The 54190-nt window shown below is 41.9% G+C and carries 60 protein-coding genes and 4 pseudogenes (1 of these 64 only partly in view); 39 read left to right on the top strand and 25 right to left on the bottom strand.

Features of this window, described 5'->3' with window-relative positions; all coding sequences use genetic code 11:
- Positions 1 to 626: 626 nt before the first annotated feature.
- The 8 genes from rpmH to noc all read left to right on the top strand — a co-directional run bounded on the left by rpmH (position 627) and on the right by noc (position 8119).
- Positions 627 to 761, top strand: coding sequence for a 50S ribosomal protein L34 (rpmH, locus tag MHB62_RS21280; protein ID WP_003178075.1), 135 nt, complete (start codon positions 627 to 629; stop codon positions 759 to 761).
- Between the two features lie 151 nt (positions 762 to 912).
- Positions 913 to 1263, top strand: coding sequence for a ribonuclease P protein component (gene rnpA / locus MHB62_RS21275; protein WP_003242628.1), 351 nt, complete (start codon positions 913 to 915; stop codon positions 1261 to 1263).
- 144 nt (positions 1264 to 1407) lie between these two features.
- The gene (gene spoIIIJ / locus MHB62_RS21270; RefSeq protein WP_010886648.1) at positions 1408 to 2193 is read left to right on the top strand and encodes a YidC family membrane integrase SpoIIIJ; all 786 of its coding nucleotides are present in this window, start codon (positions 1408 to 1410) and stop codon (positions 2191 to 2193) included.
- The gene (gene jag / locus MHB62_RS21265; protein ID WP_003243764.1) at positions 2190 to 2816 is read left to right on the top strand and encodes an RNA-binding cell elongation regulator Jag/EloR; all 627 of its coding nucleotides are present in this window, start codon (positions 2190 to 2192) and stop codon (positions 2814 to 2816) included. Before spoIIIJ ends, jag begins: the two co-directional genes overlap by 4 nt.
- A 310-nt stretch (positions 2817 to 3126) precedes the next feature.
- On the top strand, positions 3127 to 4506 hold the full coding sequence (gene mnmE, locus MHB62_RS21260; protein WP_019712631.1) for a tRNA uridine-5-carboxymethylaminomethyl(34) synthesis GTPase MnmE: 1380 nt from the start codon (positions 3127 to 3129) through the stop codon (positions 4504 to 4506).
- A gap of 20 nt (positions 4507 to 4526) precedes the next feature.
- Positions 4527 to 6413: a tRNA uridine-5-carboxymethylaminomethyl(34) synthesis enzyme MnmG gene (mnmG, locus tag MHB62_RS21255; protein ID WP_003226825.1), complete on the top strand. Its 1887-nt coding sequence runs from the start codon at positions 4527 to 4529 to the stop codon at positions 6411 to 6413.
- A 13-nt stretch (positions 6414 to 6426) separates the two neighbouring features.
- Positions 6427 to 7146 carry a 16S rRNA (guanine(527)-N(7))-methyltransferase RsmG gene (gene rsmG, locus MHB62_RS21250; RefSeq protein ID WP_015250777.1) on the top strand — a complete coding sequence of 240 codons (720 nt, stop codon included), beginning with the start codon at positions 6427 to 6429 and terminating at the stop codon, positions 7144 to 7146.
- A 121-nt stretch (positions 7147 to 7267) separates the two neighbouring features.
- Positions 7268 to 8119, top strand: a complete 852-nt coding sequence (noc, locus tag MHB62_RS21245) for a nucleoid occlusion protein (protein ID WP_003226829.1) — start codon at positions 7268 to 7270, stop codon at positions 8117 to 8119.
- 50 nt (positions 8120 to 8169) lie between these two features.
- On the opposite strand, the gene MHB62_RS21240 is transcribed toward noc, so the two are convergent.
- Positions 8170 to 8610 (bottom strand): PH domain-containing protein, encoded by a 441-nt coding sequence (locus MHB62_RS21240; RefSeq protein WP_015250779.1) that lies wholly within the window; start codon positions 8608 to 8610, stop codon positions 8170 to 8172.
- 247 nt (positions 8611 to 8857) lie between these two features.
- Between MHB62_RS21240 and soj the strand changes: the two genes are divergently transcribed.
- Both soj and spo0J read left to right on the top strand, forming a co-directional pair.
- Positions 8858 to 9619 carry a sporulation initiation inhibitor protein Soj gene (gene soj, locus MHB62_RS21235; RefSeq protein WP_003219244.1) on the top strand — a complete coding sequence of 254 codons (762 nt, stop codon included), beginning with the start codon at positions 8858 to 8860 and terminating at the stop codon, positions 9617 to 9619.
- Positions 9612 to 10460 carry a stage 0 sporulation protein Spo0J gene (gene spo0J, locus MHB62_RS21230; protein ID WP_003226832.1) on the top strand — a complete coding sequence of 283 codons (849 nt, stop codon included), beginning with the start codon at positions 9612 to 9614 and terminating at the stop codon, positions 10458 to 10460. The genes soj and spo0J overlap by 8 nt, the downstream gene beginning before the upstream one ends.
- A 38-nt stretch (positions 10461 to 10498) precedes the next feature.
- Here the strand turns inward: spo0J and yyaC are convergent, their stop codons facing one another.
- Positions 10499 to 11116 (bottom strand): spore protease YyaC, encoded by a 618-nt coding sequence (yyaC, locus tag MHB62_RS21225; protein ID WP_003226834.1) that lies wholly within the window; start codon positions 11114 to 11116, stop codon positions 10499 to 10501.
- A 439-nt stretch (positions 11117 to 11555) separates the two neighbouring features.
- Between yyaC and MHB62_RS21220 the strand changes: the two genes are divergently transcribed.
- The 11 genes from MHB62_RS21220 (at position 11556) to MHB62_RS21170 (ending at position 20218) form a co-directional block, all read left to right on the top strand.
- Complete coding sequence (locus tag MHB62_RS21220) at positions 11556 to 12572, top strand: hypothetical protein (protein WP_080287646.1); 1017 nt, start codon at positions 11556 to 11558, stop codon at positions 12570 to 12572.
- Positions 12573 to 12665: 93 nt separating this feature from the next.
- Positions 12666 to 12872: a DUF951 domain-containing protein gene (locus tag MHB62_RS21215; RefSeq protein WP_003226838.1), complete on the top strand. Its 207-nt coding sequence runs from the start codon at positions 12666 to 12668 to the stop codon at positions 12870 to 12872.
- A gap of 50 nt (positions 12873 to 12922) precedes the next feature.
- Positions 12923 to 14926: a molybdopterin-dependent oxidoreductase gene (locus MHB62_RS21210; protein ID WP_032722829.1), complete on the top strand. Its 2004-nt coding sequence runs from the start codon at positions 12923 to 12925 to the stop codon at positions 14924 to 14926.
- 126 nt (positions 14927 to 15052) lie between these two features.
- Entirely contained in the window at positions 15053 to 16153 is a 1101-nt protein-coding gene (gene ychF / locus MHB62_RS21205; RefSeq protein ID WP_032722828.1) for a redox-regulated ATPase YchF, read from the top strand.
- Positions 16154 to 16263: 110 nt separating this feature from the next.
- Complete coding sequence (rpsF, locus tag MHB62_RS21200) at positions 16264 to 16551, top strand: 30S ribosomal protein S6 (protein WP_003244064.1); 288 nt, start codon at positions 16264 to 16266, stop codon at positions 16549 to 16551.
- 40 nt (positions 16552 to 16591) lie between these two features.
- Positions 16592 to 17110 (top strand): single-stranded DNA-binding protein SsbA, encoded by a 519-nt coding sequence (gene ssbA / locus MHB62_RS21195; protein WP_003219228.1) that lies wholly within the window; start codon positions 16592 to 16594, stop codon positions 17108 to 17110.
- 43 nt (positions 17111 to 17153) lie between these two features.
- The gene (rpsR, locus tag MHB62_RS21190; RefSeq protein ID WP_003219224.1) at positions 17154 to 17393 is read left to right on the top strand and encodes a 30S ribosomal protein S18; all 240 of its coding nucleotides are present in this window, start codon (positions 17154 to 17156) and stop codon (positions 17391 to 17393) included.
- Between the two features lie 64 nt (positions 17394 to 17457).
- Positions 17458 to 18216 (top strand): exodeoxyribonuclease III, encoded by a 759-nt coding sequence (gene xth / locus MHB62_RS21185; protein ID WP_032722827.1) that lies wholly within the window; start codon positions 17458 to 17460, stop codon positions 18214 to 18216.
- A 58-nt stretch (positions 18217 to 18274) separates the two neighbouring features.
- Complete coding sequence (gene ccpB, locus MHB62_RS21180) at positions 18275 to 19210, top strand: transcriptional regulator CcpB (protein WP_032722826.1); 936 nt, start codon at positions 18275 to 18277, stop codon at positions 19208 to 19210.
- 55 nt (positions 19211 to 19265) lie between these two features.
- Positions 19266 to 19646, top strand: a complete 381-nt coding sequence (locus tag MHB62_RS21175; protein ID WP_003244460.1) for a VOC family protein — start codon at positions 19266 to 19268, stop codon at positions 19644 to 19646.
- A gap of 17 nt (positions 19647 to 19663) precedes the next feature.
- On the top strand, positions 19664 to 20218 hold the full coding sequence (locus MHB62_RS21170) for a sugar O-acetyltransferase (protein WP_032722825.1): 555 nt from the start codon (positions 19664 to 19666) through the stop codon (positions 20216 to 20218).
- 33 nt (positions 20219 to 20251) lie between these two features.
- Here the strand turns inward: MHB62_RS21170 and MHB62_RS21165 are convergent, their stop codons facing one another.
- Entirely contained in the window at positions 20252 to 21607 is a 1356-nt protein-coding gene (locus tag MHB62_RS21165) for an MFS transporter (protein ID WP_029318525.1), read from the bottom strand.
- Between the two features lie 225 nt (positions 21608 to 21832).
- Here MHB62_RS21165 and MHB62_RS21160 point away from each other — a divergent pair, with 225 nt between their 5' ends.
- Positions 21833 to 22732: a CPBP family intramembrane glutamic endopeptidase gene (locus tag MHB62_RS21160; RefSeq protein ID WP_032722824.1), complete on the top strand. Its 900-nt coding sequence runs from the start codon at positions 21833 to 21835 to the stop codon at positions 22730 to 22732.
- Here the strand turns inward: MHB62_RS21160 and MHB62_RS21155 are convergent.
- Positions 22729 to 24618 carry a thioredoxin domain-containing protein gene (locus tag MHB62_RS21155; RefSeq protein WP_032722823.1) on the bottom strand — a complete coding sequence of 630 codons (1890 nt, stop codon included), beginning with the start codon at positions 24616 to 24618 and terminating at the stop codon, positions 22729 to 22731. The genes MHB62_RS21160 and MHB62_RS21155 overlap by 4 nt on opposite strands.
- Positions 24619 to 24656: 38 nt before the next feature.
- A complete protein-coding gene (locus tag MHB62_RS21150) occupies positions 24657 to 24818 on the bottom strand; it encodes a DUF255 domain-containing protein (protein ID WP_077199439.1) in 162 nt (53 codons plus the stop codon).
- A 357-nt stretch (positions 24819 to 25175) separates the two neighbouring features.
- Here MHB62_RS21150 and MHB62_RS21145 point away from each other — a divergent pair, with 357 nt between their 5' ends.
- Complete coding sequence (locus MHB62_RS21145; protein ID WP_032722820.1) at positions 25176 to 25811, top strand: LysE family translocator; 636 nt, start codon at positions 25176 to 25178, stop codon at positions 25809 to 25811.
- 47 nt (positions 25812 to 25858) lie between these two features.
- On the opposite strand, the pseudogene MHB62_RS21140 reads toward MHB62_RS21145, so the two are convergent.
- From MHB62_RS21140 to MHB62_RS21125, 4 genes and pseudogenes are all read right to left on the bottom strand, one after another.
- Positions 25859 to 26039: pseudogene (locus tag MHB62_RS21140) on the bottom strand (DUF255 domain-containing protein); the annotation flags it as partial.
- Positions 26040 to 26110: 71 nt separating this feature from the next.
- Positions 26111 to 27028, bottom strand: a complete 918-nt coding sequence (locus MHB62_RS21135; RefSeq protein WP_029726092.1) for a DMT family transporter — start codon at positions 27026 to 27028, stop codon at positions 26111 to 26113.
- On the bottom strand, positions 27025 to 27441 hold the full coding sequence (locus tag MHB62_RS21130) for a MerR family transcriptional regulator (protein ID WP_010886646.1): 417 nt from the start codon (positions 27439 to 27441) through the stop codon (positions 27025 to 27027). Before MHB62_RS21130 ends, MHB62_RS21135 begins: the two co-directional genes overlap by 4 nt.
- A gap of 269 nt (positions 27442 to 27710) precedes the next feature.
- Entirely contained in the window at positions 27711 to 28718 is a 1008-nt protein-coding gene (locus MHB62_RS21125; protein ID WP_032722819.1) for an amidase domain-containing protein, read from the bottom strand.
- Between the two features lie 120 nt (positions 28719 to 28838).
- Here MHB62_RS21125 and MHB62_RS21120 point away from each other — a divergent pair, with 120 nt between their 5' ends.
- Positions 28839 to 29315, top strand: coding sequence for a DUF4944 domain-containing protein (locus tag MHB62_RS21120; protein ID WP_050496387.1), 477 nt, complete (start codon positions 28839 to 28841; stop codon positions 29313 to 29315).
- 61 nt (positions 29316 to 29376) lie between these two features.
- Here the strand turns inward: MHB62_RS21120 and MHB62_RS21115 are convergent.
- A pseudogene (locus MHB62_RS21115) lies at positions 29377 to 29553 on the bottom strand (DUF255 domain-containing protein); the annotation flags it as partial.
- A gap of 252 nt (positions 29554 to 29805) precedes the next feature.
- Between MHB62_RS21115 and MHB62_RS21110 the strand changes: the two are divergent.
- Together MHB62_RS21110 and tet(L) are read left to right on the top strand one after the other, a co-directional pair.
- Entirely contained in the window at positions 29806 to 29868 is a 63-nt protein-coding gene (locus MHB62_RS21110) for a tetracycline resistance efflux system leader peptide (RefSeq protein WP_010886645.1), read from the top strand.
- A gap of 33 nt (positions 29869 to 29901) precedes the next feature.
- Positions 29902 to 31278, top strand: a complete 1377-nt coding sequence (tet(L), locus tag MHB62_RS21105) for a tetracycline efflux MFS transporter Tet(L) (RefSeq protein WP_032722818.1) — start codon at positions 29902 to 29904, stop codon at positions 31276 to 31278.
- A gap of 105 nt (positions 31279 to 31383) precedes the next feature.
- Here the strand turns inward: tet(L) and MHB62_RS21100 are convergent.
- The 3 genes and pseudogenes from MHB62_RS21100 to MHB62_RS21090 all read right to left on the bottom strand — a co-directional run.
- Positions 31384 to 31544, bottom strand: a pseudogene (locus tag MHB62_RS21100) (DUF255 domain-containing protein); the annotation flags it as partial.
- Positions 31545 to 31820: 276 nt separating this feature from the next.
- Positions 31821 to 32387, bottom strand: coding sequence for a dihydrofolate reductase family protein (locus MHB62_RS21095; protein ID WP_032722817.1), 567 nt, complete (start codon positions 32385 to 32387; stop codon positions 31821 to 31823).
- A gap of 159 nt (positions 32388 to 32546) precedes the next feature.
- Positions 32547 to 32903: an MmcQ/YjbR family DNA-binding protein gene (locus MHB62_RS21090; RefSeq protein ID WP_029726097.1), complete on the bottom strand. Its 357-nt coding sequence runs from the start codon at positions 32901 to 32903 to the stop codon at positions 32547 to 32549.
- Positions 32904 to 33311: 408 nt separating this feature from the next.
- On the opposite strand from MHB62_RS21090, the gene satA reads away from it, so the two are divergent.
- On the top strand, positions 33312 to 33833 hold the full coding sequence (gene satA / locus MHB62_RS21085; RefSeq protein WP_029726098.1) for a streptothricin N-acetyltransferase SatA: 522 nt from the start codon (positions 33312 to 33314) through the stop codon (positions 33831 to 33833).
- Positions 33834 to 33900: 67 nt separating this feature from the next.
- Here satA and MHB62_RS21080 read toward each other — a convergent pair whose 3' ends face one another.
- Together MHB62_RS21080 and MHB62_RS21075 are read right to left on the bottom strand one after the other, a co-directional pair.
- The gene (locus tag MHB62_RS21080; protein ID WP_029726099.1) at positions 33901 to 34503 is read right to left on the bottom strand and encodes a YitT family protein; all 603 of its coding nucleotides are present in this window, start codon (positions 34501 to 34503) and stop codon (positions 33901 to 33903) included.
- A gap of 1 nt (position 34504) precedes the next feature.
- On the bottom strand, positions 34505 to 34945 hold the full coding sequence (locus MHB62_RS21075) for a GNAT family N-acetyltransferase (RefSeq protein WP_029726100.1): 441 nt from the start codon (positions 34943 to 34945) through the stop codon (positions 34505 to 34507).
- A 119-nt stretch (positions 34946 to 35064) separates the two neighbouring features.
- Between MHB62_RS21075 and MHB62_RS21070 the strand changes: the two genes are divergently transcribed.
- The 3 genes and pseudogenes from MHB62_RS21070 to MHB62_RS21060 form a co-directional block, all read left to right on the top strand.
- On the top strand, positions 35065 to 35517 hold the full coding sequence (locus tag MHB62_RS21070; protein ID WP_003226875.1) for a MarR family transcriptional regulator: 453 nt from the start codon (positions 35065 to 35067) through the stop codon (positions 35515 to 35517).
- A gap of 156 nt (positions 35518 to 35673) precedes the next feature.
- The gene (locus MHB62_RS21065; protein WP_032722814.1) at positions 35674 to 36336 is read left to right on the top strand and encodes an MBL fold metallo-hydrolase; all 663 of its coding nucleotides are present in this window, start codon (positions 35674 to 35676) and stop codon (positions 36334 to 36336) included.
- 7 nt (positions 36337 to 36343) lie between these two features.
- Positions 36344 to 36486 (top strand): annotated as a pseudogene (locus MHB62_RS21060) (LysR family transcriptional regulator); the annotation flags it as partial.
- Positions 36487 to 36510: 24 nt separating this feature from the next.
- Here MHB62_RS21060 and MHB62_RS21055 read toward each other — a convergent pair.
- The 3 genes from MHB62_RS21055 to MHB62_RS21045 form a co-directional block, all read right to left on the bottom strand.
- Positions 36511 to 36990, bottom strand: coding sequence for a DUF2798 domain-containing protein (locus MHB62_RS21055; RefSeq protein ID WP_032722811.1), 480 nt, complete (start codon positions 36988 to 36990; stop codon positions 36511 to 36513).
- 82 nt (positions 36991 to 37072) lie between these two features.
- Complete coding sequence (locus tag MHB62_RS21050; protein ID WP_032722810.1) at positions 37073 to 37516, bottom strand: GNAT family N-acetyltransferase; 444 nt, start codon at positions 37514 to 37516, stop codon at positions 37073 to 37075.
- Positions 37517 to 37529: 13 nt separating this feature from the next.
- Positions 37530 to 38408 (bottom strand): LysR family transcriptional regulator, encoded by an 879-nt coding sequence (locus MHB62_RS21045; protein ID WP_017695801.1) that lies wholly within the window; start codon positions 38406 to 38408, stop codon positions 37530 to 37532.
- A 187-nt stretch (positions 38409 to 38595) separates the two neighbouring features.
- On the opposite strand from MHB62_RS21045, the gene MHB62_RS21040 reads away from it, so the two are divergent.
- Complete coding sequence (locus MHB62_RS21040) at positions 38596 to 39810, top strand: MFS transporter (RefSeq protein ID WP_032722809.1); 1215 nt, start codon at positions 38596 to 38598, stop codon at positions 39808 to 39810.
- A 32-nt stretch (positions 39811 to 39842) separates the two neighbouring features.
- Here MHB62_RS21040 and MHB62_RS21035 read toward each other — a convergent pair whose 3' ends face one another.
- On the bottom strand, positions 39843 to 40682 hold the full coding sequence (locus tag MHB62_RS21035) for a pentapeptide repeat-containing protein (protein WP_003226887.1): 840 nt from the start codon (positions 40680 to 40682) through the stop codon (positions 39843 to 39845).
- A gap of 145 nt (positions 40683 to 40827) precedes the next feature.
- Between MHB62_RS21035 and MHB62_RS21030 the strand changes: the two genes are divergently transcribed.
- Positions 40828 to 41217 carry a nuclear transport factor 2 family protein gene (locus tag MHB62_RS21030; RefSeq protein WP_029726106.1) on the top strand — a complete coding sequence of 130 codons (390 nt, stop codon included), beginning with the start codon at positions 40828 to 40830 and terminating at the stop codon, positions 41215 to 41217.
- A 67-nt stretch (positions 41218 to 41284) separates the two neighbouring features.
- Positions 41285 to 42073: a hypothetical protein gene (locus MHB62_RS21025; protein WP_032676931.1), complete on the top strand. Its 789-nt coding sequence runs from the start codon at positions 41285 to 41287 to the stop codon at positions 42071 to 42073.
- Positions 42074 to 42110: 37 nt separating this feature from the next.
- Here MHB62_RS21025 and MHB62_RS21020 read toward each other — a convergent pair whose 3' ends face one another.
- Together MHB62_RS21020 and MHB62_RS21015 are read right to left on the bottom strand one after the other, a co-directional pair.
- Complete coding sequence (locus tag MHB62_RS21020) at positions 42111 to 42848, bottom strand: MerR family transcriptional regulator (RefSeq protein ID WP_032722806.1); 738 nt, start codon at positions 42846 to 42848, stop codon at positions 42111 to 42113.
- Between the two features lie 159 nt (positions 42849 to 43007).
- On the bottom strand, positions 43008 to 44318 hold the full coding sequence (locus MHB62_RS21015; RefSeq protein WP_014478548.1) for an MFS transporter: 1311 nt from the start codon (positions 44316 to 44318) through the stop codon (positions 43008 to 43010).
- Between the two features lie 433 nt (positions 44319 to 44751).
- On the opposite strand from MHB62_RS21015, the gene MHB62_RS21010 reads away from it, so the two are divergent.
- Positions 44752 to 45198, top strand: a complete 447-nt coding sequence (locus MHB62_RS21010; protein ID WP_014478547.1) for a DUF6376 family protein — start codon at positions 44752 to 44754, stop codon at positions 45196 to 45198.
- A 32-nt stretch (positions 45199 to 45230) separates the two neighbouring features.
- Here the strand turns inward: MHB62_RS21010 and MHB62_RS21005 are convergent, their stop codons facing one another.
- Entirely contained in the window at positions 45231 to 46160 is a 930-nt protein-coding gene (locus MHB62_RS21005; RefSeq protein WP_003226902.1) for a manganese-dependent inorganic pyrophosphatase, read from the bottom strand.
- Positions 46161 to 46365: 205 nt separating this feature from the next.
- On the opposite strand from MHB62_RS21005, the gene hypR reads away from it, so the two are divergent.
- A complete protein-coding gene (hypR, locus tag MHB62_RS21000; protein ID WP_014478546.1) occupies positions 46366 to 46743 on the top strand; it encodes a transcriptional regulator HypR in 378 nt (125 codons plus the stop codon).
- Between the two features lie 31 nt (positions 46744 to 46774).
- On the opposite strand, the gene cotF is transcribed toward hypR, so the two are convergent.
- Entirely contained in the window at positions 46775 to 47257 is a 483-nt protein-coding gene (gene cotF, locus MHB62_RS20995; RefSeq protein WP_003243364.1) for a spore coat protein CotF, read from the bottom strand.
- A gap of 145 nt (positions 47258 to 47402) precedes the next feature.
- Here cotF and MHB62_RS20990 point away from each other — a divergent pair, with 145 nt between their 5' ends.
- The 4 genes from MHB62_RS20990 (at position 47403) to rplI (ending at position 51168) form a co-directional block, all read left to right on the top strand.
- The gene (locus tag MHB62_RS20990) at positions 47403 to 47552 is read left to right on the top strand and encodes a hypothetical protein (RefSeq protein WP_003226909.1); all 150 of its coding nucleotides are present in this window, start codon (positions 47403 to 47405) and stop codon (positions 47550 to 47552) included.
- 224 nt (positions 47553 to 47776) lie between these two features.
- Entirely contained in the window at positions 47777 to 48706 is a 930-nt protein-coding gene (locus MHB62_RS20985) for a YybS family protein (protein WP_003243969.1), read from the top strand.
- 36 nt (positions 48707 to 48742) lie between these two features.
- Positions 48743 to 50722, top strand: coding sequence for a cyclic-di-AMP phosphodiesterase GdpP (gene gdpP / locus MHB62_RS20980; protein WP_003242517.1), 1980 nt, complete (start codon positions 48743 to 48745; stop codon positions 50720 to 50722).
- Positions 50719 to 51168: a 50S ribosomal protein L9 gene (gene rplI / locus MHB62_RS20975; protein WP_003226915.1), complete on the top strand. Its 450-nt coding sequence runs from the start codon at positions 50719 to 50721 to the stop codon at positions 51166 to 51168. Before gdpP ends, rplI begins: the two co-directional genes overlap by 4 nt.
- A 37-nt stretch (positions 51169 to 51205) precedes the next feature.
- Here rplI and MHB62_RS20970 read toward each other — a convergent pair whose 3' ends face one another.
- Together MHB62_RS20970 and MHB62_RS20965 are read right to left on the bottom strand one after the other, a co-directional pair.
- On the bottom strand, positions 51206 to 53263 hold the full coding sequence (locus MHB62_RS20970) for a glycosyltransferase family 39 protein (protein WP_160215006.1): 2058 nt from the start codon (positions 53261 to 53263) through the stop codon (positions 51206 to 51208).
- A 106-nt stretch (positions 53264 to 53369) separates the two neighbouring features.
- On the bottom strand, positions 53370 to 54190 hold the 3' portion of the coding sequence (locus MHB62_RS20965; protein ID WP_032722799.1) for a CynX/NimT family MFS transporter. It continues 388 nt past the right edge of the window; only the last 821 of its 1209 coding nucleotides appear in the window; its start codon lies beyond the right edge, outside the window; its stop codon occupies positions 53370 to 53372.

Here is a 54190-nt window from a genome sequence, read left to right as displayed (position 1 = left end):
CTTCCGGCACGTCCCTCCTTTTCTTAGAAAATGGCGTCTTTCTCTGTTATAGAACACAAAAAAAGAGCAAATGGCGCTTACCATTCGTACACATTAAATGTTGAAAACATATAATATAGTAGATAAATAGCTTTTCGACAAATTTCACAACTTGTGGACAACCTTCTACACAAGCTGTGTGAAATCAATCCACAACTTATCCACACTTTGTGGATAAAGAGGAAAGGTAGGATTAGTAATCAAGAGTTAAAACACAAATATAATACCAAAATAAACGAGAGCTTGCAATGGTTGTCACAATCTTATCCACAAAGCGGACAACCTGTTGAAAAAACCTTGTCCACAGGGGTTGGTAATGTGAAAATGTTGTCGATAACCTCTGTGGATACTAAAAAAAGCCGAAAAAGATATCCACATGCGTGATTTTAGGGGCAAATTATTTGGATTTGTCTTTTTTCCGTAAAATTAAGGAATCTAAAAAATAAGGTTTCGAAAGTTGAAAAGGTATGGTATCCTATTATGGTTGCAAGAAATAAAAGCACTAGTGAAGTTGACAATGAATAGGTAACGCAAATATAATAAGTAAGACTGTCTTTAACAGCTATTCCTCGAGGGAGGTGTCATAAATGAAAAGAACATTCCAACCGAATAACCGTAAACGCAGCAAAGTTCATGGCTTCAGAAGCCGTATGAGTTCAAAAAACGGTCGTCTAGTTTTAGCACGCCGTCGCCGCAAAGGCAGAAAAGTATTATCAGCTTAGGCCACTGAATAATGTCAGTGGTCTTTTTTCACGTTATGGGAAAAGATAGATGTGATGCGTAATGAACCGGGGCATGCTTCCTGGTTCAGATGCATCTCATGTTCATAATAAATTTTAAAAGTTTCTGCCAGCCAGTATCGGAGTGAGTCATTTGAAGAAGCGAAATCGTTTAAAGAAAAATGAAGATTTTCAAAAAGTGTTTAAACATGGGACATCAGTTGCAAACCGCCAGTTTGTCTTATATACGCTTGATCAGCCAGAAAATGATGAACTGCGTGTCGGGCTTTCCGTCAGCAAAAAAATTGGCAATGCCGTGATGCGAAATCGGATCAAACGTTTGATTCGGCAGGCCTTTCTTGAAGAGAAAGAGAGACTGAAGGAAAAGGATTACATCATTATTGCCAGAAAACCGGCGAGCCAGCTGACATATGAGGAAACGAAAAAAAGTCTGCAGCATCTATTCAGAAAGTCTTCATTATATAAGAAATCTTCGTCAAAGTAGGCATCACCACTGCTTTCTTACAACTTTTAAAAGCGCTTCCTTTCTGGTTGATCAGAAAAAGACACCATTTAAAACTGAAAGATGCTAAAATACATACAAGTATGCTTTGCAATAAAAGAGTGTAAAGATTAATTATAGGAGGAAATGTTGTTGAAAAGGAGAATAGGGTTGCTATTAAGTATGGTTGGCGTATTCATGCTTTTGGCTGGATGCTCGAGTGTGAAAGAGCCGATCACTGCAGATAGTCCGCATTTCTGGGACAAGTACGTAGTATATCCATTGTCTGAGCTCATTACGTATGTAGCGAAATTGACGGGAGATAACTATGGGCTTTCAATTATTCTAGTTACCATTTTAATTCGTTTATTAATTTTACCGCTGATGATTAAGCAGCTGAGAAGTTCGAAAGCGATGCAGGCTTTACAGCCGGAAATGCAAAAGCTTAAAGAAAAATACAGCTCAAAGGATCAAAAAACGCAGCAAAAGCTTCAGCAGGAAACAATGGCTTTATTCCAAAAACATGGTGTCAATCCATTGGCGGGATGTTTCCCGATTTTGATCCAGATGCCGATTTTAATTGGATTCTATCATGCGATCATGAGAACACAGGCGATTTCAGAGCACAGCTTCTTATGGTTTGACTTAGGAGAAAAAGATCCTTACTATATTCTTCCTATCGTTGCCGGTGTCGCTACATTTGTTCAGCAAAAACTGATGATGGCTGGCAATGCGCAGCAAAATCCGCAAATGGCGATGATGCTTTGGATTATGCCAATTATGATTATCGTATTTGCGATCAACTTCCCGGCGGCTCTTTCTCTTTATTGGGTAGTCGGTAACTTGTTTATGATTGCGCAAACTTTCCTCATTAAAGGACCTGATATTAAAAAAAATCCTGAGCCGCAAAAAGCCGGAGGAAAGAAAAAGTGAGGAATGTGACTGCTGCAGGGCGAAATGTCGATGAAGCAGTACAGTCCGGATTGCAAGAGTTGGGATTAACGAAGGATAAGGTAGAAATTACTGTTATTGAAGAGGGAAACAAAGGGTTTCTCGGTATTTTCGGTAAAAAGCCTGCGATCGTAAAGCTGGTTGAAAAGATTGATCCGATTCAGCAAGCGAAGTTATATCTTCAAACGATTGCCGAAGCCATTGCCGGGAAGTCTGATGTGACTGTTCAAGAAAGCAAAAAGACAGTGAGATATCATATAACAGGTGAAAAGGCAGCATTGTTGATTGGGAAAAGAGGACAAACCTTAAACGCCCTTGAAACTTTGACACAGCTTGCCCTTAACCGTTATCCAGGCCAATATAAAAATGTGACGGTGGATGCAGAAAACTATCGTTTGAAAAGAAAAGAAACACTGAGCCAGCTGGCCATCAAGCTTGCTGACCAGGTTTTGAAAACGAAAAAATCCATCCAGCTTGAGCCCATGCCGTCCAGCGAAAGAAAAATTATTCACGATACTCTTTCTGGATATGCAAACCACCAGATCAAAACATATTCAATGGGTGAAGGCGAAAATCGTCATCTCGTTATTTCCCATAAAAGATAGCATAAAACCGAAGTCCGATAAAAATCGGATTTCGGTTTTTTTGTATCCGAAAAATCTACTTTTCCTAGTAATATCAAGGTTTTGCCGTTTAAGTTTTTTCTTTTTAGGTGTATCCTGTTGATAAAAAGGAAGTTCAGGAAATAAAATTAATTGTTATTCACATGTGGATAAGTTAAAGTAATAAGGGACGAATTTCTATTTCTGTGGATAACAAATCTTCCACTTCGAACCAAACTATGTTATCTTTTAGTTTTGGCATAATAAAAATTTTTTTATATAGATGAAGTATAAGTAAAGAGAGGTGAACAACATGGATACAATTGCGGCAATTTCCACACCGATGGGAGAAGGCGCGATTGCGATTGTACGGTTGAGCGGACCAGAAGCCATTCAAATCGCAGATAAAATTTATAAGGGACCGAAGGGGAAAACACTCAGCTCGGTCGAATCACATACGATTCATTATGGTCATATCGTAGACAGACCTTCGGATCGTGTCGTTGAGGAAGTAATGGTATCAGTGTTAAAAGCGCCGAGAACTTTTACACGGGAAGATGTTATCGAGATAAACTGTCACGGGGGAATTGTGACTGTGAACCAAGTGCTTCAGCTCGCATTGAGAGAGGGAGCGAGACTGGCAGAGCCTGGCGAATTTACGAAACGTGCGTTTTTAAACGGGCGTATCGATCTTTCACAGGCGGAAGCGGTTATGGACTTAATCAGAGCGAAAACGGACCGGGCAATGAACGTTGCTATGAATCAAATGGAAGGGCGTCTTTCTGCTTTGGTGCGCCGTTTGCGTAGTGAGATTTTAGAAACACTGGCCCATGTTGAGGTGAATATCGATTATCCGGAGTATGATGATGTAGAGGAAATGACGCATCAGATTTTAGTTGAAAAGGCAACCGCCGTGAAAAAGGAAATTGAGGCGCTGCTGAGGACTTCTGAGCAAGGAAAAATCTTGCGTGAAGGTCTTTCTACCGTCATTATCGGCCGGCCGAACGTAGGAAAATCATCTCTTCTGAACAGCCTCGTTCATGAGGCAAAAGCCATTGTAACCGATATTCCCGGAACGACACGGGATGTGATTGAGGAATACGTGAATGTAAGGGGCGTCCCGCTTCGTCTGGTTGATACAGCAGGTATTCGTGAAACAGAGGATATTGTTGAGCGAATCGGTGTTGAACGTTCTCGCCAGGTCCTAAAGGAAGCGGACCTGATTTTACTTGTGCTTAATTATAGTGAAGAGCTTTCTGAAGAAGACGTGAAGCTTTTTGAAGCCGTTGAGGATATGGATGTTATCGTGATTTTGAATAAGACTGACCTTGAGGCGAAGATTGACACTGAACGTGTCCGTGAGCTTGCCAATGGACGTCCAGTTGTTACGACATCTCTTTTAAAAGAGGAAGGCATCAATGATCTGGAAGAAGCGATTCAATCGCTGTTCTACACGGGTGCCATTGAAGGCGGAGATCTGACTTATGTCAGCAACACACGTCACATCTCTATTTTACAGCAAGCAAAACGCGCTATTGAAGATGCGCTTAGCGGCATCGAACAGGATGTCCCGATCGACATGGTGCAAATTGACCTTACAAGATGCTGGGAGCTTTTAGGGGAAATCATTGGAGATTCTGTCCACGAAAGCTTAATTGATCAGCTCTTTTCACAATTCTGTTTAGGAAAATAATAAAAGGAGGAACTAGAATCATGGGGTATGAAGCAGGCCAATACGATGTGATTGTGATTGGCGCCGGGCATGCCGGTGTTGAGGCTGCCCTCGCATCTGCACGCCAAGGCGCCAAAACGCTTGTCTTGACCATCAACCTAGATATGGTTGCATTTATGCCATGTAATCCGTCTGTCGGCGGCCCCGCAAAAGGGATTGTCGTCCGCGAAATTGACGCGCTCGGCGGAGAAATGGGAAGAAACATCGATAAAACGCATATTCAAATGAGAATGCTGAATACAGGAAAAGGTCCTGCGGTTCGTGCATTGCGTGCGCAAGCAGACAAATTCCAATATCAGCACGAAATGAAAAATACGCTTGAAAAAGAACCAAACTTAACATTGCTGCAAGGAATTGTGGAGCGGCTGATCGTTGAAGACGGCGAATGCCGAGGCGTTATTACACAAACCGGTGCACATTATCGTGCGAAAGCAGTTGTCATGACGACAGGGACATATTTAAGAGGACGTATTATTCTTGGCGATCTGTCTTACTCAAGCGGCCCAAATAACCAGCAGCCTTCTATTAAGCTTTCTGAGCATTTGGAGGAACTTGGTTTTGACCTTGTTCGTTTTAAAACAGGTACGCCGCCTCGCGTTAAAAGCGACACGATTGATTACAGCAAAACGGAAATTCAGCCTGGTGACGATGTGCCTCGCGCTTTCTCATATGAAACAGTGGAATATATCACAGATCAGCTCCCTTGCTGGTTGACATATACAAGCCCTGAGACACATGAGATTATTGACAGCAACCTGCACCGTTCACCGATGTATTCCGGTATGATCAAAGGTACGGGCCCAAGATACTGCCCATCCATTGAAGATAAAGTTGTCCGTTTTAATGATAAACCGCGTCACCAAATCTTCCTTGAGCCGGAAGGCAGAAATACACAGGAAGTCTATGTCCAAGGTTTATCTACAAGTCTTCCAGAAGACGTACAGCAAAGAATGCTTGCAACGATTCCTGGACTTGAAAACGTGCAAATGATGAGAGCCGGCTATGCGATCGAGTATGATGCAATCGTACCGACACAGCTCTGGCCGACACTTGAAACAAAAAAAATCACAAACCTTTACACTGCAGGCCAAATTAACGGAACATCCGGTTATGAAGAAGCTGCGGGACAAGGGATTATGGCGGGAATCAATGCAGGACGAAAAGCGCTTGGAAAAGAAGAAGTAATTCTAAGCCGTTCTGACGCCTATATTGGTGTTCTGATTGATGACCTTGTGACAAAAGGTACCAATGAGCCATATCGTCTTTTGACATCACGTGCTGAATACAGATTGCTGCTTCGACATGACAATGCTGATTTGCGTCTGACAGAAATCGGACACCGCATTGGATTGATTTCTGATGAGCGCTATGCGGCTTTTGAGAAGAAAAAAGCGGCGATCGAGGCGGAGAAAAAACGTCTTCATTCTGTAATTATCAAGCCGTCTCCGGAAAATCAAGAATATATCCGTTCTCTTGGCGGAAGCGAATTGAAAGATGGAGTTCGCGGCACAGACTTGATGAAGCGTCCTGAAATGAACTATGAAACAGTCACAAAACTGGCGCCGCCAGAAGTGCCGGTTCCTCAAGACGTGGCAGAACAAGTAGAAATCCAAGTGAAATATGAAGGATATATTGAAAAATCTCTTCAGCAAGTGGAAAAACTGAAGAAGATGGAAAATAAAAAAATTCCAGATCGAATTGATTATGACGCAATTAAGGGGATTGCGACCGAGGCGCGTCAAAAACTGAAAAATGTACGGCCTTTGTCTGTTGCCCAAGCTTCCCGCATTTCCGGTGTAAACCCGGCGGACATTTCAATTCTATTGGTGTATTTAGAGCAGGGACGCATTGCGAAGATAGCCGAATAGAAAGGATGACGGCATGAATATTGAAGAATTCACTTCTGGTTTGGCGGAAAAAGGGATCTCCCTTTCTCCCCGTCAGCTGGAGCAATTTGAGCTGTATTACGACATGCTGGTTGAATGGAACGAAAAAATCAATCTGACTTCAATAACAGAGAAAAAAGAAGTGTATTTAAAGCATTTTTATGATTCCATTACAGCTGCTTTTTATGTCGACTTCAATCAGGTGAACACGATTTGTGATGTCGGAGCGGGAGCGGGTTTTCCAAGTCTGCCGATAAAAATATGCTTTCCGCACCTCAATGTCACAATCGTAGATTCACTGAATAAACGGATCACGTTTTTAGAAAAGCTATCTGAGGCTTTGCAATTGGAGAATACAACATTCTGCCATGACAGAGCTGAAACGTTCGGGCAACGGAAAGACGTGCGTGAAAGCTATGATATTGTGACGGCACGAGCAGTTGCGAGATTATCTGTTTTGAGTGAGCTTTGCTTGCCTCTGGTGAAGAAAAACGGTTTATTTGTTGCTTTAAAAGCCGCATCAGCTGAAGAAGAACTGAATGCAGGCAAAAAAGCAATCACGACGCTTGGAGGAGAACTTGAGAATATCCATTCTTTTAAGCTGCCTATTGAAGAAAGCGATCGTAATATTATGGTGATACGCAAAATAAAAAATACGCCTAAGAAGTATCCAAGAAAACCGGGAACTCCTAATAAATCGCCAATTGAAGGGTAATTTAGACAGCCTGATATGACAATACCATCATATTTTCATCAAAATTGATGGATGTACAGCAGGAAAAACCATGAGAAAATAGAATTATAAAAATGGCAGTTTTTAAAGGTGGTGTAGGTACATGAAGCATTCATTCTCTCGTTTCTTCGGGCTTGGTGAGAAGGAACAGGAGCCGGAGATTGCTGAACATGATACAAACAAAGAAGAGATTCTGGAAATACCGGTAAATGCTATCGTTCCCAACCGTTTTCAGCCACGCACCATTTTCTCAGATGAAAAAATCAAAGAGTTAGCAATGACCATTCATACACACGGCATTATTCAGCCGATTGTTGTTAGGCATACAGAAGAAGAAGGCCAATACGAACTCATTGCAGGTGAAAGACGCTGGAGAGCGGTGCAATCGCTTGAGTGGGAAAAGATTCCGGCAATTATTAAGGATTTTTCCGACACGGAAACCGCTTCTGTGGCGTTAATCGAAAACTTGCAACGGGAAGAACTGTCTTCTATTGAGGAAGCGCATGCTTATGCTAGGCTGCTTGAGCTGCATGATTTAACACAGGAGGCACTCGCACAGCGCTTAGGAAAAGGGCAGTCTACAATCGCGAATAAGCTTCGGTTATTAAAGCTGCCTCAGCCGGTCCAAGAGGCGATTATGGAGAAGAAAATCACCGAGCGCCACGCCAGAGCGCTGATTCCGCTGAAACAGCCTGAGCTCCAAGTCACACTGCTCACAGAGATTATTGAGAAAAGTTTAAATGTAAAGCAGACGGAAGACCGCGTGGTGAAAATGCTGGAGCAAGGCCAGAGAAAGCCAAAGCCGAGACGCAAAGCATTCAGCAGAGATACAAGAATTGCGATGAACACGATTCGCCAGTCACTATCAATGGTGGAAGACAGCGGTGTAAAATTGAATACGGAAGAAGAAGAATTTGAAGAATATATTCAATTAACGATTCGCATACCAAAATAGAAGCTCTCCTGAAAAGCAGGAGAGCTTTTTATATTTTTAATAAAAGGTAATCACTTACTTTTAGTGAATATTATTATATTAGAATTCTTTTCTTTGAGCTTGTGGATAAATTCTTCAGATTTTTGCGGTGAAATCACTGCATGTCCCCATCCCCCCTGATAATATATCGTGATGGCATGGCGAGAGCCGATCAGACGAAAACCGGACCACAGTTTCTTTTTTTGAACGACTTTATCGATTTTTTCATAAGGAATTTGATGTTTGATCAATCCGGCTTTAATGATCAGATGGTGTTCCTTCAATACATATTTTAGGTCAATAAAGCTCCAAATGATGAGTCCATTTAAAAGAGTCAGCAGAATAAAAATGATCCAGCCGGAAACTCTCATATTTCCCAGCACAAAAGGAACAATGGCATCTGCTTGTATCAGTAATATGAGAAACACAATCATCAGCGTAACGGGTACATCTCTCTTCGTTTGATAAACCATTTTCTCACCATCCTGTTTCCACGTTCTGTACTGTGACTTCTTCTTTTTTTCTTTAAGAAATTCCTTTTTTAAGTCAAAAAAACATAGAAATTGCAGAATTTATAAGAGAAAGCATAAAGCGTGCTTGAATTTTCAATTATTTCCCTTCTGATTCGGAACAAAATGATGAAAAAAATGAAACGCTTTAATCTTTTTTTGATAGAATAGAAGCAAGATAGTACATGTTCATGTGAAAGTAGGTGACATCGTGGGAAAAATCATAGCAATTACGAACCAAAAAGGCGGGGTCGGCAAAACAACGACGTCTGTCAACCTTGGGGCATGTTTGGCTTACATAGGGAAAAGGGTTCTGCTGGTAGATATTGATCCGCAGGGAAATGCGACAAGCGGATTAGGGATTGAAAAAGCCGATGTAGAGCAGTGTGTGTACGATATTTTAGTAGATGATGCAGATGTAATAGATATTATTAAAGCAACGACAGTAGAGAACTTGGATGTGATTCCTGCGACGATTCAGCTTGCCGGGGCTGAGATCGAGCTGGTTCCTACAATATCAAGAGAAGTGAGATTGAAGAGAGCGCTTGAAGCAGTAAAGCAAAATTATGATTATATTATCATTGATTGTCCGCCGTCATTGGGCTTGCTGACGATTAACGCCCTTACTGCCTCGGATTCCGTTGTGATTCCTGTACAGTGCGAATATTATGCCTTGGAGGGGCTCAGCCAGTTATTAAATACAGTACGTCTTGTGCAAAAGCATTTGAATACTGATTTAATGATTGAAGGTGTATTGCTGACAATGCTTGATGCCCGGACAAACCTTGGCATTCAAGTGATTGAAGAGGTTAAAAAGTATTTTAGGGATAAAGTATATAAGACAGTTATTCCGCGTAATGTCCGTCTGAGTGAGGCACCGAGTCACGGAAAACCCATCATTTTATACGATCCGCGGTCAAGAGGTGCGGAAGTATATTTAGATTTAGCAAAGGAAGTGGCTGCGAATGGCTAAAGGCCTTGGAAAAGGGATTAATGCGTTATTTAATCAGGTCGATTTGTCTGAAGAGACAGTTGAAGAAATTAAAATTGCCGATTTACGCCCTAATCCTTATCAGCCAAGAAAACACTTTGATGACGAGGCATTAGCTGAACTAAAAGAATCTGTGCTGCAGCATGGCATTCTTCAGCCGCTTATCGTCAGAAAATCTTTAAAAGGCTATGATATTGTTGCGGGTGAACGGCGTTTTCGAGCGGCAAAGCTGGCAGGTTTAGATACAGTTCCGGCCATTGTCCGTGAATTATCAGAGGCGTTAATGAGGGAAATTGCTTTATTAGAAAACCTTCAGCGTGAAGATTTATCTCCGCTTGAAGAGGCTCAGGCATATGACTCCCTTTTGAAACACTTAGATCTCACACAAGAGCAGCTTGCCAAACGTCTTGGGAAAAGCAGACCGCATATTGCGAATCATTTAAGACTGCTGACACTGCCAGAAAATATTCAACAGCTTATTGCCGAAGGCACGCTTTCTATGGGACATGGACGCACGCTTCTTGGCTTAAAAAACAAAAATAAGCTTGAACCGCTGGTACAAAAAGTGATTGCGGAGCAGCTCAATGTTCGCCAGCTTGAGCAGCTGATTCAGCAGTTGAATCAGAATGTTCCACGTGAAACAAAGAAAAAAGAACCTGTGAAAGATGCGGTTCTAAAAGAACGAGAATCCTATCTCCAAAATTATTTTGGAACAACAGTTAATATTAAAAGACAGAAGAAAAAAGGCAAAATCGAAATTGAATTTTTCTCTAATGAAGACCTTGACCGGATTTTAGAGCTTTTGTCTGAACGAGAATCATAAATGAAAAAACCATCTTTCAAGCGAAGATGGTTTTTGTTTTATATGCGCCCAGTGAGCCTTTGCAGCGGGTTAATGCGTTCTTGCCTCCACTCTGTCCGATCTGTTAAACTCAAACCTTCCGCTAGAACATTTGCCATATTCATGACCAAGTTGAGTCTAGTGTTTTGCAATACAAAATATTCCATGAAACCGCTCACATTCACGATTCCGTTAATATGAAGATCTCCCACTTCAGGAAGGTCTTTTTGTACACCGGCTCCGGGCTTTAATGGCCCGTCCCCGATTTGAAATGAACCCACACTCTTAACGCGGCCTAAGCATGCATCGACTGCTATAACAAATGGGTTTTTATGTAATTTATGAATGTCATTGATTTTATCCTTCATGTTCACAGCATGGACGGGGTCAGATAAGGTTCCGTAGACATGGAATCTGGTGAGCTGCATCTGTTTGAGTTTCATTCCTACGAGCGGGCCTAATGAGTCACCGGTTGAACGGTCTGTTCCGATACAAACCACAACAATTGGTTTGCCGGCAGCTTTACGTAAGGATGAAGAAAGGATGGTTTGGATTTGTTTTGCTGCTGCAGCATCTGTATGTGAAACATATTGCTTTACTCGTTCCTGAGAGGAAAAAAGCCCGCCTTTTCGATTCATGGGTTTCACTTCCTTGTTATAGTAGGTAACAGAATTGCTATGGTGTGTGTTTCGTTATGTAAGGTTGTTTACAGTATATCCAGCAGTACGGTTTTTTATGCTTTGTGTATGACACCGGAGATTTTAAAAAAGTAGAGGTTATTATGAATGGTTAGTGGGCGATTACAAGTATTGTCCCTCATTGCCTCGATCATGATCAAGCAATTGTCTGCTTATGAAACACTTTATAGATAGGAATGGTTAATGAGGTTCATTCCTTCATTCCACTGCAAAATGATATATTTTTAGACTGCCTCCATTAGCAGTCTTTTTTTATGTGTATTTCGTATGATAATTTCACCTTGTGTTTAAATGTCTATGAAAATATGGCATGTTTGCTTTCCTTTATTTATATAGTAACAATAACGGGAACAAGCTGAACTTTGTCTATGAGGTGATAGTGTTGTGGAGAGCCGGAATGAAGTGGATGCTGCTCATATTAGGGAGCTTGATCGGGGCCGGATATGCGAGCGGTCAGGAGATATGGCAGTTTTTTGGGGCGGAAAGCGGACTTGCTATTGTGCTGTTTACAATTATGTTCATTTTCTCGTCTTATATTGTGATGAGAATCAGTTTTAAAGTTCAATCCACTCATTTTCTGCCGGTTCTGGAGCATTTAATGGGGCCATGGCTGGCGAAAATTTATGATGTCCTCATCATTTTTTATTTGTTTTCGACGACTATGGTGATGATTGCCGGAGGCGGTGTGACCCTGCAAATGTACAAGCTTCCTTTCTGGTGGGGAATCACGCTGATTTGCATCGTGACAGTGTGCTTGTTTTTATGGGATGTGAAAGGAATATTATCTATAAATAGTATTTTGATTCCTGTGTTAGTAGCGGGGCTTTTATATGCGCTGATCTCCTTTCAGAGCACACATCACCATACGTGGACGATTGATTTGTCCCAGCAGTATAACTGGCCTGCGAGCATTACGTTTACCTCTTTAAACATCCTTTCAGTTGTTGCGATTTTATCCTCTGTTGGGAAAGAGATGAAAGGGCTCGGAGAAGCAAAAATCGCAAGTGTGGCAAGCGGTCTTATTTTTGGCGTGATCTCATTTGTTTATAATGAAACGTTGGTGGAGCTGGCGGGCTCCCTTTCTCAGTTTGAAATACCGCTGTTTGCTGTTCTGGAGGGTGCGCCTTATTTCCTTTTTTTATGTATGACGGCGGTGCTGTGCCTGGCGATTTACACGACGACGGTAGCTGGTTTGCTGGGGCTGTCCAGCCGGCTGATGGCGTTTATCCATATGCCGAGATGGATGATTGTGTTGATTTTGTTAGTGTTAATGGTACCTTTTACTTCTTTCGGATTTTCTGATTTGATCGCGTTCTTGTATCCGATATATGGGATGCTCAATTTGTATTTGTTAGTTTGTCTGCTCTTATATCCTATTTTGAGTAAATGGAAATAAGAGGATGTATTTCTTTTCGGGTATCTTGATTGCTCTTATGATCAGTTTTTTTGTACAATAGATACAGCAGTTTATGAAAAGAGGTGAAGGGTCTTGGCGGATAAAGACTTTGGCCTGAATGATATCGTAGAAATGAAAAAACCGCATCCATGCGGAGCGAACAGCTGGAAAATTATACGCATGGGAATGGATATTCGAATTAAGTGTGAGGGATGCTCTCACAGTGTTATGATTCCGAGAAGAGAATTTGAAAGAAAACTAAAAAAAGTACTAGTCAAGCATGAGGAGCCTACTTCATAAATAGGCCGACACTCATGCTTTTTCATATAGAAGGTAAGGAGAAGACGGCGATGAGCAAAGTGCATCAGTCGGCATGTCCGCTGAATTGTTGGGACAGCTGCGGATTTTTGGTGACTGTTGATGATGGAAAGGTAACAAAAGTGGACGGAGATCCAAACCATCCGATTACGGAAGGTAAAATCTGCGGCCGCGGCAGAATGCTTGAGACAAAAACAAATTCCCCTGATCGGCTTCGCTATCCAATGAAAAAACAAAATGGCGAGTTTGTGCGGATTTCTTGGGAGCAGGCACTTGATGAAATTGCCGATAAACTTCGGGAAATCAAGGAAACGTCGGAGACGACTGCTGTTTTGCACAGCCATGATTATGCGAATAACGGTCTGTTAAAAGCGCTTGATCAGCGTTTTTTTAATGGATATGGCGGCGTGACCGAAATCGTCGGAAGCATATGCTGGGGCTCCGGCATCGAGGCGCAAAGCTGGGATTTTGGCCGTTCGTACGGTCACGGACCGCTTGATATTTACAACAGCAAGCATGTTGTTGTGTGGGGAAGAAATGTATCCAGAACAAATATGCACTTATACCATCACTTGCAGCAAGTGAAAAAGAAGGGCGCCACGATTACGGTGATTGATCCGATCTTCAACCAGACTGCTAAGCTTGCTGACCGCTATATCTCTGTAAAGCCTGGAATGGACGGCTGGCTTGCGGCAGCCGTTTTGAAGGTTCTGATTGAGACGGGAAGAACGGATGAAACGTTTATTTCTGAGCATTCTGTCGGTTTTGATGATGTGAAAGAGCTTTTGAAGACCGTTTCTCTGGAAGAGTTTATTGTGAAAACAGAAACTTCTATGGAGGACCTGGAGTATCTGGCCGCTTTGTATGCTGATGGTCCGGTGTCTACTTTTATGGGGCTTGGCATGCAGCGTTATAAAAACGGCGGGGGAACGATTCGTTGGATTGATGCACTCGTTGCGGCAAGCGGAAATGTCGGAATTAAGGGCGGCGGCGCGAATTTCGGAAATGTCCAGATTGGCGAGAGCTTTGCAAAAACAAAGCTGACGCTGCCGGAATTAAAAACAACATCACGTTCTTTTTCAATGATGACGCAGGCTGAAGAAGTGTTGACCGCTGCTGATCCTGCGATTGAGATGATTATTGTGACGTGCGGAAATCCGCTGACTCAGGTGCCGAATACAAATAAGGTGAGACAAGCTTTTGAAAAGGTTCCCATGACGGTTGCGATTGATTCCATTATGACGGATACCGCAAAGCTGTGTGATTATGTTTTGCCGACTGCCACTGTTTTTGAAGAAGAAGATATCTACTATTCCAGTATGTATCATCATTATGTTCAGTACGGGAAGAAGCTTGTGGAGCCGCAGGGTGAAGCGAAGTCGGACAGCTGGATCTGGTCAGAGCTTGCAAAACGCCTTGGATTTGGAGAGCTGTTTGAATACAGCACTCAAGAATTTTTAGAGATGGGGCTTTCCTCATTGGAAGCAGAGGATGTGACACTTGAGCGTTTAAAAGAAAAAGGCCACCTCCCTCTTCCAGTAAAACAGGTGCCGTGGGATGATTATCAGTTTTTGACGCCGAGTGGAAAATTTGAATTTACTTCGTCGCTAGCTGAGCAAAAAGGATTTAGCGGCTCGCTTCAATTAAATGTGCCCGAAGAATCTGTTTTCCATAATGAGGAGTTAGCTGAAAAGTACCCTTATACGCTGTTATCCATTCATCCGCAGCGTTCCAACCATTCACAGCATGTGCCGTTTATTGAAAAGCTTCAGCACGTTCAGGTCGATATTTCTCCAGATATAGCGGCTGAGCAGGATCTTCAGGATGGAGACGAGGTTGTCATCTTTAATGACCGCGGACGCTTGAAGGGCAAGGTGAAAGTGATGAAACAGGCTCATGCGAAGACGATTAATATAGATGAAGGCATGTGGGCGGCTTTTGGAGGGTCAGTCAATGCACTGACAAATGATACAAATTCTGATAATGGAATGGGAAGTACGCTTTTTGACTGTTTAGTAGGCTTGAAAAAAGCATAATCAAAGGGATTGGCAGGCTGAAAATGCTTTTTTGTCAGCTTGTCTTTTCCAGTGAACCTCCTTATAATTGCTCTAGGTTCAAAATACGCTCATACAATGACGGTTTTATATAGAGGAGATGAAAGAATGGCTTTAACAGCTGGAATTGTTGGTTTGCCGAACGTCGGAAAATCAACACTATTTAACGCAATTACACAGGCCGGTGCCGAATCAGCCAACTACCCGTTCTGTACAATTGATCCGAACGTGGGAATTGTAGAGGTGCCGGATGATCGTCTGCATAAGCTGACTGAGCTGGTCAACCCGAAGAAGACTGTGCCGACTGCTTTTGAATTCACTGATATTGCAGGGATTGTAAAGGGCGCATCTAAAGGAGAAGGACTCGGCAACAAGTTCCTATCTCATATTCGCCAAGTTGACGCGATTTGCCACGTTGTCCGTGCTTTTTCCGATGACAACATTACACACGTTTCCGGAAAGGTTGATCCGATTGATGACATTGAAACGATCAACCTTGAGCTGATCCTCGCTGATATGGAAACGGTTGAAAAGCGGATTACACGCGTCAGCAAGCTTGCGAAGCAAAAAGATAAAGACGCTGTATTTGAGTTTGAGATTTTATCTAAACTGAAAGAAGCGTTTGAGAGTGAAAAGCCTGCTCGATCTGTAGAATTCACTGAGGAGCAGCAAAAGCTTGTGAAGCAGCTCCATTTACTGACTTCGAAGCCTATTTTGTACGTGGCCAACGTAAGTGAAGATGAAGTTGCTGATCCATCTGGCAATGAAAATGTAGCGAAGATTCGCGAGCACGCTGCCGGCGAAAACGCAGAAGTTATCGTTGTATGTGCAAAAATCGAATCTGAAATCGCTGAGCTTGAAGGCGAAGAAAAGCAAATGTTCTTGGAAGAGCTGGGCATTCAAGAATCAGGTCTTGATCAGTTGATCAAAGCGTCTTACTCTCTTCTCGGCCTCGCAACATATTTCACAGCCGGAGAACAGGAAGTCAGAGCTTGGACATTCAAAAAAGGCATGAAAGCACCTGAGTGTGCAGGAATTATTCATAGTGACTTTGAGCGGGGCTTCATTCGTGCTGAGACAGTTGCTTATGAGGATCTTCTTGCGGGCGGCGGTATGGCAGGAGCTAAAGAGGCAGGAAAAGTCCGCCTTGAAGGGAAAGAATATGTGGTCCAAGACGGAGATGTTATTCATTTCCGATTTAATGTATAGGATGCAGTTGTAAAGGGACAAGAGCTTTGGTATAATATAAAATTGTGAGTAATAGAATTATTGCTCCTTGCCCATTATGGGCCGCTTAGTCCAAAAGGAGGTGCAAACAGATGAGAAAGTACGAAGTTATGTACATTATCCGCCCAAACATTGACGAAGAGTCTAAAAAAGCAGTTATCGAGCGTTTCAACAACGTTCTGACTTCTAACGGTGCGGAGATCACTGGAACAAAGGATTGGGGTAAACGTCGTCTTGCTTACGAAATCAACGATTTCCGCGACGGTTTCTACCAAATCGTAAACGTTCAATCTGACGCTGCGGCAGTTCAAGAATTTGACCGTCTAGCTAAGATCAGTGACGATATCATTCGCCACATTGTTGTTAAAGAAGAAGAATAAGCAATTTTGAAATATATAATGGTAAAAGGTGGTCTTTCTTATGCTTAACCGAGTTGTATTAGTCGGAAGACTGACAAAAGACCCAGAGCTTCGTTATACGCCAAACGGTGCGGCTGTTGCTACGTTTACTCTTGCTGTGAATCGTACATTTACGAACCAGTCCGGAGAACGTGAGGCCGATTTCATTAATTGTGTCACTTGGAGAAGACAAGCCGAAAACGTTGCAAACTTCTTGAAAAAAGGAAGCCTTGCAGGCGTAGATGGCCGTTTACAAACAAGAAACTATGAAAACCAGCAAGGACAGCGTGTCTTCGTGACAGAGGTCCAAGCTGAAAGTGTTCAATTTCTTGAGCCGAAAAACGGCGGCGGTTCTGGTTCAGGTGGATACAACGAAGGAAACAGCGGCGGAGGCCAGTACTTTGGCGGAGGCCAAAATGATAATCCATTTGGGGGAAACCAAAACAACCAGAGACGCAATCAGGGGAACAGCTTTAATGATGACCCATTTGCCAACGACGGCAAACCGATTGACATCTCGGATGATGATCTTCCATTCTAATGTGATTATCGCCTAAAATGAAAAAGAAAGGAGGGAAATGACAATGGCAGGAGGACGCAGAGGCGGTCGTGCGAAACGCCGTAAAGTGTGTTATTTCACTTCTAACGGTATCACGCACATCGACTACAAAGATGTAGATCTTCTTAAAAAGTTTGTTTCTGAGCGCGGTAAAATTTTACCACGTCGTGTAACTGGAACAAACGCTAAATACCAACGTAAATTGACTGCAGCGATCAAACGCGCACGTCAAATGGCTTTACTTCCATACGTAAGCGGTGAGTAAGCTGATGCGTAAAGAGCAAGAACCTTCGGGTTCTTGCTCTTTTTTATAGGGGGGAGGATGAAACATGAAGTTGATTTCATGGAATGTAAACGGCCTTCGGGCTGTGATGAGAAAAATGGATTTCCTCTCTTATTTGAAAGAAGAGGATGCAGATATTATATGTCTTCAGGAAACGAAGATACAGGACGGCCAGGTTGATCTCCAGCCTGAAGGCTATCATGTGTACTGGAATTATGCAGTGAAAAAAGGATATTCTGGCACAGCTGTTTTTTCTAAGCAAGAACCGCTGCAGGTCATCTACGGTATCGGAGTAGAAGAGCATGACCAAGAAGGCAGAGTGATTACGCTGGAATTTGAAAACGTGTATGTGATGACTGTTTACACGCCCAATTCCAGAAGAGGATTAGAGCGGATTGATTACCGCATGCAATGGGAAGAGGCTTTATTGTCTTATATTCTTGAATTGGATCAGAAAAAACCAGTGATTTTATGCGGTGATTTGAATGTAGCCCATCAGGAGATTGATTTGAAAAATCCAAAGGTGAACCGGAATAACGCTGGATTTTCAGATCAAGAAAGAGGGGCATTCACTCGTTTCTTAGAAGCTGGCTTTGTTGATTCTTTCCGTCATGTTTATCCTGATCTTGAAGGCGCTTATTCCTGGTGGTCGTATCGTGCCGGCGCCCGGGACAGAAATATCGGATGGCGGATTGATTATTTTGTTGTTTCTGAAAGACTTAAGGAACAGATTGAAGATGCCTGCATATCAGCGGACGTCATGGGTTCCGACCATTGTCCTGTTGAACTTATCATCAATATATGATGAGATAGCAGTAAGGATTTTACACTTACTGCTTTTTTTATATGAAAAGGAGAAAGAGATGGCAAATATAAAAGAGATCGCAAGACTGGCAAATGTATCTGTTTCGACTGTCTCGCGTGTATTGAATCACCATCCTTATGTATCTGAAGAAAAGAGAAAGCTTGTTCATCAAGTCATGAAGGAATTGGATTATACGCCAAATCGAACCGCAATCGATCTCATTCGCGGGAAAACCCATACGGTCGGTGTGATTCTGCCTTATAGCGATCATCCCTGCTTTGATAAAATCGTTAACGGAATCACCAAGGCGGCTTTTCAGTATGAGTATGCAACGACCCTTCTCCCCACCAATTATAACCCCGATATTGAAATCAAATATTTAGAGCTGTTAAGAACGAAGAAAATAGACGGTCTCATCATTACTTCCCGCGCCAATCATTGGGACAGCATTTTAGCTTATCAGGAATATGGGCCGATCATCGCTTGTGAGGATACCGGAGACATTGATGTTCCTTGTGCTTTTAATGACAGAAAAACTGCTTATGCAGAGAGCTTTCGCTATTTAAAGGGCCGCGGGCATGAGAATATTGCTTTTACGTGTGTCAGAGAAGCTGATAGGAGCCCGAGCACGGCTGATAAAGCTGCGGCCTATAAAGCTGTCTGCGGAAGGTTGGAAGACCGCCATATGCTGTCCGGATGTAACGATATGAATGATGGTGAGCTGGCAGCTGAACATTTTTATATGAGCGGGCGGGTTCCAACTGCTATTTATGCAAATAGTGATGAAGTGGCAGCTGGAATTCATCTATTTGCCAAAAAGAATAATTGGGATGTTGAAATCATAGGCGAGGGAAATACTTCTATCAGCCGTGTTCTTGGTTTTCCGTCGCTTGATTTGAACCTTGAGCAGCTCGGCATCGCAGCATTTTCTCTATTTTTGCAGGATGAACCCGCTGATATCAAAATTCAGCATAAATTTAAGAAAAAAGCTTGAACTGAAATGCATTTCATACCTTATAACTTCATTGAAGGCGAAGGAGGAGGAAGAAATGCAGATTGAACATACAGCGGTCTGGGTCAATGATTTAGAGCGAATGAAGTCTTTTTATGAATCGTATTTTAATGGCGAAGCGAATGATTTGTATCATAATGAGAAAAAAGATTTTAAGTCTTATTTTATTACGTTTGATTCCGGAGCAAGGCTGGAGATTATGAAAAAAGGGAATGTGACCGATCCGCCCTCACAAACAATGACAGGCTGGGCACATATTGCCTTTTCCGTTGGAAGCCGGGAGAAAGTTGATGAACTGACTGATCGATTGAAGGCGGATGGTTTCGCAGTAGTAAACGGCCCGAGGACAACAGGAGACGGCTACTATGAAAGTGTGATTGAGGATGATGAAGGAAATTTGATCGAGATTACAATCTGACATCTGGAGTGACTTACATGCTGAGGACAGAAAAAGAAAAAATGGCAGCCGGAGAATTATACAATTCGGAAGATCAACAACTATTACTAGAACGCAAACATGCGAGACAGCTGATTAGACAATACAACGAAACACCGGAAGATGATGCAGTGCGGACGGAGCTTTTGAAGGAGCTGCTCGGTTCGGTTGGGGATCAAGTCACGATTTTGCCGACATTCCGCTGTGATTATGGCTATCACATTCATATCGGAGATCATACATTTGTTAATTTTGACTGTGTCATTTTAGATGTGTGTGAGGTGCGTATCGGCCGTCATTGTTTGATTGCGCCAGGTGTACATATCTACACGGCCGGTCACCCTCTTGATCCGATCGAAAGGAAATCCGGGAAGGAGTTCGGTAAGCCTGTGACAATTGGAGATCAAGTTTGGATTGGAGGCCGGGCGGTGATTAACCCGGGAGTGACAATCGGTGATAACGCAGTGATTGCTTCTGGATCTGTTGTCACTAAGGATGTACCCGCTAATACTGTTGTAGGCGGAAACCCCGCAAGGATTTTGAAGCAATTGTAATGAGATCAGTGCGGCAGATCCGCACTGACTTTTTTAAATCTGTTTTGCATTCGTATTAGGACCGAAGAAGATTAACAGCAAGGAGCATGCGAGCCAGCAGCCCCCAATAAATAAGAAGACGCTGATATAGCCGAGCTGAACGGCAATAAATCCAACAAGCAATGAGCCAAAAATGTTTGAAAAACGGCCAAGACCATAGGCTAAACCGCTGCCAGACGAGCGGTATTCAGTCGGATAAGGTTCAGATGTATAGGCGTATAAGTTCGAGGTAAAGACCCGTTCTGTGATATTCACGATAAAACCAAATACAATGATCATGATGGGAATAAAAGTCATACCATATAAGAGCCCGGCGATGGCCGTCAGAAACGCACTCGCAGCTAAAATCCATTTTCTTTGAAATCTTTCGGAAATCATGGAGCCGAGCAGTGCGCCAAGCGGAGCGCCGACGGAATGCAATACGTTATACCACAATGTATTTTCCATGGTGACGCCATTGCTTTTTAGCAGGCTTGGAACCCATGAGGCAAATCCGTAAAACCCAAACGTTTCAAAAATCCATACAGCAGATAATACGATGGTGATTTTGAGGTTTCTGCCTTTCAATAAGCCGGCATAACCTGCATTCTGCTTAACAGTTTCGCTTACTTTAGGCTGGGATGCTGCCGGAAGCGGGCCTTTCTCCTTTTCAACCTGTGCCTCAATTCGGTTGAGGATCGCATCGGCTTTCGCATATTCCCCGCGATTTTCGTGCCAGCGAGGCGACTCTTCCAGCCGTCGAATAAAGAAAAAATAAATAAGGCCGACGGCACCCCATACAAATACTAGCCTCCATCCCCATGAACCAAGAGGAATGACAAAGGCAGACACAATGTTGGTGATCGGCACCCCGATCAATCCAATCATGGCACAAAAAGAAATATATTTTCCACGTACACTTGAAGGGAAAAATTCCGCCAAATAGCTATTCGTAATGACCATGGCGGCTGCAACGCCAAATCCGGTGAGAAAACGGAATGTCATTAAAGATGGAATGTCCCATGCCGCAGCATTGCATAGCGATGCGATTGAGAAAACAAAGACAAATAGATTTAAGGCTTTTTTGCGGCCGATTCGATCGGACAGCCGTCCGCCCAGTGAAGCGCCTAAAAACATGCCTAAAAACGAAGCAGCCGTTACGTTAGCAATAGTTGAAAGCGGGATGCCCCAATGCTCGATCAGCGCCGGCGCTACATTGCTGAGGGTAAATAAATCTGCGAGATCAAAGAAATAAACAATGCCGAGAGCGGTTAACACTTGGAAATGAACGCGTGAAATCGGAAGGCGGTCTAAACGATTCGCTGCGTTTGAGAAAGGATGTGTATTCTTTTGTTTGAAGATCGTATTCATAAAAAACCCCCTTTTAGTAGTAAGAAAAGACTGAAAATTCCCCTCTTGGGACTATTATAAGTATCTTGGTTCATTGGCAACAGAGTTCAAATCACTAGATGGAAGAACTAAATTCACACTTTATATTTTAATGTTGCTTAAAAGATTTCCAAAACAGTAGATTCATAGACCAATTTATGCAAATATATAGTAATATTCTCATTGAAAGGAAGAGACATAGAAGGAATGAATTCATTTATCCGTCCTATAGAAGGAAACAATACGTTGTGGAGATATTTTTTCGCTTTTTTGGTGATGGTAGGGTTATATGTATTCGGGAATATAGCTTACCTTTTCGCTATATTGTTCACCGTTATTGTGAATCCCAATATCACGTTTGATTTGGATGAAGCTGTACTGAGTGATCCCCTCGTAGATCTTTATTTGTCCCATGTGATTTATTTATTCGCCATTCCGGGAGTTTGGCTGGCTGTGCGCTTTATTTTGAAGCGGCCTTTCCGAACGGTGATTACACCAAATTCAAAGATGAATTGGCGGAGAATTTCCTTTGGTTTTATTGCTTATTTCTTGCTGATGATCGCCGTACAATTGATTGATTTTGCGATTCATCCTGATAGCTATTCAATGCAAGCCTTTGATGCCTCACGCTTTATCTGGCTGCTAGTGGCTGCCCTCATTTTGGTTCCGATTCAGACATCAGCTGAGGAACTGTTTTTCAGGGGATTTTTGCTTCAAGCTTTCGGGAGATTGACGAAAAATCCTCTATTTTTGACACTGATTGTCGGAGGATTGTTTGGCGTATTGCATTTTGCGAATCCAGAAATGAACAATGGCGCTGTCTGGGCAGGAATTGAGTATTTAACATTTGGTTTTGTGTGGACCTATTACACGATTAAAACTGGAAGCATCGAAATATCACTTGGCGCCCATGCCGCGAATAATATGTTTTTGTGTATGTTTATTACAGAAAAAAACAGTGTGTATGGAGGAATTCCTTCTCTGTTTACGGTTACGCGGGGGAACCCGATGTGGGAGGCTTTCTTTACGATAGCGGTCAACCTTGTGTTTGCGGGGATCGCTTTATGGTACCATAAGAAATCAAAAAGTAAGCAGCAAGGGTCTTAATCCCTGCTGCTTATTAACGTGTGGATGGCTTCTTCGATATTCGTTGTCGGCTGCTGGCAGGCGAAGTTTTCACAAATATAAACGGTTGTTTTGCCGTCTATGATGCGGTAGTCTGCAGCGAATGGCGCAATGTCTTTGCATTGATCAGGAAGCTCTGCTACCAGAATGGAGTCGTTAGGCTTAAAGGCTTTTTGAAGCTCCGTTATGATTTGTTTTCTGGCTGGATCGTCTGCACTTCCAAAAATCACGATTTCTTTTTTAGGCATCAGATGCCTTAACACACTTTGCATAAAGAAAGCATGGCCGCTCGGATACGCGTCGATGTCTGGCTTGAACACGGAAAACATTGTTTCCGCTTTTTCGATCAGTGATAAGTCGCCTGTGACTTGTCCAAGACGCAGCAGCTGAACAGCTGCCACACTGTTTCCTGAAGGCACGGCGCCGTCGTACACTTCTTTTTCCCGGACGATTAAGGCCTCAGCATCGTGTCCGGTGAAGTAGAATCCGCCATGCTCCTCATCCCAAAATAAGCTGATCATATCGTCTGTCAGTTTCTTCGCTTTTTGTAAAAAAGATAGATCAAACGAAGCTTCATAGAGATCCAGATAAGCCCATAGGAGAAAAGCGTAATCGTCGATAAAGCCTTTGTTTTTCACTTCGCCATCACGATATCGGACCATCACACGGCCGTCGATGATTAATTTGTTTTCAATAAATGTGATGGCGTCTTTCGCTAGGCTGAGATATTTCGGCTCCTGGTATACCTTTGCCGCTTTCGCAAGACCCGCGATCATCAGCGCGTTCCATGAGGTGAGCACTTTATCATCGACATGCGGATAGGTTCTTTCCTCGCGTGTCTTCAAGAGCTGCTGTCTTGCGTCTTCGAGTTTGAGACTGAGCTCTTTTTCGGTTAACCCGGCATCCGCTTGGATTTGTTCCCACTTTGTGTGAATGAGGTTAGGAATATTTTTGCCTTCAAAGTTTCCTTCTTCAGTGATGTCATACACTTGGCAATACAGCGTTCCGAGATCGTCCCCGAGCGTTTTCAGAATCTCTTCCTTTGACCACACGTAGTACTTTCCTTCTTCTCCTTCTGTATCCGCGTCTAAAGCAGAGAAAAAGCTTCCGTCTTCATGAGTCATTTCCCTCTGAATGAACGTAATGATCTGCTCACAAATCTCTTTATAGCGGCTGTTTTGCGTGACCTGATAGGCTTCTGTATAAGCAGTCAGCAGCAGCGCATTGTCGTACAGCATTTTTTCAAAGTGGGGAACGAGCCACTCGTCATCGGTCGAATAGCGGGCGAACCCATAGCCGATATGATCGTAAATGCCGCCATTCGCCATGCTGTCCAGCGTTTTCGTCACGTTGTATAAAGCGTTCTCCTGCCCCGTATTGTGATGATAACGAAGCAAATACATCAGCATATGGGGCATCGGAAATTTCGGTGCCTGCCCGAAACCGCCGTAGATCGTATCAAACCCGCTGGCAAGCTGCTGGAATGTCCGGGAAATCGCTGACTCGCTAAGGCCTTCACCTGATTTGGCGGCTGTTTTGGTCTGCAAATGTTTAGCGGCGTTCTCCGCAATATCCTCGACATGCTCGCGGTCGTTCGCAAACGTCTCAGACAGATGCTCAAGCACATCAACAAAACCAGGACGATTGAATTTGCTCGTCTTTGGAAAATATGTACCCGCGTAAAACGGCTTCTGATCAGGCGTGATAAACACATTCAGCGGCCAGCCGCCCTGCCCGGTCATCAGCTGGCAGATTCTCATATAAACAGAATCCACATCCGGCCGTTCTTCCCGGTCGACTTTAATCGCCACAAACCGTTCATTGAGAAGACGCGCGATTTCTTCGTCTTCAAAGCTTTCGTGGGCCATAACGTGGCACCAATGACATGTGCGTGTAGCTACCCGAGCTAGCTATACCCAATAGATACGAGAACAGGTTTGTTTTCGCGTTTCGCTTTTTCAAATGCTTCTTCTCCCCAAGGGAACCAGTTTACAGGGTTATGAGCATGTTGAAGTAAATATGGAGACTTCTCAGCGATTAATCTATTGGGTTTATTGTTAGTGGGCATGGGATCACCTTCTTTCATTATTGTTGATATAATTTTACTGTACCATAATGCTGTTTAGTTTATTCTTTATTTTTTCTTTCTAGAGGAAACTAATCTATGGTTGAAGGAATGGACAGCGGGGGGTTCATAACAACTGATATAGAATTATGCTCTTAATCCAAAACGGATAAGTTATTTTTAGAGAATTTGTTGAATAAATTGTTAAATCTAAATTCCAAATTAAACTCCAAACTAAACTCTGTCCAAGTTTGTGATTACTATTCATTAAGGAAAAAGAATGATTATTGAAACAGTATAATTGTTATGATAAGGTTATTGATATTCTTGAAGTTAACAAAATCGGGAGGAGGTGCTGTATTGCCAAATTTATATATGTTTTTGACAGTAGCACTGGTTATCATCATGACACCTGGACCGGACTTTGTTCTAGTGACTAAAAATGCCCTTGCTAATGGTAGCCGAGGTGGTCGGATGACAGCATATGGTATCGTTTCTTCACATATTATATTTGCCACAGCGTCTGTACTTGGTTTAACTGCTATTATTGCAAAATCTATGGTGCTTTTTGAAATAATCAAATATGCCGGGGCAGTTTATCTTTTCTACCTTGGAATTAAAGCATTGCTATCTAAAAAGAAAGAGAATAAAGAAGAAAACATGGAAGTGGCGGTAAGGGCATCTCAAAAAGGAACAAAAAACAAAACTTGCTATTTTCAAGGCATAGCAAGTACATTATTAAATCCTAAAGCTATTATTTTTTATATCACTTTTCTTCCGCAGTTTATTGATTTAAGTGGAAATGTAATTTTACAATCAATAATTTTAGCAGGAATATTCATCTTGATAGTGTTAGCATGGTTCCTTATATATGTCTACCTTCTTAAATTCATTGGTTCTTGGTTTAAAAAACCGTCTGTTGAATTTGTCTTTGACAAGATAACTGGTATAGCCCTTGTTTCTTTAGGAGCAAAAATAGCATTAGAAAAAAATTAACATATAATCCATTTTGATTTGTTAATCAAGATGGATTTTTTTGATTTTATAGTGCGGCACCAATGACAAGTCGAATAACCGATTGACCAGAACCGGCTTGTTTTCGCGTTTCGCTTTCTCAAATGCTTCTTCTCCCCAAGGGTACCAGTCCACAGGGTTGTGGGCGTGTTGGAGTAAGTATGGTGATTTCTCATTGATTAATCTATTGGGTTTACTTTTGTTTGGCATGGGATCACCTTCTTCCTATAATTAGTGTATATTTAACTTAACACATTTTCGCATAATTAATCCCTATTTCTTTATATAGCTGACTGTTCTTTAGTATTGTACTTAGGAATACGTATTACCCCCGAAGCGGTTAAAACGCCTAATATAACTAACACAGCCCCAATAACTTGAAATACCTTTATCGGTGTTCCAATTGCAAATGAAATAATCATCGTTACAACGGGAACAAGGTTGAAAAATAAAGATGTTTTACTAGCCCCAATCTCTTTAATCCCCTGATTCCACCATAGGTAACCCAAAACACTTGTAAAGAAAGCCATAAAAGCAATTGCCCCCCAAACTCCAATCGGGATGTTCGATAAAGAAACAGGTTTGGATGTAAATAAGGAAACTACTATTAAACTAACAGCACCAATAACCATCGTATAAGTGGTTGTAGATAGCGGTGTACCATCCTTTACAAACCGACGTCCAAGTACGCCATAAAGTGCCCAACAAACGTTACCTGTAAAGATTATTAAGTCTCCTCCTGAAATTGATAAGGTTTTAATGGTTTCGATAGAACCTTGTGTAATGACTAACAATACACCGATGAATGCAAAGAATATGCCGAGTACTTGTTTTTTTGTCATGTTGTCCTTTAAGATAATTCGAGCGAGAATTGCTGTTAATAAAGGATTCAGCCCCATTATTAATGCTCCGTTAACGGGAGATGTATATTTTAAACCAACAAAAAACAAGGCATTAAATCCAAAGATTCCTATAATTCCAAGAACAATGTATGAAACGGCGTTTTTCCGTAATTGACTCTTCTTTATACCTTCAGTAAAAATCAAAATGATGAGCATCACTGCAGCCGCTAAACCGAAACGCCATGCCGCAGAAGACGATGGAGAAAAATATCCAACTGTATATTTTGCAAGATTAAAAGTAGCTCCCGTGAAAATAGAGAAGCCAAGTAACATTATGTATATATTTAAATGTTTCATTTGTTTTCCACTTCCTCTTTCAAAATTGAATAATATGTATCCAGTTTTCCTTTTGTAGTAGAAATCACTTCTTCCAGCTCCCTTTTTTTAATTTCCATTTTCTCTAAGTGCTTGGTTAAAATCTCAATACGTTTATTTATAGATGGGGAGAGTTGTGCCGATTTAACATCCGAATTGATTTTTTCCAAAATGCATCCGTCTTTGACAAACTCATTAATATCCTCCAAAGACATACCTGTTTCCTTTAAACTTTTCAGGAATAACATGAACTGAATATCAGTCTCCGTATAAAAACGCCTTCCACTGTTTTTTCGTTTTGGTGGTGGAAGTAACCCAATCTTTTCGTAATATCTTAATGTATACGAACTAATACTAGTCTTCTCAGCAGCTTTACTAATGGAATACAACAACATCATCCCTCTCATTTAATTAAAGTTAGTTTACAATTTAGAGTTAACTCTAAGTCAAGCAAATAAAAAAACCTGCTACCGCATGGTTACGGATTGCAGGTTTTAAAAATGAATGATATAAAAGGTAAAACTGTATTATTTGAACAATTGTATTACCATTTAAAATGCCTTATGTTATTCCACACGAGTTGATTATCCTAGGCTACCAACAACACGTTATTGCACATATAAAAAAAGAAGCCACTATCTAGGCAGCTTCTTTTTATTTTTCTTTAGAACTTAATAACTCTAAAGCTATACTTACTTCCTTTGAACTCAAATGGTAGATGTGCATATAATTGTTCACTAGAGTGAGCTGAAAATCTTGTTTCTCCTTTTTTTACATCATAAACAACAACGGTATGGAACCAGTTTCCGGAGTTTTTATTATAGACTTGCACTACATCTCCAGTTGAAACTTTCTTTGATACTTGTGAGGCAGTTAAGTTAGAATAAACTTTATGTTTTTTAGTACCAGTCCAGTAGCCATAGAAATCTTTAACTCTGACCCAAGAAGTAGAGTAATTAATTTTGTATGTTCCCTGGACTCGATATTCCTTAACTGAAAACCAACCCGTTGTAGTCTGGGTATAATGACTGCCATAATAACCTTTCAAGCTAGTAGGCATTCCACCTGCGTGAACCACTTGAGATGCGTAGTTTGTACAGTCACCGCCACTACCACCTAGATATCCATATAAAGAGCTGGATGTGTTCTTCCAATTTTTTGTCATATATTTTTTTGCATTTGTTCTGTTATAACTTGAAAGAGCATTAAACTCTAATGAAGGTTGGGACTGTAAGTCTTTTACTTCATTATCAACTTCAGTATTTTCATCTTCATTTTTCACTCTAATTTCTTTGATTTTTTTATTTAACAAAGAATTACTTAACACAAAAGGTTTTTCTTCTTTATCTTTATTATCTTTTGTAGCTTGTTCGAATTGATATTCTTCATTCTCGGCTAGGTAGATGCTGGAATATGTTTGTATTAAATCTTTATTATATTTTTTGAAATCTAGTTTTGTTGCGGACTCTAAGAAATTAACAAATTGTTCTGATCCAATTTTGTAATTCTTTTTATTGTCCTTAAGATACTTTATGACTTCATTTTGTGTATCCTTTAATGTATAAGAATCCGTAGAAAAAGTTTCAGTTTCTTTAGCTAAAGTTACTTTTGGTATGACGAATAAAGATAGTATCAAAGATACTATAATGAAACAAAAAAATCTTTTTTTCACTTTCTACACCTCTGTTTTTCCATAAGCTAATTTGGTATAATCACTAGTGAAACCATTATTTACTATATCATTCTTTTGGTTTATATTTAATTTTTTTAGAAAAATATAGGAGTAGAGTATGTGAAAAAAAGAAAAATAATGAAAATAATCATTCCGATAGTGGTTTTATTGGGGATATTTGTTGTTTTGTATTCGATATATGATCAACAGGATCTTTATAAAGGGACAAGTAAAGACAATGAATGGAAAGTTTCCATTGAAAAGTCAAGTAAAACATCAATTGGGCCAAATTATTTTCTAAACTTATACTGGCAGGGTAATGAAAATAAAGAAAATAAAATCACTATTAAACAAATTGAATTGATGGTCGATGGAAAAGTTTATGAAGAGAATGGTCCTTACTCTCTATCTGAATATAATGGTGAAAGTTTAAAAGACGGTGGGGAAAAACCTGACCACATTTCAACCTTTGAATATATGCCCGAGGAAGATATTAAGGGTCATAGGTTAGAAGTCAGAATAACATGGAATCAACCCAAAGAAAAGACGACAGTCTTTAAATTAGAAGAGAAAAAGTTTTTAAACTTGGGTTTCTAAAAAATTATAACTATTAAAAAGGCAGCCGAAACTGGTTGCCTTTTTGGTTATTCTAAGAGAAATGACACCAATGACAAGTCGAATAACCGATGCTGACCAGAACCGGCTTGTTTTCGCGTTTTGCTTTTTCAAATGCTTCTTCCCCCCACGGGAACCAGTCAACGGGGTTGTGGGCGTGTTGGAGTAAATAAGGAGACTTTTCAGCGATTAATCTATTGGGTTTGCTTTTGTTTGGCATGGGATCAGCTTCTTCCTAAGTTGGTTATATTCAGGTTACCACAGTTATCCTAAACAAATACAATAACTGACTGCTTATCGATAATTGTGATGTGAAAATATAAACTAATGTTTCATTTTGCCACTTGAGATAAATGCGAATAACGTTTTTCCTTGTTTCGCAATCTGGTCAAATTTTTATAAAAAAAGTAAAAGTTTAAACCTTAGTCTATATATAATAAGATCATATCAATCAAATGTAGGGGGAGTTATTATGAAGTGCAATAAAATGAACAGGGTACAATTAAAAGAGGGAAGCGTATCAATGACCCTATAAACTGCGTCTGCCCTCATTAATGGAGGGGAAATTGTGAATACGTCTTATTCACAATCAACTTTACGGCACAATCAAGTTTTGATTTGGCTTTGTGTTCTATCATTTTTCAGCGTATTAAATGAAATGGTTCTGAACGTCTCATTACCTGATATTGCCAACGAGTTTAATAAACTGCCAGCAAGTGCAAACTGGGTGAATACTGCCTTTATGTTAACCTTCTCCATTGGAACAGCTCTATATGGAAAGCTATCAGACCAGATGGGCATCAAAAATCTGCTTCTATTTGGGATTATGGTAAATGGCTTAGGGTCGATCATTGGATTTGTTGGACACTCTTTCTTTCCTATTCTCATTCTAGCCCGATTTATTCAAGGGATTGGTGCAGCCGCATTCCCAGCTCTTGTGATGGTTGTCGTTGCGCGCTATATTCCAAAAGAGAACAGGGGGAAAGCATTTGGCCTGATCGGGTCCCTGGTAGCAATGGGAGAAGGTGTTGGGCCAGCTATTGGCGGAATGGTTGCTCATTATATCCATTGGTCGTATTTGCTGCTTATTCCAACTGCAACAATTATCACCGTTCCATTCCTTATAAAATTGTTGAAAAAGGAAGAGAGAATAAGAGGACACATTGATATGGCAGGGATTATATTGATGTCTGCAGGTATCTTATTTTTTATGCTGTTTACAACATCTTATAGATTTTCTTTTCTGATCATCAGTATTCTTGCTTTCTTCATATTTGTAAAACACATTAGGAAAGCTCAGGACCCTTTTGTTGACCCTGAATTAGGGAAAAACGTCTTTTTTGTGATTGGAACCCTTTACGGAGGACTAATATTTGGTACAGCAGCAGGATTTGTCTCTATGGTTCCTTACATGATGAAAGATGTTCACCATTTAAGTACTGCAGCAATTGGAAGCGGCATTATTTTCCCCGGAACAATGAGTGTCATCATCTTCGGTTACATTGGGGGATTGCTTGTTGATCGGAAAGGTTCCTTGTATGTACTAACTATTGGAAGTGCCTTGCTTTCTTCCGGCTTTTTAATCGCTGCCTTTTTTATAGATGCAGCACCATGGATCATGACAATTATAGTAATTTTTGTTTTTGGGGGGCTATCTTTCACAAAAACAGTTATATCTACAGTTGTGTCTAGCAGTTTGAAAGAAAAGGAAGCGGGCGCTGGAATGAGTTTGCTTAATTTCACGAGCTTTTTATCAGAGGGAACGGGTATTGCGATTGTAGGCGGTTTATTATCTATCGGCTTCTTAGACCATAGGCTGCTGCCTATTGACGTTGATCACTCTACCTATTTGTATAGCAATATGCTCATACTTTTTGCAGGGACCATTGTTATTTGTTGGCTAGTAATCTTGAATGTATATAAACGTTCGCGGAGGCATCGCTAAATGAGTGAAAGGGTCAATCTTGTGAAAGTAATCCAAGGTTGATCCTTTTTTGTAAAATGAATAAACATGGCATCAATAGCATGTTCTTTAGATTAGCCATCGTTAGCTATACCCCATAGATACGAGAACAGGCTTGTTTTCGCGTTTCGCTTTTTCATATGCTTCTTCTCCCCAAGGGAACCAGTCCACAGGGTTATGAGCATGTTGAAGTAAAATAAGTAGACTTCTCAGCGATTAATTCTATTGGGTTTATTGTTAGTGGGCATAGGATCACCTTCTTTCGTTTTTTTATAAACACAAAACTTAGCCGATTTACTTAAAAGAGGGAGAATGAAATATAAAATAATGTTTAATTATGTTAATGCGTCCTTTCCAGTCTTCTTCTTTTAATACAAGAGAATGGATATTTTTAGCTCTGTTAAAATTTGATGTTGATAATTCAATAGTATTAAGGGGAACCCATTGGAGTCCCCTTTAGTTCAATAAGAAAAATAGCTGTCGAGTGTTACCTTACAATGTATATTTTGGAGGGAAAGATTTTTTTAGCCATTCCAATGATAAACGATTTGCACAACGCCAGAGGAAAATGTTCTTGTATTCACCATTTTTAAATTTATCCTCTGTTTTACATCAATAAACAACGGTTTTCCTTCTCCCAAAACAACAGGGTGAATAGATAATCTAAATTCATCAACAAGCCCCAAATTTATAAAAGTTGTAATGAGACTCGCTCCACCATATAGCCAGATGTCTTTGCCAGACTTTTTCTTCAAGTTATTTACTTCTTCAAGAATATTATCATTTATAAATATGGCTTGATTATCAATCTCATTTTGTGTTCTGGAAAAAACATATTTCTTTTTACTATGAACCAATTTCCAAATTTCCTTTTCTGTATCAGGGTCCTCATCTTTTGGAATATATTGTCCCCATAAATCGTAGCTTTTTCTGCCATATAAAATAGTATCAATTTGATTTAAGAAATCAGTAAACCCCATATCAGGGTCCATAATGCACCAATCAACTTCTCCATTTTTCCCTTCAATAAAACCATCTAAAGTAACTGCTAAATCTAAAATGATTCTTCTCTGTTTTAAGTTATTTGTCATAACTATTCATCCTTTTCCATAAGAAGTTGGTAGAAATTCTTCTCCCACTCTCGCACCAGATAGACTAAGTTGCGTTTATGGACTGAGTGAAGAACAGTATCCTAAAATGAAAGTGCCCACTACTCTTCGCAGCTTGATTAGCCGGAACACTCTTTATCTTCACTTGGTTAAATGAAAGCTCTGCTCGATTAAGTTATAGATTTCGCCTTCTGGATCTGTCCGTTCTAAAACAATTGAAATCCAATGTTCCTTATCCATATGATATCCGGGTAAGACATTTTCCCCATTTCTTAAGCTATCACTTATTTCAGGGGGACATTTTAGATTTAGAATATCTATTTCGCCATGACCATCCAAGCCTAATTTTTCTGGGAGAACATTCATGATAAGACCGTACCATTTTTTGTTTGATGTATGTCTCAAAGAAGCATAGTTTGGGTATTTCTCCCACGGGTAATCAGGCGATGTACCGTATTTTTCTTTGACGTGTTTAAAGATATCTTCTCTTGTTAACATACTCAATCACTCCTTTATTCACTCTACTTTCTTCTTGAAAAAGTCAAAGAGCGATCCTTGGTTGTCCTTTGGATACTTCAATAGAGATGTCATCAATGGCAGAAGCTGTGTCAAAGCTTCCTCTCTCCACGGATACTAGTCAACAGGGTTGTGGGCGAGTTGAAGGAAGTATGATATTTCTCATTGAGTTTATTGTTAGTGGGCATAGGTTCATCTTCTTTTCTCTTGTTTCTATTCCTTTTTACTGTACCACAAGCCTCTGTTGAAATACCCCATTAAGACAGTGAAATAGAAAAATCGCTATATATAAAAGGTAATGGATGCTGTTCTTTTAAAGAGTGCCCTTTTGGAAGCTGTTATTGATCGAAACGAGTATGCTAATATAATCTCGTTTAGGAGGGGATTGATATGATCAAGAAAATGGCTCAAATGAATTTGAAAGATTTCAATAAACCAAATGAACCTTTCGTTGTTTTTGGGAGAATGATACCTGCTTTTGAAAACGGTGTTTGGACATATACTGAGGAACGATTTTCTGAACCTTATTTTAAACAATATGAAGATGATGAAATGGATGTTAGTTATATTGAAGATGAAGGGAAGGTTGTCTTTTTATATTATGTTGAAAACAACTGCATCGGCCGGATTAAGATTCGTTCTAACTGGAATGGGTATGCACTAATAGAGGACATTGCCGTTGCAAAAGACTATAGACAAAAAGGCGTTGGAACAGCATTATTACATAAAGCGATTGAGTGGGCAAAGGAGAATAAATTTTGTGGCCTTATGCTTGAAACACAAGATATTAATGTTTCAGCTTGTCATTTTTATGCCAAACATCAATTTATAATAGGTGCAGTTGATACGATGCTTTATTCCAATCTTCCAACAGCAAATGAAATTGCGATTTTTTGGTACTATAAATTTTAATTTATCATAAAATTATTGAACGAAACGTAGCTTGTTTTGCGTTTCGTTTTTTCAAAGAAGAGGTTTTTTAACCCCTTCTTTTTTTTGATAAGAATTGTTTTTCCACAATAGGCATAAAAACGTGAAGGATCATTCCTCCCAAACAGACGGTTAATAGGGTTCCGATGCCGATAGGGCCTTTAAAGATGATGGCTAATACTAAGAAAAGAGCGTATACCAATGTTCTTGAAAACAAGATTGTTCTTTTGGAGAGATCTCGGATAATAAGTGTTAAATGATCGATGGGTGTTGATGCGAATTTCGTCTGAAGATAGATGGCTGTTCCAAGACCGATGAGCACCAAACCAATTCCGAAACAAATCAGTTTGCTTAACAACGCATTTAGATAGATGGTGTTTTTTACAACAAACAACCATAGGTCAATGCCTATTCCAGTAATGAATGCTGTAATCAAGCCCAGCAAAATAGGTTTTTTTCTCGTTAATATAGCGTTGCAGATTAGGAGGATCACAGAAATAAGGACCTCCCAGCTTCCTACGGTAAGTCCGACTTCTTTTGACAGACCAACCAAAAGGGCATCGAAGGGTGATGTGCCGAGTCCTGATTGTATGGTTAAGGAAATGCCCAAACTTAATATGAGTATGCCTAATCCGTAAAAAATATATTTCATGTTAAATCCGCGATATTTCTTTTGTCATCAGGACGTGAGGGATGCCGTCTTCCATAAATTCCTGTGAAGAAATCTGGTAGCCCAGTTTTTGATAAAAGCCTGCTGCTTGTGTTTGACCATGCAGCTTACATGCAGTCAGTCCTTTTTCTTTTATGATTTCTTCTAACCCGCTTACGATGACTTTCCCCAATCCGTACTTACGGTAAGGTTTTAGGATGCAGATTCTTTCCAGCTTTGCTGTATGGTCAACGATGCGCACACGGCCCGCGCCGACAGGCTGATTCTCATGATATACCAAGACATGCTGGCATTGTTCCTGGAGCGTATCAAATTCATCGAACTCTTCGGATTCCGATACATGTTGCTCCTCAATGAAAACCGTCTTTCTAATATTCAAAGCTTCATGTAAATCAGCTTCAGTTGTTATTCTTTTTATATTCATTATGAATCAATCCTTTTCTGATATTAGTCTGGACTGTACAGCATGCATGTGGTCTTATAATAGTAAGGTTAAAACATTTTTGTTGTAATTGCAACAAAAATACGTGAGGGGTTTTAGGAATGAATGATATTTTGCGTGAGATCGGCATGATAGCAAGAGCGTTGGATTCCATAAGCAACATCGAATTTAAAGATTTAGACTTAACAAGAGGGCAGTATCTCTATCTCGTACGTATATACGAAAATCCGGGAATTATTCAAGAAAAATTGGCGGAAATGATAAAAGTGGACCGGACAACGGCCGCGCGGGCCATTAAGAAGCTGGAAATGCAGGGATTTATTCAAAAATTGCCGGATGAGCAAAATAAAAAAATAAAAAAACTGTTCCCGACTGAGAAAGGGAAAAAGGTATATCCATTGTTAAGAAGAGAAGGAGAACATTCCACGGAAGTGGCCTTGTCCGGTTTTACTTCAGAGGAAAAGGAAACCATTTCTGCACTCCTTCATAGAGTGAGGAAGAATATAGAACGTGATTGGGAATATGTGAAGAAGGGGAACAAAAGGGATTATTAATGGACAATGTTAACAAGGGGAACAAAAGGGATTATTAATGGACAACGTTTACAAGTTGAGCTGATGCTGACGAAAATCGGCGTCTCCTTCTCAAGAATCTAGTTCACTTCTGTTTTCTTTAAAACTATCAAAAAATTTCCACAGGAGATGGTTTGCGTGAATTTGAGACAACTATCAGAACATGTCTTTCAATGTGAATTTGAGCTTGATGTGCCTCTTCGTATTCCGGTTCATACTTGGTTTATCAAAGATGGTGATGATGTTTATATTGTTGATACGGGAATAGAACGTTTTGCTGATGCTCAAATTAGGGCAGCGTTAGCGATCGGCGATCCAAAAGCCATTTTGCTTACCCATGGCCACAGTGATCATATCGGAGGTGCATCAAAATGGTTAGAGAGATTTGATATTCCGATTTATGCCCACCAGAAAGAACTTATATATATCAATGGAGAAGCGCCTTATCCGAACAAAAATGAAGTGGAGAACACAGGGGTAGCCCATATTGTCCAGCCGCTGACGGAGCAAAGGCTTGCTCACCTGCCTCTGAAATACTATTTAACACCTGGCCATTCGCCGGGGCATGTCGTGTATGATCATAAAATCGATCGTACGCTATTAACGGGCGACCTTTTTATCACAAGTAAGGAGGATTTACACCCACCTATAAGAAGATTCAGTGTTGATATAAATGAGAACATCGATAGCGGCTCAATCATAGATCAAATCAAACCAACGCTCATTTGCTCTTCACATGGCGAAGAAATCCTTTATAACGAAGAATTGTATAAAAACTATGTGGTAAGGTATAGGGATTAATGGAAGTGAAAAACATAAGCTGAAAAATCTCCAGCATGGTGAAGCCCTCGATCCGATTTACTCACACCCAAAAAGAAAAAATGGCAGCTGCCTGCCGCAGAGGCTTTTGCGGAGCTTGTTTTACATTCGATTCATGAGCAAAAGGAGTGAGTGTCAGGCTCACTCCTTTTCTATTTAAATTGCGGCTGTGAGCTTTGGTTTTACAAATTTCATGAAAATCCCTCTGACTAATGGGCCCATAATCAGTAATTGCAATGGATAGGCCAGGATGAAATTTTTCAACACCATCATAAGGTAAGCACTGAAGAGGCTGTCCCCGTTCAGCCCATTTGCCAGAACCGCTGTCACTAAACCGAACACAGACATACAAAGTACCATACCAATCACCATACAAGTTGACATGGCAAGGATGACATAAATTTTTTTAGTCTTGTCGAACGGCATGCGGAATGCAATCTTCTTGGCGAGGGGGCCCACTAACAGTAAATCTAACAGGAGGGCGACCATAAAACCGATGACCATTTCAAAAACGGTCATAAGTGAAAAATCCTGAATGGCTCCGTTGATGATGGCATTGTAAATCGACATGACGCAGACCATTCCAAAACACATCATCACGCCAAATATAAGACTCTCTTTTTTATTTGCTGGCATACAATCATTCCTTCTCTTCATAATCGGTGATTAGTATACCAATGAACTGTTCATGCTCATAAGTGACAAATTTGTGAACAATCTATAGCGCAGAATCGTCTTGTTTTGTCATCAGCACATGCGGAATGCCGTCCAGCATAAATTCTTCTGATGCAGTCTGATAGCCGAGCTTTTCATAAAAGCCTGCCGCCTGTGTCTGGCCGTGCAGTTTGAAGGCAGAAATGCCTTGTTCTTTCACAATACGTTCTAATGCAACGACGATCACTTTTCCCAAACCGAATTTGCGGTAAGACTTCAGAATGCAGATTCGTTCCAGTTTCCCCGTGTGGCCAACGATACGGACACGTGCAGTGCCAACAGGTACATTCTGATGATAAGCCAGGATGTGCTGGCAATCACCGTGGAGTGTATCAAACTCATCGAATTCATCCGAAATGGGACAGCCTTGTTCCTCTACAAATACTGCCTTTCTGATTTCAAACGCTGTATGTAAATCCTGTTCTGACGTGATTTTTTTGACATTCATGCTTGAATCCTCCCTACTCAGAAAAATGGCTGATCACATATTGTTTAAAGGTCTCAGCAACCGGTGATAAAAACCTGCCTTTTATCCAGGCAATTCCTATGACACGCTGACATTCCGGCCAGCTGACGCGGATTTTGGTGATTTTGCTTTGGTCTAAGCCTTTCAGGTCTGGGAGAATAGATATGCCCAGTCCGGCTGCCACAAAACCTGCGGCAGTAGCTGCTTCTTCTCCTTCAAACATAATGTTCGGCTGTATATCGGCCTTCTCAAACAGCTCATCGACCGTCATCCGAAGCGCATAGCCCTTTTTCAATAAAATAAAACGCTCCCCGGCAATCTCATTCAGGGTAATGCTTTCGCGACTGGCTAATGGATGATCATTTGGCACAAATACAAAGAGTTCTTCACTCCACAGCTTGATCCATTGGATCGGATCTTCAGGCTTAATCGAAGCGAGGAGACAGAGGTCCAGATCCCCGGATTTTAATCGTTCAAGCAGCCAATAAGAGTGGTTTTGCTTCAGCTGGAAGGCAATGTTGGGGTATTCCTGCTGAAAGGAGCCGATGAGATCGGGCACGAGCGTGGTGCCTAATGTATGTAAAAAACCGAGAGAGACTACGCCTTGGTCTGGCTTTAATAAGGCTTGGATTTCTTCTTTTCCTTCGGTATACTCCTTCATCATCGCCTGAACCCGCCGCAAAAAAATGTGTCCGTATTGATTTAAGCTGATGGATCGTCCTTGCCTGTCAAATAGCGGGACGCCCAAATGATTTTCCAGCCTGGCGATAGAGCGTGAAAGTGCAGGCTGTGTGATGGAGAGGCTTTTTGCGGCTTTCGTGACGTGCTGCATCCGGGCCAGTGTTTGAAAATATTCAAGTTGTTCCCATTCCAATTATCATCTCTCCTTTATTACATGTAAGCATGAAAACGATATTTTATATGCATTATACAACATATATCAACGGTGCTAAGATAATAATATAAACAGACTCGAGGATGTTTGAATTCGGAAGAAATAAAGGATGATTGTTTATGAATGGCAGTGCTCCACAACATGATGAGGGACCGATAAAGTCCCGATGACATACATTCGAAAAGGCACACCGGTTTTTCGAAAAATTACGTTTGCTTTCTTCGCTGCGGGTTTCAATACATTTGCGATTCTATATTGCGTACAGCCGCTCATGGAGGAATTCACGCGGGAATTTCATGTAACGCCTACTGCGGCGAGTCTTTCTTTATCTGTTACCACAATGCTGTTAGCTGTGAGCATGCTTGTCTTTGGTTCATTATCCGAGGTGTGGGGGCGCAAGCCGATTATGGGTATTTCCATGCTGGCCGCATCGGTTCTCTGTCTGGCATCGGCCTTTAGTCCGAACTTTCATACGCTGCTCGTATTGAGAACCATTCAAGGCGTTGCGCTCGCAGGCCTTCCGTCGATTGCGATGGCTTATCTCGGGGAAGAAATTGAACCCGGAAGTCTTGGGTCGGCGATGGGGCTGTATATCAGCGGAAATGCAATCGGCGCCGTTTTCGGAAGGATCGTTTCCGGGCTCCTGAGCGAGTACTTGAATTGGCATATGGCGATGGGGGCAATTGGTGTCATTAGTTTGATTGCTAGTATTATATTTTGTATGAATTTGCCGCCATCCAGGCATTTTACGCCAAGAAAATTGAAGCTCGGGAAATTGGGAATGTCTCTGATCGGCCACTTGAGGGACCGTAAACTATTCAGCTTGTTTCTCATTGGTTTTTTGCTGCTTGGAAGCAATGTTGCCTTGTTTAATTACATTGTGTATGTGCTGTTGGGCCCGCCGTATTCGCTTAATAAAGCATTTTCCAGCTGGATCTTTATTGTGATGATTGTAGGCATTTTCAGCTCGTCTTTCATTGGAAGAATGGTTGATCGGTATGGCTATCCGAAAATATTGGTGATGAATATTTTCATCGTCATTGCAGGTGCGTTATTTACGATAAACAATATGCTGGCAGTGAAAATTCTGGGGATTGCCCTCTTTACATTCGGTTTTTTCGGAGGGCATTCAGTTGCCAGCAGCTGGGTGGGCAGGAGAGCCCTTCACAACAAAGCACAGGCTTCATCGCTGTATTTGTTCTTTTATTACGCCGGTTCAAGTGTTTTCGGAACAATCGGAGGGCTATTCTGGTCTGTTTTTCACTGGCTGGGCGTTGTCGGTATGATCACCTTCATGCTGCTGGTTGCGTTATGGCTGTCGGGATACTTGGCAAGAAGTGCGAAAGTGCCGGATAAAAGGAACGAAAAAGGATTGAATTGATCAGTAAAAAAGGACCGTTAGCGGGTCCTTTTTTATTTCCAATGGGCAGGGATTCGTAAAGACAGCGGCAGCTTTGTGTTCGAATCGCCGTTGGCGGCGTTCACCTGTGCCTGTGTCAGAAAGATGCTCCCGGTCAGGTCGGCGCCGCTGAGATCAGCGTCTCTCATATCTGCACCGATAAAGTCTGTCATTCTCAAATCGGCATTTCTCAGATCGGCGGCTATGAGCAGCGCCCCTCTTAGATTTGCTCCTCGCAGATCAAGCCCTTTCAGTTTCGCGCCGATCAGGACACTTCCCCGGCTGACCTTTTTCGGGAGTTTTGGATGGCGGGCTTGGGCTCGCACCAGTTCACTTGTTTTTAACAGCCATTCATTGACCTCAGCTCGATGCTCGTCCACCTGCAGTGTCAGCAAGCGTTCTTTGCTGAGTCTGGTGAGCCTTTCTATTTTTTCGAAACTGGTTCTCAGTTCAGCATGAATCGGCTTGGCTATATCTATAGAAAGAGCTTCATGTAAATACCAGAGCATTTCGTGCAGCTGCTGCATGATAGGAAAAACATCAAACATCTGGTTGGCCGTTTCGGGGCTGTTTCGCCAATCCTTTCCCTCATAAGTGATTTGGGATACTTTTTGGCCGGCGCCAAAGCATTCATATGCAGAGCAGCCTCGAAATCCTTTTTCTCTGAGATCTTTATGTATAGAACATTGATAGTTTGATTGTAAGTTGCGGCAAGGCGTGCCCCCGTCTTTATCAAAAGCAAAATCTGCCGACTTCGCATAAGGCAAGGCGACACAGCACAGGCCAAAACAGTGCTGGCAATCCGCACTTAAATCATGATGTATATTGTCATGTAACGTTACTTCCGCAGACAATAATATTCACCCCTTCACTTGGGTACTTTGTTAAATATATCTATTTGATTATATAGGAAAAAAGGATACTTTTCATTTTGTTTTCACGGTTTCAGTGGTCTAGCGATGTATAATATATCCAATCATGATGATTGGGGGAATTCATTTGGAACAGCAATTGAAAGACATCATCTCTGCGTGTGATTTGGCAATCCAAAATGAAGATTTTGATACACTGATGAATTATTATTCGGAAGATGCCGTTTTAGTCGTGAAGCCGGGCATGATCGCGCGAGGCAAAGAAGAAATCAAAAAAGCGTTTATTACGATTGCGAACTATTTCAATCATCATATTGTCCCGAAACAAGGGGAAATGATCCTGTTGGAAGCAGGTGACACGGTACTCGTCCTTTCTCAGACACTGCTTGATTCGGATAAAAAGGACTCCGAGTATGCGATGGAAAGAAGGGCGACCTATGTATTTAAGAAGAATGCGCAAGGCGAGTGGCTTTGTGTAATTGATAACTCATATGGTACGGATTTAATTGGTGTGTAAGATATGTCTTTGATGTGCCATACCTGCATATAATGATTCATTCAGCTGATTAGGGAAGGTGACACAATTGAATGTGTATGACATCAGAATGGCTCCTTATTGGTTTTATGAAAGCAGAGGACTTGTTCAACATCCATACGTATTTCGGCAGCCTGTCTCCTCACGTGCAATCATTGCATCTACTCGCGGCGATGTAACGGGAGACGGCGTTATTGACGAGGTCTTTCTAACTGGAAATCAAATGCCCGGCAGCCTGTTATGGAGAAATATCACATTGGTGATCCGTGATGGCAGAACCCATCAGGAGCAGCAGATTCAGCTTCAAAACAATATGGGATACAATCCGTCACTTTTTCTGGGGGATATGACAGGCGACAAGATTGAGGATGTGGCGGTGGTAATAGATACAGGGGGAAGCGGCGGTGCTATTTATGCATACGTGTTTGCCTATCTAAACAGGCAGTTCCGGCGAATTTTCAATTCAGATGTATTGAATGATGAATTAAAGTACAGTGTGAGGTATCAAAATCAATATAAAGCGAGCGTCATCAGTCATCAGCAAAACGAAACGTATATCCTCGACCTTACTTACAAAGGCAGGGAATATTTGAATGAGATTTATAACAGCCAAGGTGTGTTAAAAATGCCGATAGAAGGATGGGTGAATCCTTTATCGGGCTTGTATCCGGTTGATTTTGACAGAGACGGCGTATACGAATTATTGGCGTACCAGCGGATAGCGGGAAGGTATAACGCCGACTCATTGGGATATGTTCAAACCGTATTAAAATGGAACGGACGGCGTTTTGCCGTTGACCGGCAGAATGTTTCGATTGTTGGCGGTGCTGTCTCGTAATCCTGATGGCTGTCACCCTATAAAGGGTGACAAAACACTACAGGTGTTCTGCAACGACAACCAAATAATAAGATAAACCGGCTTGCTGCTCTTCTAACATTCCTCTATGGAAATCATCTTGCATAAAAAAACGTGTTTGTTTTACGTAATCTTCTTTACTTGTCGGATGCCCGTTCTGATTTAGGAACTTAAGATGATTCATGACATGCTCTTGCACGGAAGGGTCATGATACGTTACGCCGTTTCTTAAAAAATCAGCCATCCTATCAAGAAAATGTTTAGCCTCTATTGCCATTTTGTTCATTTCATCGACATTGATTGTATGTGTATCCAATTCAAAATCGTAACGCTCTTTTAAATACCCATTTTGTTCTGCTAAAGATTGTTTCCATTCTTCAGCGCTTTCAAATCCTTTAAACATTACCTTATGATCCATGTTTTCGCCTTTTCTCGTGTATTCTAAAGATGTGTTGACTGTTTGAATGAGACGCTGATACTTTTCAATTTTCTTTTCAAACAGCTTTTTTTGTTTTTCTAATGTACTTGTTCTTTCAGCATCCTCATTTAATAATCTTTTGATTTCTGACAAAGGAATATCTAATTCTTTGTAAAAAAGGATTTCCTGCAGTCTTTTTAGTTCGTCAGCACCATAGTACCGATATCCGGCTTCGCTTATTTCCTTTGGGGCTAGCAAGCCGATTTTGTGGTAATGATAAAGCGTTTTGATTGTGACATTCGCAATATTGGATAGTTCTTTTACTGTTAATTTCTCCATCCGACTCCTCCTTTCTTCTTTCACTATGAGGCCTTACCTTTGGTTGGAGTCAAGGATAAAATGGTGGTGTTTTCGTCCGAAGACAGACTAGTGAATGTGGGAGAAAGAAAATAACACCTGGCGGATTCAAAGAAAAGAGTGCTTTTCAGCAAGCACTCTTCATTCCAGTTTAATTCGTTTTACATCCCCTAATACAAACACATAAAAAACCAATCCCAGCAACAGCACAAAACCAGCTACCAGAAAGCTGAGGGTAAAGGAGCCTGTCACATCAAACAAATACCCTGTCAGTGACGCAGCAATAATGCCTCCGAACAGGTTGTTTGCGAGATTCACCATGGAGCTCAGCATGGATACGGAACCGATCGGCGCGAGTTCTGCGGAGATGGACCAGCCGACTGGAGCGGTTGCTGAAATTCCGGCGAGTCCGATGGAAATGCAAATAATGGCTACGGTAATATTGTTCGTCAGAATGGAGCCTAAAAAGAAAAAGCCAAAGCTCATTCCGACTATGATTACGGTTCGGTACACCTTGGTGTTAGGATAGCCTTTCTTAATAAAATAATCGACGAGCCAGCCGCCGACGGCAATTCCGGAAATGGTTGAGATCAGCCACGGCACTGCTGTAAATAAACCGGACGACATGAGATCCATACCGTATGTATGTTTAAAGAAAGTCGGAAGCCAGGTGAGCAGCAGGTTGAATGTATACCCGTACCCTGTAAATCCGATCATTAAGCCCCATACTTTCCGATTGGTGAAAAGCTTTTTTAAAAGCGGGCCCGTTTTGTAAGGGATTTGCTCTGTTGTAATGGCATTGTGTTTTTGAATATAGTTTAGTTCACTTTTAGAAATGCGTTTATGCCGTTCAGGCTGTTCATAATACTGCCAGAAAAAAATCGTAAACAGCACATTGATGCATCCAATCGTCAAAAAAGCGACACGCCAGTCAAATGTTGTGACAAGAAAGGCGACCAATGGCGCGCCGATTACATTTGAAAACTTGGCGGCCGAATCAAACAGTGAGTTTGCCAATCCCCGCTCACTTGGAGGAAACCAGAGAGCGGTTGCTTTAGAGGCAGCAGGGAACGCAGAGGCGCTCGTCAGCCCAATGAGAAACCGGAACAGATACAACAGCAATTTTCCTTGCAAAAAAGCAAGAAGGATCGTTAAAAAGCTCCATATTGTCATTCCAACCCTCGTGACCCATGCGACCCCAAAACGGTCCAGCAAACTTCCGACAGGCAGCTGCATCAGTGTATAGGAATAGGTGTAAATGGAAAACACGATGCCGAGTTCAGTTGCAGTAAGGTGAAACGAATCTTGTATCGCAGGGGCCGCTACCGAGATGGCCACTCGGTCAAAATAATTAAGAATAATAATGCCGCTAAGTAACGAAGATATGTACCATCTGGTATGCCCAGGCCGTTTCACGCGCTCTTGACTCATGATGAAAACCTCCTCTGTCATAGCATGATCTCCTGATGGAAAAACCATTCAAATTTTAAATACCACAGCGCGCTTTTATATAAACGGCAGGAATTTGACCGGAACAGATTGGTGCTTTAGAATGAAAGTAATAAAAATGAACACTCCAAAGGGGAGTAGCTTTCACAGTAAAGTCGTCATTACGGGACAAGTTGTCCTCGGCTTTGCTGGCAATCTCATTTGTTAGCGAGACCTTTGCCAAATCTGATTTGGTGAAGGTCTTTTTGTTTCAGGAACTTCACCAAATTGGTGGAGTTTTTTCATTTTTATCAAAAAGGGAGAGGAGCATCAGAATGTCTAAGCTGAAAAAGTGGCTGAAGCGTGAATTGGTGAGGAAAGGGCTGCCGTTAGCGAAAGAGAAATTGATTCCGATCTTAAAAGAAAAAATGAAAAAGAAACAATAAGGGGGCTGAAGATGAAGATCATTTTGACAGTACTTGCCGGAGTGGGACTTTTGAGTGCAGGCGGATGTGGCATGCTTGATCAGGTGAACGACGGATTGAACTATACGAGTGAAGCAGCTGGTTATGTGGAGAAGGTGAAGACATTTGCAGAGGAAGCGCCTGAATTGGCTGAGAAAGCTGTAAATGACACCGAGGCGAAAGAAAAACTTGAAGCGCAGCTTGAGTCGATTCAGAAGGCTGCCGCTGATTTTAATGAATTAACGCCGCCTGATGCCGCAGCGGAGATTCATCAAACCATTCAGGAACATAACGAAACCTTGCAGAAAAGCGCTGAAGATGTGTTGAAACAAGCCGAGGAAGGCAAGGTATCGCTTAAAGAATTGGAGCAGTCAGACCTGGTCCAAAACGCAAAGCAAATTACTGATGTGATGGGACAAATTGAGAAGCTGGGTGAATAAGAAAAAGCATCCCGACGCGGGATGCTTTTTGCTTATTCAGCCATTGCGTCTGTTAAGACAGGAACGACTTGTTTTTTACGGGAAACAACGCCTTTTAAGAGGGCTGTGTTGTTTTCTAATGTAACGTTGAACGCTTTTTCCACTTTCGCTGCTTCGTTACCGATTGCAAGAGCAAGTGAATCATTTTCTAAGATATCTGTGATAACGAGAAGGAAGAGATCAAGATTCTTCTCAGCCACAACTTTTGAGATCACAGCTTCTAATTCAGCTTGGCGTTTTTTCACATCTTCAATGTCCACTGTATTTACTTGTGCGATTTCGACTTTCTTGCTGCCGAGCGTAAATTCTTTCGCATCAAGAGAAATGAGCTCTTCCACTGTTTTTTTGCTTAGATCAGCGCCTGCTTTCAACATGTTCAAGCCGTATTCTTCAGCATCTACGCCAGCGATCTCCGCAAGCTCTTTTGCTGCTGCTACGTCTTGGTCCGTGCAAGTTGGAGATTTAAATAACAGGGAATCAGAAATGATCGCAGACAGCATAAGGCCGGCAATTTCTTTCTCGATTTTCACGTTATTCTCTTTGTACATTTTGTTTAAGATGGTAGCCGTACAGCCTACAGGCTCAGCACGATAGTAAAGCGGCTCAGCTGTTTCAAAGTTAGCGATGCGGTGATGGTCGATAACCTCTAAAACCTGAACCTCTTCAATGTCTTTGATGCTTTGCTGGCGTTCGTTATGGTCAACCAGGATAACGCCGTTTACTTCGTTTGCAGCTGTTTCAACAAGACGCGGGCTTTCTTGTTTGAAATAGTCAAGCGCGTATTGTGTTTCGCCGTTGACTTGTCCGAGGCGGACAGGCTCAGCATTGAAGCCGAGTTTGTTTTTCAAATCAGCATAAGCAATCGCAGAACAAATCGTATCTGTATCTGGGTTTTGGTGTCCGAAAATAAGTATCTTTTCCATGATAGCTCCTATCCTTTTTTTAAGTAGTGTAATCTTTATATAGTTTAACACGTCTGGCTGCAGGTGTAATCATGCAAACCCTTAAAAATTGATGTGAATAAGAAGCATTTTCTTTGAGCTAAGGAGAAAAGGTGTGTAAAATACTGGGTAGCTTAGTTGCAAAATGTAATGTAGTATCAAAAAAGGTACTATTGGAGGGTCAAGAATGAGTGGAAAAAAGAATATATACCCGAACAAAGAAGGCTGTCCAGTTGAATTTACTCTAGATGTCATTGGCGGAAAGTGGAAAGGAATTCTTTTTTATCACATGATAGATGGCAAGAAACGATTTAATGAGTTTCGGCGAATCTGCCCGAGTATTACTCAAAGAATGCTTACTCTTCAGCTGAGGGAGCTGGAAGCGGACGGCATCGTGCATCGGGAGGTTTATCAACAGGTGCCGCCCAAGGTTGAGTACTCTCTGACGGAATTCGGGCGAACGCTTGAACCGATTGTTTTGCAAATGAAAGAATGGGGAGAATCCAACAGAGACGTGCTGGAATCTTATCGTTCGAACGGCTTACTGAAGGATCAGCAGAAATAGCAGCAAAGGGAAAACTCCTTTGCTGCTTGTTTTATTTCATTGAAATGGCTCTGTTGGCGTTTCTGACATCGTTTTTCAACAGTTCAGAAAGGTTGTAAGACGGATAATATCCATGCTGATACATGTATCGATAAACTTGGGCGTGCAGCTGGATGGCAGCATTCAGCTGTTTGACCAGTACGTTTCTTAATTGAGGTGTTGCTGTTTCTGTAATTGCGATGGCATAGCTGCGGACAGATGTTTTAGCAAAACCGAGCAGGTCACCGCTGTAAAATGGGTTATCTGCGCGTTCTTCTTCCTCATCTTCTCTGTGCGGAGCCTGTGGAAAGAACGGAAGAAGCTCTCTCAAATTTTGCTCAACACCCTGAATAGACACGTTATAAAGCTGTCTGAGCTGAGGGTCTTTTACTTCTCTTATCATTTTCTTCAGTTTAATGAGTCCGTTTGATTGAAAAGCAACCAGCTCGTGCATTTCTAATGTTTCATGCCAAGCCAATGTTCTGCGTTCATCCATGTGAAAATTCTCCTTTATCGATCAGATTCCATATCAGCATATGCCCAATGCTCAATGTTGTTCATGATGTTTTGAAGTTTTTAAAAAGGGAAATTCACCTTATATAGGATACGGGTTGAGAACATGCACAAAGAGGTGAAACACAATGTGGGACATGATAAAGAACTTTTTCTTGTTTAGCAGCGGCGTTCTGCAAGCAACAACCCTTTTACTGGTGATCTTAATTTTTATGTATGTCAGAAAAACGAAAAAGAAAAACAAGGAATCTTCTGGCTTTATGGATGATAAACATTAATTGTGATGGGCATTCTTTTCAAAGAATGTCTTTTCATTTTTCATGTTTCACATGAAACATTAGCGTTATTTTACTTGCGATTTGGACTTATGTTAAAATATAAAAGTAAAATTTAGAGATGATATAAAAACATTCGGTGTAACGTATGTTGCAGCGATGAAAAAGAGCAGTCGTTTATGCTGCTCTTTTCTATTCGTATGTTCAGGATGATACGAGGTGACTAAGTGAAACAAACGAGAGCTTTAATGGAAGGTGCTATTTTAATCAGTCTGTTTGCGATCATCACGCTTCTGGTCGTTTATGTTCCTGTGATTGGAACAATTCTGTTATTTGCACTGCCGCTGCCAATGATCTTGTATACGATCAGACATGGATTGAAGCTAGGGATATGGATGGGCGCTGTCAGTCTTCCGGTTGTTTTTATTGTCGGGTCCTTTAACGGGCTTATTGTAGCTTTTATGTCAGCTTGCGCCGGCATTGCCATGGGACATTTTTTCAAAAGGAAAGAGCCCGGGCACGCCATTATTTCGGGCGCTCTTATTTATATGCTTAGTATTGTCTTCTATTTTGTGATAAGCATTCAGTTTTTGGGTATCAATATCATTGATGAGGCGATGACACAATACCGGCAATCTCTTGATATTGTAGAAACTGTAGCGAAGCAGTCGGGCAATGCTGGACAGTTTGAGAAGCAATTAAAACTGATGGAAGAACAATTGGGTATCGTTCAATATCTTTTTCCAACAGCTATTGTGATGGTAGGAGTTATTTTTTCTTTCCTCAGTTACCTTATCGCTAAGCCGCTCTTAAGGCGATTCTCCCCCGATATTCCTAATCTAAAGCCTTTTAGAGAGTTGAAGTTTCCGCAAAGTGTTGTAGTACTGTATTTGATTATTGTCATGCTTTCATTTTTGCCTTTAGAAAAAGGCCAAATGCTGTACTCTATCGCTTTAAATGGGGAGTTTATACTCGGGTTTCTGATTTTCATCCAAGGTTTATCATTTATCTTTTTCTATTGCCATAAGAAACAATATCCAAAGGCTGCGGCTGTGATTGCTGTCATACTTGGGTTTGTGCATCCGGTCTTCATGGCAGCCATTCGCATTTTAGGCGTTTTAGATATGGGCTTTCATATAAGGAATAAGGTGAAGTGAACATGAGTTTTACTCACATGGTGGGGAGTGATAGAAATGCCAAGCTTTTATGAAAAACCGCTGTTTCGGTATCCCATCTATGCATTGATTGCTCTGTCAATTATTACAATCCTCATCAGCTTTTATTTTAACTGGATATTAGGAACCGTCGAAGTGCTGCTGCTGGCAGTTATTTTGTTTTTTATTAAGCGTGCTGATTCTCTTATTCGACAAGAGATTGATGCTTATATTTCTACGTTGTCCTACAGGTTGAAAAAAGTCGGTGAAGAGGCATTGATGGAAATGCCGATTGGAATCATGCTTTTTAATGACCAATATTATATAGAATGGGCAAATCCGTTTCTTTCCTCTTGCTTTAATGAAAGCACTTTAGTGGGGAGATCACTTTACGATACTTGTGAATCGGTAGTGCCGCTTATCAAACAAGAGGTGGAATCGGAAACGGTTACATTGAATGACCGCAAGTTTAGGGTTGTCATCAAACGGGATGAGCGTCTCTTATATTTCTTTGATGTAACAGAACAAATTCAGATTGAAAAGCTATATGAAAACGAAAGAACCGTCCTGGCATATATTTTCCTTGATAACTATGATGATGTGACACAAGGATTGGATGACCAGACGAGAAGCACGATGAACAGCCAGGTGACATCTTTGCTGAACGCTTGGGCGCAGGAGTACGGGATCTTCTTGAAAAGGACGTCTTCAGAACGCTTTATTGCTGTACTTAATGAACACATCTTAACTGAACTCGAAAATTCGAAGTTTTCGATTCTTGATGAAGTGCGGGAAAAAACCTCGTTTGACGGTGTAGCGCTGACGTTAAGCGTCGGTGTCGGGGCTTCAGTTTCTTCCCTGAAAGAACTTGGCGATTTGGCGCAATCCAGCTTGGACTTAGCACTGGGACGCGGCGGAGACCAGGTAGCCATTAAGCTGCCAAACGGCAAGGTGAAGTTTTACGGCGGTAAAACAAACCCAATGGAGAAACGAACAAGGGTGCGGGCCCGCGTGATTTCTCACGCCTTAAAGGAAATCGTCACCGAAAGCAGCAATGTGATTATCATGGGGCATAAATTCCCCGACATGGATTCTATCGGCGCAGCGATCGGGATTTTAAAGGTGGCTCAGGCAAATAACAAAGATGGTTTTATCGTGATTGACCCAAACCAAATCGGATCAAGTGTGCAGCGTTTGATTGGGGAAATCAAAAAATATGAAGAACTGTGGTCAAGATTTATTACGCCTGAAGAAGCAATGGAGATTTCCAATGATGACACACTGCTTGTGATCGTTGATACACATAAGCCGTCACTCGTCATGGAGGAACGGCTGGTCAATAAAATTGAACATATCGTGGTCATCGACCATCACCGAAGAGGTGAGGAGTTTATCAGAGATCCGCTGCTCGTTTATATGGAACCATACGCTTCTTCCACAGCGGAATTGGTGACAGAGCTGCTTGAATATCAGCCGAAGCGTTTAAAAATCAATATGATTGAAGCAACAGCCCTATTAGCTGGTATAATAGTGGATACAAAGAGCTTTTCTCTCCGCACGGGCTCGCGGACTTTTGATGCGGCTTCTTATTTAAGGGCAAAAGGCGCCGACACGGTGCTGGTGCAGAAGTTCCTGAAAGAAACCGTTGATTCCTATATTAAACGGGCGAAGCTGATCCAGCATACGGTCCTCTATAAAGATAACATTGCGATTGCTTCTCTTCCTGAAAATGAAGAGGAATACTTCGATCAAGTGCTGATTGCGCAGGCTGCCGATTCGCTGCTGTCGATGAGTGAGGTTGAGGCTTCATTTGCGGTGGCGAGACGGGATGAACAAACGGTTTGTATCAGTGCGCGGTCGCTTGGCGAGGTAAATGTTCAGATCATCATGGAGGCCCTGGAAGGCGGAGGGCATTTAACAAATGCGGCGACTCAGTTGTCCGGCATTTCAGTTTCTGAAGCGCTGGAACGGCTGAAGCACGCCATAGATGAGTATTTTGAGGGAGGCGTACAGAGATGAAGGTTATTTTCTTACAAGATGTAAAAGGAAAAGGAAAAAAAGGCGAAGTCAAAAACGTAGCAGACGGTTATGCGCATAACTTTCTAATTAAAAAAGGCCTCGCGGTTGAAGCGAACGCTTCAAACATCAGCGCGCTAAACGGACAAAAGCAGAAAGAGAAAAAAGAAGCCATTGCTGAGCTTGAGCAGGCTAAGAGCTTGAAAGAGACATTAGAAAAACTGACTGTTGAGCTTAGCGCAAAATCAGGTGAGGGCGGCCGTTTATTTGGTTCAGTGACAAGCAAGCAAATTACTGAACAGCTCCAAAAAGACCATAACATTAAAGTAGATAAGCGGAAGCTTGAACTGCCGGACGGCATTCGTGCATTAGGATATACGAACGTGCCTGTGAAGCTGCATCCTGAAGTGCAGGCTGTGTTAAAGGTACATGTAAAAGAAGAAGCTTAATAGAAAAGAGGCTTGGATTCATCCAAGCCTCTTTTTTTTATTCCACGAGATAAAGAGTTTGCTGGCTTTCTCCGCCAGGTCCTCCTCGCATTCCCTGCACGCTGTTCGTGCTGCTGGAGGAACCGCTGTACTCGTCAGATGTTATTTCTTTTCCGTTTTTCTTAATCCAGGAAACAAGTTCGCTGTTGCCTGAGTTGTTTTCTGACAGAAGGAAGTATTTCACTTTGCCTTCTTTGATCAGTTTTTTCAGTTCCGACACAGTCAGAATGGGATCCGTGCCGTTAAATCCGCCCATTGCCATAACAGATTCATTTTCGTAAATGATGTATGGCGCAGCTGTTACGGTTGTCAAAGTAGCAAATAAATATTCTTCGCCGGTATTGTGTTTTCTCAGATAGGACAGGAGCCCGCTGTCGACCTCTGAAGAGAACATGTTCCCGCCGTTTGCTGAGCCTTTGAGCTGCGGGCCGGATTCAGGAAGGACGCTGTTGCCACCGTATAGAAGCGGCGTTGCTGACCAGTAAACTGGTGTGAGAAGCAGAACGCACAAGCTGATGATGGTCAGCTGCTTACTGAACGGATGGCTGCGTTTAAGCATCAGAAGTGCAAGGGTGATGCCCAGTCCTAAGAGCCCTAGGACATACATCCATACACTGCCGATTTGGCTTGTATAAGCACTCAGAATATACACCTGGAACGCGGCTGTGATCAGAACGGCTGCCGGCAGAAGATAGCTGGACCAGTCTTTATTGTTTTTATATAAGCGGTACATCGTATACCATCCGATACCAGAAAGGGCGGCAATTGGCGGTGCCAGCATAATCAAATAATACTGGTGGAAGAATTCTGCGATGCTGAAGAAACCAGCCACCGGAACAAGCCAAGCCGCCCAGAATAGCGTTTCTTTCATTTTAGCAGCATGTCCGCGGCGATCACGGTACCAGCTGACGATTGCGCCCAGTAATCCGATCAATGAGAATGGAAGCATCCAGCTGATTTGGCCGGAAAGTGCTGATTGGAAAAGACGAAGCGGTCCAGGATCACCGGTGCCGAACATATTCACGCTTTTTCCGCCTCCACCGCCAGGCCCTCCATTTCCAGGCCCGTTGCCACCTGTGGGAGGTGTGCCTCCGCCTCCATTGAGAGCGCCGGTTTGTCCGTTAGGCGGCTGAGGCGCCTGTGAATGGTTTCCGAATGATTGATTTCTGTTCTGAGAAAAAGATGAACCGTTGCCATTTGGCGCTTGCATGTTGTCTTGATTCTGCATGTTCCCTCCGCCAGCAGCATTCATATCACCCTTTGCCAGGCCCGTAGTTTGCCCAAGCAGACGCTCTGTGCCGTTGTAGCCAAAGGCCAGTTCTAGCACTGAGTTAGTCTGGCTGCTTCCTACATAAGGCCGGCTTGAGGAAGAGGCTGAATCCACTGCAATCGCCCATGAGAGTGAAAGGCCTGTCAGAAGGACAAGAGACAGAAGCAGGGGCCCGATTTTTTTCTTCAGAGAAACCCGAGATGCAACCAGGTAGAATAACACAAATGCAGGCAATACCATAAACGCTTGCATCATCTTCATATTAAAGGCGAGCCCAATCAGGGCAAATGCCATCAGCAGCCAAACCAGCTTGCCTTGTTTTACTGCCCGAAACAGGCAAGCTGAACCGAGCAATAAGGTAAAAACAAGCATGCTGTCGATATTGTTTGTCCGGCTGACAGCTACTGCGATAGGGGTCAGTGCCATGACAAGTGCGGCAATGCGGGCCGCCCCAATTCCAAAAGTCGGCTTAATCATTCTGTAGAGAAGGAATACAGACCCAACTCCGGCAAGAGCCTGGGGAATGATGACACTCCACGTGTGAACACCGAAAATCAGTGCGAAAATCGTTTGAATCCATAACACGACAGGAGGCTTATCTACTGTCACAAATCCAGAAGGGTCAAATGACGCATAAAAGAAATTATGGAAGCTTTGCGTCATGCTTTTTACAGCCGCCAAATAGTACTGGTTCGCTGTATCATCCTGCCAAATGTGATACGTATTCAAAAAAGCTGCTCCCAGCAAAATAAAAATAAGGGCTGCGTCGAATCGTTTGGTTTTCATCGTTTTTCACCTCTTTATGGTGTCTAATTGTAAAAAACAAATATGAAAAACTTATGAATAAACCATAAATATTCAAAGAAAAAAGCGGAGATATTTTCCCCGCTTTTTATGCTGAATTTCTTTGTTTTTCTGACTGAAAAATGTATCGATCTCGTCCGGCTCCCTGTCCGGCTGCTCCCATTACGATCAGGGCAGCAATGAGAAGCACAATCGGCATCGTCCAAGAATGCGTCTGGTCAAAGAGATAGCCGACAAAGATTGGCCCGACTGCTGCCAGCAGGTAGCCGAATGACTGAGACATGCCTGACAGCGCAGCGGCCTGTTGGGCATTTTCACTGCGGAGACCAATCAAAGTGAGCGCCAGACTAATGCTGGAGCCTTGCCCGATACCGATAATGATCATCCAGATGGCAAGCAATGTATGACTTCCGCCCGCTAATAATCCGCAGAGGCCGATCAGATAAACTGAGGCCAGCGCCGCAACGATACCGCGCTGCTGTTTCACACGGTCAGCTAAAACTGGCGTCAGAAAAGTGGAAGGCAGACTCGCAAATTGCATGAGTGATACCATCCATCCGGCTGTTGCCGTATCAATCTCGTGTGAACGGAGAATTTCAGGAAACCAAGCGATGCTGCTGTAAAATAAAAACGATTGCAGGCCCATAAAGATGGTGACATACCATGCCATTTTGGAAGCCCAAATGGAACTGGATTGCAGCTTCATTGTCTGGTTTGCCGTATCTCGATGGCGCAGCTGAGGTATCCAGATCAGCAATGCAAGCAAAGCCAGCCCGCCCCATAAGAGAAAGGCTTGTTTCCATCCGCCATTCATCTGGGTCGCTAAAGGAACGCTGACACCCGATGCTAAAGCTGCGAATATATTCATTGATGTCGTATACAGGCTGATCATGATCCCTGGCTTTTCAG

This window comes from Bacillus sp. FSL K6-0255, from assembly GCF_045040725.1.
Classification (GTDB): domain Bacteria; phylum Bacillota; class Bacilli; order Bacillales; family Bacillaceae; genus Bacillus; species Bacillus subtilis.
This window is presented reverse-complemented; position numbering and strand designations above follow the sequence as displayed.

Bases quoted from the DNA above. Each gene is read 5' to 3' on its own strand.
- rpmH (WP_003178075.1), top strand. From the start codon at position 627: ATGAAAAGAACATTCCAACCGAATAACCGTAAACGCAGCAAAGTTCAT.
- spoIIIJ (WP_010886648.1), top strand. From the start codon at position 1,408: ATGTTGTTGAAAAGGAGAATAGGGTTGCTATTAAGTATGGTTGGCGTA.
- mnmE (WP_019712631.1), top strand. From the start codon at position 3,127: ATGGATACAATTGCGGCAATTTCCACACCGATGGGAGAAGGCGCGATT.
- mnmG (WP_003226825.1), top strand. From the start codon at position 4,527: ATGGGGTATGAAGCAGGCCAATACGATGTGATTGTGATTGGCGCCGGG.
- rsmG (WP_015250777.1), top strand. From the start codon at position 6,427: ATGAATATTGAAGAATTCACTTCTGGTTTGGCGGAAAAAGGGATCTCC.
- noc (WP_003226829.1), top strand. From the start codon at position 7,268: ATGAAGCATTCATTCTCTCGTTTCTTCGGGCTTGGTGAGAAGGAACAG.
- MHB62_RS21240 (WP_015250779.1), bottom strand. From the start codon at position 8,610: ATGGTTTATCAAACGAAGAGAGATGTACCCGTTACGCTGATGATTGTG.
- spo0J (WP_003226832.1), top strand. From the start codon at position 9,612: ATGGCTAAAGGCCTTGGAAAAGGGATTAATGCGTTATTTAATCAGGTC.
- yyaC (WP_003226834.1), bottom strand. From the start codon at position 11,116: ATGAATCGAAAAGGCGGGCTTTTTTCCTCTCAGGAACGAGTAAAGCAA.
- MHB62_RS21210 (WP_032722829.1), top strand. From the start codon at position 12,923: ATGAGCAAAGTGCATCAGTCGGCATGTCCGCTGAATTGTTGGGACAGC.
- ychF (WP_032722828.1), top strand. From the start codon at position 15,053: ATGGCTTTAACAGCTGGAATTGTTGGTTTGCCGAACGTCGGAAAATCA.
- rpsF (WP_003244064.1), top strand. From the start codon at position 16,264: ATGAGAAAGTACGAAGTTATGTACATTATCCGCCCAAACATTGACGAA.
- ssbA (WP_003219228.1), top strand. From the start codon at position 16,592: ATGCTTAACCGAGTTGTATTAGTCGGAAGACTGACAAAAGACCCAGAG.
- rpsR (WP_003219224.1), top strand. From the start codon at position 17,154: ATGGCAGGAGGACGCAGAGGCGGTCGTGCGAAACGCCGTAAAGTGTGT.
- xth (WP_032722827.1), top strand. From the start codon at position 17,458: ATGAAGTTGATTTCATGGAATGTAAACGGCCTTCGGGCTGTGATGAGA.
- ccpB (WP_032722826.1), top strand. From the start codon at position 18,275: ATGGCAAATATAAAAGAGATCGCAAGACTGGCAAATGTATCTGTTTCG.
- MHB62_RS21175 (WP_003244460.1), top strand. From the start codon at position 19,266: ATGCAGATTGAACATACAGCGGTCTGGGTCAATGATTTAGAGCGAATG.
- MHB62_RS21170 (WP_032722825.1), top strand. From the start codon at position 19,664: ATGCTGAGGACAGAAAAAGAAAAAATGGCAGCCGGAGAATTATACAAT.
- MHB62_RS21165 (WP_029318525.1), bottom strand. From the start codon at position 21,607: ATGAATACGATCTTCAAACAAAAGAATACACATCCTTTCTCAAACGCA.
- MHB62_RS21160 (WP_032722824.1), top strand. From the start codon at position 21,833: ATGAATTCATTTATCCGTCCTATAGAAGGAAACAATACGTTGTGGAGA.
- MHB62_RS21155 (WP_032722823.1), bottom strand. From the start codon at position 24,618: ATGGCCCACGAAAGCTTTGAAGACGAAGAAATCGCGCGTCTTCTCAAT.
- MHB62_RS21150 (WP_077199439.1), bottom strand. From the start codon at position 24,818: ATGCCCACTAACAATAAACCCAATAGATTAATCGCTGAGAAGTCTCCA.
- MHB62_RS21135 (WP_029726092.1), bottom strand. From the start codon at position 27,028: ATGAAACATTTAAATATATACATAATGTTACTTGGCTTCTCTATTTTC.
- MHB62_RS21130 (WP_010886646.1), bottom strand. From the start codon at position 27,441: ATGTTGTTGTATTCCATTAGTAAAGCTGCTGAGAAGACTAGTATTAGT.
- MHB62_RS21095 (WP_032722817.1), bottom strand. From the start codon at position 32,387: ATGACAAATAACTTAAAACAGAGAAGAATCATTTTAGATTTAGCAGTT.
- MHB62_RS21090 (WP_029726097.1), bottom strand. From the start codon at position 32,903: ATGTTAACAAGAGAAGATATCTTTAAACACGTCAAAGAAAAATACGGT.
- satA (WP_029726098.1), top strand. From the start codon at position 33,312: ATGATCAAGAAAATGGCTCAAATGAATTTGAAAGATTTCAATAAACCA.
- MHB62_RS21080 (WP_029726099.1), bottom strand. From the start codon at position 34,503: ATGAAATATATTTTTTACGGATTAGGCATACTCATATTAAGTTTGGGC.
- MHB62_RS21075 (WP_029726100.1), bottom strand. From the start codon at position 34,945: ATGAATATAAAAAGAATAACAACTGAAGCTGATTTACATGAAGCTTTG.
- MHB62_RS21070 (WP_003226875.1), top strand. From the start codon at position 35,065: ATGAATGATATTTTGCGTGAGATCGGCATGATAGCAAGAGCGTTGGAT.
- MHB62_RS21055 (WP_032722811.1), bottom strand. From the start codon at position 36,990: ATGCCAGCAAATAAAAAAGAGAGTCTTATATTTGGCGTGATGATGTGT.
- MHB62_RS21050 (WP_032722810.1), bottom strand. From the start codon at position 37,516: ATGAATGTCAAAAAAATCACGTCAGAACAGGATTTACATACAGCGTTT.
- MHB62_RS21040 (WP_032722809.1), top strand. From the start codon at position 38,596: ATGACATACATTCGAAAAGGCACACCGGTTTTTCGAAAAATTACGTTT.
- MHB62_RS21020 (WP_032722806.1), bottom strand. From the start codon at position 42,848: ATGGAGAAATTAACAGTAAAAGAACTATCCAATATTGCGAATGTCACA.
- MHB62_RS21015 (WP_014478548.1), bottom strand. From the start codon at position 44,318: ATGACAGAGGAGGTTTTCATCATGAGTCAAGAGCGCGTGAAACGGCCT.
- MHB62_RS21010 (WP_014478547.1), top strand. From the start codon at position 44,752: ATGAAGATCATTTTGACAGTACTTGCCGGAGTGGGACTTTTGAGTGCA.
- MHB62_RS21005 (WP_003226902.1), bottom strand. From the start codon at position 46,160: ATGGAAAAGATACTTATTTTCGGACACCAAAACCCAGATACAGATACG.
- hypR (WP_014478546.1), top strand. From the start codon at position 46,366: ATGAGTGGAAAAAAGAATATATACCCGAACAAAGAAGGCTGTCCAGTT.
- cotF (WP_003243364.1), bottom strand. From the start codon at position 47,257: ATGGATGAACGCAGAACATTGGCTTGGCATGAAACATTAGAAATGCAC.
- MHB62_RS20990 (WP_003226909.1), top strand. From the start codon at position 47,403: ATGTGGGACATGATAAAGAACTTTTTCTTGTTTAGCAGCGGCGTTCTG.
- gdpP (WP_003242517.1), top strand. From the start codon at position 48,743: ATGCCAAGCTTTTATGAAAAACCGCTGTTTCGGTATCCCATCTATGCA.
- rplI (WP_003226915.1), top strand. From the start codon at position 50,719: ATGAAGGTTATTTTCTTACAAGATGTAAAAGGAAAAGGAAAAAAAGGC.
- MHB62_RS20970 (WP_160215006.1), bottom strand. From the start codon at position 53,263: ATGAAAACCAAACGATTCGACGCAGCCCTTATTTTTATTTTGCTGGGA.